Here is a 55,748-nt window from a genome sequence, read left to right as displayed (position 1 = left end):
CTGACCCTCGATCTCAAGGGCTTCTTTGCCGTGCTGGCACTGTCCTCCGCGCGCATCTATGCCGCCATGCTCGTCATGCCGGCAACGAACGACATGCTCCTGTATGGACGCACGCGCGGCGGGCTCGTGCTCGTGCTGGGCGCCTTCGTGGCCTGGGGCCAGCCGAACGAGCTGCTGCACTCGCTGACCGCCGTGGACATGGCGGTGCTGGTGCTCAAGGAGGGCGTCATCGGAATGCTGATCGGGTTCGCGGTCGGCACCGTCTTCTGGGTGGCCGAGAGCGTGGGCATGCTCATCGACAACCAGACCGGCTACAACAACATTCAGCAGACCAATCCGCTCAGTGGCCAGCAGAGCACGCCGGTGGGCAACCTGCTGTCGCAACTGGCCATCGTAGGCTTTTACATGCTGGGGGGCATGCTGGTCTTCATCGGCCTGCTGTTCGACTCGTACGAGTGGTGGCCGCTCACGGGCGTCATGCCCAGTTGGCCGGTGCTGATGGAGCGGTTCCTGCCGACCGAAGTCACCAACTACGCCGAAACCGTGCTCAAGATCGCCGGACCGGTGATCGTGATCCTGATGCTCATCGATCTGGGCATCGGCTTGCTCGGCAAGGCCGCAGAAAAACTGGAGCCCAACAGCCTCGCGCAGCCCATCAAGGGGGCGACGACCATGCTGCTGCTGGTGCTCCTGGTGGGCGTGTTCTTCCAGCAGGTGCGGCCGCAACTCACGATGCGGCCCGTGGCCGAGCGCATCAAGCGTTTGCTGTCGCCTGCGGCCTCGCCCCCTGCCTCACCCCAATCGCCGACGGTGCCCCATGGGTAACGCTGAGGGCAACCGGCAGGCCGCGCAGTCCCGCCTTCGCAGCTGGGCTGCCAGCCTGTCCTGTGCACTGGCGGCGCGCCGATGCGCTGTGTCGGTGAGTTGTGGACGGCCCCTCGTGCCGCCGCGCCTGCAGTGTCCCAGCGATGTGCACCGCGGGGCCGGGGTTTCCCACCACGTGTCGATCCGGTCGCCACCGCAGTCAGTCGCTTTCTCTGAACCCACGCCGTCGCGCAACACGGTGGATCCCTCCGCCGCATTTCTCTGTCTGAGCCGCCATGGGGTGGGCAGCTTTTTTTTCACTTTGCCTTAAGGAGTCAGTATGTCAGTCAATTTCCAAACCCAGACCACCTCCCGGTTCAACAACAACCTGGACTCTCTGTCGGACAACCAACAGAACTCTTCCCAGAAACTGCAGGACGAACTGCTCCAGCTGGTTGTGCTGGTGCTGCAGCAAGTCATGAAAGCGATGGACAAAGACGGTTCCGACAGCAAAGCGGGCGGCACGGATGGTGTGTCTGGCAAGGGCGGCGCGGGCGGCGCCAACGGAGGCGGCGGCGCGAACAAGGGCCAGGGCGTGGCCGGCCTGATCCAGCAGTTCGCCGAGTTGCTGCAGCAGATCGCCAAGTCCATGGAGCAGAACTCGCAGAAGAATCCTGCCAGCGATCTGGCCAAAAGCATTGCCGACAAGCTCGGCGGCGGTGGCGGCAACACGCTCGATGAAATGGGCAAGGACAGCGGCAGCGGTGGCAACCTGCTGGAGCAACTGGGCGAAAGCTATCTGCGCCAGATCCTGGACAAGATGACCACAGGCGGCACGGGCAGTGCCGGCGGCACGGGGCAAACCAACGGCGGCGGCAGTGGTGGCGACGGCAATACAGGCGCCAGCGACATTGGCGATCTGGCCAAGCAATTCATCGAAGCACTGCTGTCAGGTGGCTCGGGTGCGGTGGAAGACCTGGGCAGGAAAAACGGTACGGGTGGCACCGGAGGCACGAACGGTGCCGGCGGCCCTGAGGGCGCAGACGGCACGCAAAGCGGCGACGGCCAGTCGTCGATCCAGCAGCTGCTGCAGGTGCTCGAGCAAATCCTGCAAACCCTGCAGGGCGGAAAGGTGGAAGGCTCTGGTGGTAGCGGTGGGGCCGGCGGCACCAAGGACTCTGGCGGCACCGGCAATACCGATGGAACCAGCAATGCCGGTGGAACTGGTGATTCCGGTGGAGTCGATGGAACTGATGGTGCAAAAGGGCAGGGCTCGCCGGGCGACATGCTCAAGCAATTGGTCGAGGCCCTCATCAAGGGCGACAGCAGCGCACTGGACAAACTGGCCAATGGCGACAAGCAAAATGGTGGCGCACAGGATGCAACCCAACAACTGATGGAGTTGCTGCAAAAACTGATCGAACTCCTGACGGGCAAGAAGCCGGACGAGTCCGATAGTGAGTCGGGTGGAGGCGGTAGTGGCGGCGGCACGCAGCCTGCTGCTGGTGGCGGCGGCGGTACGCAGCCTTCTGCTGGTGGCGGCGGCGGTACGCAGCCTTCTGCTGGTGGTGGTGGCGGTACGCAGCCTTCTGCTGGTGGTGGTGGCGGCACGAAGCCTTCTGCTGGTGGTGGTGGCGGCACGAAGCCTTCTGGTGATGGCGGCGGCACGAAGCCTCCAGTGGGTGATGGCGGCGGTACGGAAAAGCCTTCCACCGACAAGCCTTCCACGACGGGTTCTTCCACCGGCACCAAGCCTTCCGAGACCCCTTCTACTACGGGTTCTGGCTCTGGCGGCAAGGTAACTAGCATTCCACCCGCCAGCGGCGAGAAGATCGTCAATGAGCCCATTGTGGTCAAGGCCGGCACCACCTTCGACGGCGGCAACGTGCATTACAAGGCGGGCCCTGCTCTTGGAGACGGCGGCCAGAGCGAGAATCAGAAGCCGGTATTCATCCTGGAACCCGGTGCTACCCTTAAGAACGTCCAGATTTCCGGCGGCGATGGCATTCACACCCAAGGCAATGCCACCCTCGACGGCGTGTTCGGGCGCGATGTGGGCGAGGACTTCATGACGAAGAAGGGCGAAGGCGACGTTGTGTTCAAAAACGGCGGCGCATCGAACGCCACCGACAAGACGTTCCAGCTCAACCATGGCGGCGCCTTCTCCATCGACAACTCCTTCTTCGATGGCACCAGCAAGCTGGTCCGCACCAACGGTGGCAAGGACTTCGCGACCGACATCTCGATCACCAACTCGACGATCAGGAACGTCAAGGAAGCCGTGGTGCGTACCGACGCGACGCAGGCCAGCATCAAGCTGGCCAACAACGACATCGTTGGCGCGCCCCACGATGTGCTCGCACCCGCAGCCACCAAGGTGGAAGGTGCGGAAAACCGCGGTACGAAGGCCTTCACGGGCTGATGAAAAAGAGGCTGGAAGTCTGCTGCGTCATGCCAGCGGATCTTCCTGCCTTGCTTGGCCACAGCCGCTGGTGCATGCAGGCGTTCGCCTGCCCTGCCAGCCGCTGCGCCTGCGTGCGGCGCATCCCGCCGCCACACGGCCTGCTGCCTCGTTTTCAGCAGCAGCGGCAGTGCAATGTCTTTCCGTCGGTGCCACCTCCGTGCACTGATTTCTCTCCCACACCCCCCTCTCAATTCGTCATAGGACACTCCCATGAGCGCCCCATCCACCGTTGCTCGCGTGCCCGAGGCCGCGACGCGCGCCCAGATCGATTTCCTGACCCAGTTGGCCGTGCACATCGGCCTGCGGGCGGAAGACGGCCTCTTCCTGATGGCCCCGCGGGTCATCAGCGGCCCAGCCGGTTTGACCGGCCGCTTCCATCTGCACCCCGAACAAGCCGCGGTACTGCCCGAAGTGCTGCTGCCCATCGCAGCGCAAGAGCTAGCCGGACCGGAGGTCCTGAAGCTTTTGACGCTGCAGGCCGCTATCCTGAAAGAGTTCGGCTGGTACCTGGGCGCCTCCGCCGAAGGCATGCTGCAGCTCAGTTCGCTGTCGTGGATTGAGGCGCCGCAAGACGCGGCCACCGCCATGGACATGCTCAACGGCGTGGGTGCCAGCGTGCTGCAGGCATTGCTGGAGCAGCCCGGTCCGGCCTCGGCTTGAGTTTTCGCTAGACCTATCGTCTCCCCGATTCCTGGACCCCAAGGACCTTTCCCATGGACCATCCGAACATCACCAGCCGCAGCATCCGGCCCACCCCCCACCGTACAGACACCAACACGGCGCCCCCCGGCAACCCGGTCGACCAGTCCCGGTCGCAGACGCTAGAGCACCAAAGCTTGAGCCCGAGAGCTTCCCCTGGAACACCGGACAGTGGCGGCCCCGTGCGCCGCACGGTGTTGCCCGAGCGTGGCGCCAACTCCTCCGGAACGGCTGAAGCCAGTGCCGCAGCCTCTCGCAGTTGGGCGGGAGCGATCGGCCAGACCCTGCAGTCGGGTGGGCGGCTCATGGCGCAGACCATGGTAATCGGCGCGCGGGCGGGAGCCCATGCGCTGGCGCAGCAGATCTGTGTCGACGCGGTGGACCTGGAGGCCAACATGCCGCCCGCGGCGGGCAATCCTGCGGCGGCAGGCCGGCCCGCTCAATCGGCGGGCGATCGCTTGGCGGCCGCTCTGGATAACATGTCTTTTCGTACCGACATCCCGAAGCAACACGAGATGGCCGCGCAGTACCGCGAATGGGCTCGCCAGACGGCCGATGCGCGTGAGGCCGCTGGAGCCGACAGCTATTCCCTGCGGGCTGGCGATGCGGCATTGCCCGCGGGGTACGACTTTGCGCGGCAGGTGTTGAGCTCGATGGCCCGCTCGCCCGCCACCAACTCGGTAGCGACGGCCCTCGCGCCGCGCTCGGGCGTCAATGCTGCAGGACAAACGGTCAACGTCGGTGAACTCAACAACGATTACGACCCCTTGCTGGCGGGTGGTGTGGTCGGTGGGCTCACCGCCCATTTGGCCGATACCACCTTGCTGTCCGCGATGGATCGGCGTGCTGCATTGGCCAATTTCCCCCAGTTCAAAGCCATTGACCCTCTGGTGCTGGTTCCCGATCCCTGTCCCGTGCAATTGCGCGTAGTGAACAATCAAAAGGAATTCTGGAGGCCGGTGGTCGAGGGCGCTCTGGGTGGGCCTGCCGACCAGCCGACGATGAACGAACTGAAGGCTTTGGCAGCGGCACGGCGCAAATCGGTGGAGACGCTGCAAAAGATTTTGGACGGCAAGCATGTGGGCGTTTTTGCCCAGCCGCTCATGACGGCAGTCTTCAATGTGTTGCGCCGTCAGGTCATGCCGTTGCACGCATTTTCGAACCCGGCACTGGTGTTCGCGCACGCGCTTTGGGCTTCGGGGTTGGGCGGCGGGATGACCAAGTTGACGTTGGGCATGGGCAAATCTGTGGCTTACACCAACCTGGACGATCTCTTGGGAGGAACGCACAAGGCCAACGTGTTCGCCAAGAGCCTGCCACGGCCTGAAATGCCTGCAGCCGCGCTGTCCGACATCGCGGGATTGCCGGGCTATGGCCTCGACGTGGCCAAGGAGACTCTTGCGCTCACGGAGCACTTCTGGGCGGGCCCCTGGCGCACCAGCCGGTCATTGCTGCCCAATGGAGATGAGGTGTATGCCCGCCTGGGGGACGTGGGCCGAGCCATCGCGTCCAACGTGATGGCAAGCGTTGGATCAAGAGGAATCGGCTCTGTCGTGGCGCAATTGGGCAGGCACGGTTCCAACTCGCCATTGAAGGGCGAATCCCAGCGCTCACCGGGCTACCAGTTGCAGCAGTCTGGGCAGAGTTCTTCCAACGATTGGATCTGGCAAGCCGGAAAAAGCGTACTGGACAACATGTCCTATAACTTGGGTAGCTCGCTGGACAAGTGGCGAGAGAACAAGCTGGTGCGGTTTTCCAACTCGGCCTACCTTGCGCAGAAGGAGGCGGCTGCCATGGCGGCGGATCTTCAGGGCGCGTATCCCGCGCATGCAGGCGATCACGCGATGTTTCTCAGCACGGCGCTGAATGAACTGGCCGAACTGGAAGAGGCCGGAGAGTTCAATAAGGCCAAACTGGAACAGGCCAAAGCGCTGCTGGCCGAAGGCGAGCTTGGCGCAGGCAGCCACCGCGACGACATCTCGCAGATCCGGTGGATGGTCGATCAGGCCCTTCGCACCATCCAACACCGGGAGGAACTGACCCATTGGGTCAAACCCAAGTCCGATTGAGTGTTTGGCATCAGGTGCTTGTGCAGGCCTGCCCCGGTCGCTGGACCGGGGTGATCGACCAATCCGGCGTTGCCGGAAATCTTCAACCGAGGGCCGTCATCAGCGCGCGATGCGTTTGCGCATACGCTCGGTTTCCCCGCTCTGAAAACGGGTTGCTCCACAGGTCCAGCGATGCCAGCGTGCGATTGCCGGCCAGCGCGTGCGCGCCCGACTCGCCGATCCGGTTGCGGGCCAGGTTCAGCTTTTGAAGGCGGGGATTGGCTGCCAGGGCTCTCGCACCACCGGAGCCGATCTGGTGGCCCTCCAGGTCGAGTTCGGTCAGGCAGGCGCTGGCGGCCAGTGCGCACGCGCCGGCTTCCGTGATCTGCACGGTGCCGGCCATGTCGTTGCGCAGGACCAAGCGAGTCAGCGTGCGGGAGCGGCCCAACGCGCACGCGCCGGCATTGCCCACCTGGCAACTGCCCACATCCAGGCAGACCAGGGACGGGGCGTCGGCCAGCGCCTGGGCACCGGCATCGCCAATCGGGTTGTGGCGCAGGTCCAAGGTGGTCAGGGCGATGTGCTGCGCCAGGGCTTGCGCACCGGCCGTGCCGATACCGTTGCCTGATGCGACCAGAGTGTGCAGCCGAGGCATGCGCGCCAGAGCGCCGGCGCCCTTGTCGCCGATCCGGTTGCGTTGCAGGTTCAGCGACTCCAGGAACGGGTGTGCCGCCAGGCTGCGCGCACCGTCCTCGCCGATCAGGTTGCCGCCCAGTACCAGATGGGTCAGGCTGCGGTTGCTGCCCAGCGGGGCGATGGCCGGGTCGCGCAGCCGGTTGTCGCTCAGGTCGAGCGAACGCATCCTGTGGCTGCGGGCCAGGGCCCGGATGCCCTCGGCTCCCAGCGTGGGGTTGCTGCGCAGCTCCAACACCTGAAGGTGGGGGTTGGCCGCCAAGCCGGCCGCTCCCGCATTGCCGATACCGCAGTCGTTCAGCCGCAACGTTTGCACGCCGGGGTTTCGAGCCAGCGCGCGAGCGCCTTCATCGCCAATCGGGTTGTGGCTGAGGTCCAGGCAGCGCAGCGTGGGATGGCCTGCGAGGATCGCGGCGCCTTGCGCATCGATGTGCAGATGGCGGGCCGTGAGCGAGCGCAGATCCAACTGGCAAAGTTGTGCCAGGCCTGCGGAACTGATGCCTTTGCAATGCAGCAGTTCCAGCTCCTCAAGCGACCCGGGCAGGTGCTGCAGATCCGCGTCGCTGAACTCGCCCCGCAGCACGATCTTGCGCAACCCGGGAAAAAGTCCGTCTTCGCAAATATCGAGCAGGCCCTGTGTGCCACGCACCACCGGCACGCCAGCCTGCCCCTCGGACAGGTCCCGCACGGATTGCTCGGCCGGCCGGGCGGCTGCTTGCTTTGCGGCAGGCGCCGAGGACGAGCCACCCATGCGACGGGACGATGCACGGCGCAGGCGATGGGCGCCGGAGGCCTTGGCGCTCAGCCAGGCCAAGAGGCCGCCCGCTACCGGGCGCAGTTCTGTAGGGGGGCTTTTCAGGATAAGGCTGTTCATGGCGTTCTCGCGTTGATCGGGATGCCTCCAGGGTAGGTAGCCATGCCCAGCGCAGGCAGGCGGCATGCGAAGCGATCGACCGACAAGCGAGCGGGCCAAGCCAGCGGTGGCCGATTGCACGGGGTGTCATCAGCCTTTCATACGGGCTGGCGATCATCCGGCCCATGTCTTTCGATATGCAGATTCGGCGCACCGCGCCAGCGGGCTCCTGGTTGCCATCGCGCAGAACGCGTTCGCCAGCCATGGTGCCCCAGGGCGTTTCACAGGCGGCCATCCGGCCCCGCGCGCGTTTTTTGGGTCTGGAAGACATTCCGCAATTGCTGCGTCTGGAAGCCCGGCAATGGACGCCGGAGCAAGCCGCTGACGAAGCAGCTCTGCAAAGTCGCATCCTGGCGCATCCCGATCTGTGCGTAGGTGCGTTCTGCCCTAAAACAGGGGAGGCGCTGGCATCGCTTTTCATGAAACCGGCCTGCCGTGAGGCATTGGTGGCCGCCCGTTCCTGGCACGATTGCGCGGGACAACCGGGCGGTGCGCAGCCTGGCGGCAGCCTCTTCGGGATCAGCCTGACCAGCGTGGACCCGGAAGCGGCCTGCCAGTTGATCCGTTTCTTCTGGCCCCATGCGCTTCGGCATGGCTGGCGCGACATCTACCTGGGATCGCCGGTGCCCGGCCTGCGCCGCGCCTTGCAGGAAGGGCTTGCGCCCGATGCGGAAACTTATGTGCATTCGCGCCGCGGCGGCCTGCCGACCGATGCCCAGTTGCGGTATTACCACCGCAAGGGCTTTCGCGAGATCGTCGGCGTGCGGCCGGACTATTTCCCGCACGCAGATTCGCTGGACCACGGCGTCCTGCTGCGTGGCACCGTGCCGCTCGCGGCAGCATGGTCCCTGTGGCGCATCCTGCCGTTTGCGGTACTGCGACGTGCCACGCACTGGGCTGGGGCGCTGCTTTGACCGCGACGCACGCCCGTATGGTGCCCTGGAATGGGGACCTGTTCCGCACGCGGTTCTTCGACGCCCTGTCGCTTTTGCTGCCGTCCGGCGAAGCCTTCGTGATCGATGCCATCTCCGACGCGCTCCAGGCCGACGGCGGGCAAGGCGTCTCGGCCCCCGCACTGCGTGACGAGGCCCTGCGCTTCGTGCGGGAAGAAGCCACCCACCAGCGAGCGCATCGCCGTTACAACGAGCGCCTGGCGCAGGCCGGCGTGCCGGTATCCAAACTGCAGGGGCGGGTTGCGGCGGCGGTCCAGGACCTGGCCGGTCTGCCGCTGCCGACACGCCTGGCACTGGCCGAGGCGTTCGAGCAACTGACCGCGCTGCTCTCAGCGCAGGTGCTGCAGGGAACAGCCTGGCTGCAGGGCGATGGCCGTGAGGCGCGGATGTGGCGCTGGCATTGCGAGGAAGAGGTCGGACATCGCCATGTGGCCTCCGATGTGGCCCGCGCATTCGGTGTGGGCTATGCCCGGCGTGTGGCATGCCTGGCGCTGGCGACGCTCTACCTCGGCATCGATCTGTCGCGTCTGATGACGGGGCTGCTGTGGCGGGACATGGTTGACGGCCACGTGCGCCCGCTGGGCCTGCTGGGGCAGGCAACGCGGTTCGCATGGCGCACGGCGCCCGGCGTGGGCCGCATGGCCATCGCCTCGCTCGCCGGTCTCTTGCCCCGCCGCCTGGCCTGACCGTTGGCCCGAGGGGTCAGCCGTTGGCCACCTGTGCCAGGGTGCCCACCGATCGGTCGAAATCCCAGAGATCCGATGTGGCCTGGTTTAGGAAATCCAGGATCTGGGGCATTTTCTGCATGGCCTCGTCCGCGAGCGCATCGTTGCCGGGCTTGTACTCTCCCATCTGCACCAGCGGTTCGATCTCGTCGTATTTCGCCATGAGGCGGCGAAAGTGTCCTCCCGCCTGCTGATGGTCCTTGGGCACGATCTGCGACATCACGCGGCTCAGGCTGCCCAGCACATCGATGGCCGGGTACTGGTTGCGCGCCGCGATCTTGCGCGACAGGATCATGTGGCCGTCCAGAATGCCTCGCACTTCCTCGGAGATCGGGTCGCCACCGCTCTCGTCCTCGTAAAGAATGGTGTACAGCGCCGTGATCGAGCCCACCGCACCCATGCCGGCCCGCTCCAGCAGGCGGGGGATCTCGGCGAACACCGAGGGCGGGAAGCCGCGCCGCGCGGGAGGCTCGCCCGCTGCCAGGCCGATTTCCCGCTGCGCGCGGGCGAAGCGGGTGAGCGAGTCCATCATGAGCAGCACCTTCAGGCCCTGGTCCCGGTAGTACTCGGCCACGGCGGTGGCCACGTGGGCTGCCTTGGCGCGTTCGCTGGACGACCGATCGGAGGTGGCGCACACCACCACGGACCGCGCCATGCCTTCTTCGCCCAGAATGAACTCGACGAATTCGCGCACTTCGCGGCCCCGTTCGCCGATGAGCGCAATCACGCTGATGTCGCACTCCGTGCCACGCGCCAACATGCCCATCAACGTGCTCTTGCCGACACCCGCCGGGGCGAAGATGCCCATGCGCTGGCCTTCGCCCAGGGTGAGCAGGGCATCGATGGCCTTCACGCCGGTGGGCAAGGGGTGCTCGATCATTTCCCGCTCCATCGGGGTGGGTGGAAGGGCGAACACCGGGCGGCGCTCGAGGCAATCGAGCGGGCCCTTGCCATCGATGGGCTGGCCCAGGCTGTCGATTACCCGGCCCAGCAGTTTGGGCCCCACAGGGACGGACAGCACCTCGCCCAGGCCGACCACCGCCGAGCCGCCCCGCACGCCAAGGATCGATCCGAACGGCGACAGGATGCTCTGGCCGTTGGCAAAGCCGATCACCTCGGCGGCCTGCAGCAAGCCACCGCTTTCATCGAGCACATGGCAAAGCTCGCCGAGCTTGGCGTCCAGGCCGGTCACGCGCATCAAGGTGCCGATCACCTCGACGACCTTGCCACTGCGGCGAACGATCGTCGCGGAGGCAATTTCCTGCTCCATCCATTGGGGCAGTCCGGAGACTTCAAGCATGGTGCTTTTCCTCTTCGTCATCGCCGTCGCCGGCAGTCCCGTTCATCGGGTCCAGGGTTTCGAGCCAGTCCGTCGCATCGTCTTCGTCTTCCAACGGCTTGGCGGATGAGAACCAGTTGGGCGAAGCGTCTGCCCTCTGGGCCAGAGGCTGTGCAACGGATACCAGGGTTTGCTCGGACTCAGGATCTTCTGTGTCCAGCGGATCCTCGGGTACGAGAGGCTCCTCCGCCTCCGTCTCCAGCCACCCCGTGGCTTCGTGGGCGGACGGCGGCTGGACCTCATGCAAAGGTTCCATCTCGATCTCTTCGGGGTCTGGCGGCGTACTGGCTTCCTGCGAAGCATTGGCCATCGCCAACCGGGTGGCCCGCTCCAGTGCAGAGCGCACACCAGCGAGCTGCACGCCGAGGCTGGTGTCGAGCCGGCCGATGTCGGACTCGAAGATGCAGGAGCCCAGCGCGAGCGACGCGTCGGTCTCGATGCGCACCTCGGGTTCGTTCGGCCCACGCACGGCCGAGGCAATGGCGGTGCGTGCCGCGTCGGCCTCGTCCGGGTGAACGCGAAGGCTGGCCGTTCCGGCCTGGCGCAGCGCATCCTTCACGGTCCACAAGGCGCGCCGGAACAGGGCTTCGCGCGATTCGGACTGCACGATGCGCTCGACGGCCAGCGCGACCACGCCGGCCAGCTGGGTGTCCATGGCGTGCCAGGCGGCTTCATGCGTGGCCTTGAGCTGCGCGAAGCGGCCGTGCCACCGCGCGGCGGCTTCGCGCTCGCCATGGGCGTAGCCCAGTTCCCGCTCGGCAGCGGCCTCCCGCCGGGCCTCGTCCACCAGGGCTTCGGCCTCTTCCCGCGCTTGCTGCAGCAGGGCCTGGGCCGACTGTTCGGCTTCTTCGGCGGTGTGCAGTGCCTGCGCTTGGGCTTCCTCGCGGATGGCGGCGCATTCATTTCGGACGCTCTCCAGCAGCCCCAGCACGCCGGTCACCGTGGGGATTTCATCGGCCCGAAGGATGCCGGTATCGGTGCGCAGGTGGGCGCCACTCGGGTTGGACCAGATCAGCATGGTGTGCCTTCGAACAGGGATTCCAGACGCTCCAGGCGGGCATGGGCCGGACTGAGTGCCGCCGGCACATGCCCGGCGCGGGGCTCGTCCTGCCGCGACAGGGGCAGGGACAAGCGGGCCAGCCGGCGCAACCCCCGGTCTGGCCACACGCCTTCCCGCACCAGCTCGCGGTAACCGACCCAGGCCCACGCGAGGGGCGTCCACGCTGCGACTTCACTGGGCACGGGCGTGCCTTCCTGAAGGCCGCGCAAGGCGCCGTAGGCCGGTCCCAGGCATTGCTGCAGCGCGGCCCGCGATGTGCGCTCGACGCAGCAGCGCAGCACACCGGGCCGTCCCAGCAGCGCGAGAGCGCACAACCGCGATAGCATTTTTTTCCGGTCCATCAGCGCGAGACGGCTGGCGGGGTGGTCCAGGGAGGGCAGGGGGGGCAGGGGGCCGCAGCTGCGTTCATACAGCGCAATGGACATGCGCTGTCCCACGGCCCCCTGGTCCCAGTCCTGGGCGGATTGCGCCAGTCCGAGCGGGGCACGCCAGCTCGGGTCCATGCCTTCGTGCAGGGCTTCGAGCCGCAGCTGGAGCGCCTGCGCCAGCGAGGCGAGTTGGCTGGCCCGGCTCATGGCCGCTGCCCCAGGCCATCGGCCGTGTCGGGGAGGGGCGTCATGCCGAGGCTCCCGCGGCCGTTGTGGTCGACACCGGAATGGGTTTGGCGGCATCGGCGGCGGGTTGCGATGCGCTGGCTTCCTTGCGCCGCAGCGGCGCTGGAAGCCATGCGGGGCGCTTCCAGGCCAGCCATCCACCCGCCGCGGCAAGGACGAACAGCACGGCGGCCAGGCCGATCCACAGGCTGTTGTTGGACTCTTCCTTCAGCACGGCAGGGCTCAAAGGCATGCCCGGCACCAGTGTGACGGTCACGTTTTCATAGGCCAGCCCTTCGACGCTGCGTGCCACCATGTTCTTGATGCCGGCGACCAGCCCTGCCAGGTTGGCGCTCTCGCGGTACTTGATGAAGACCGAGGCGCTGGCCGGCTTGACCGAGGATGCCAAGGGGTCGTTGTTGGGCAGCACGATGTGCACCCGTGCGGTGACGACGCCGTCGATCTGCGACAGCGTGGCCTCCAGCTGCTGGGCCACACCATAGATGAAGCGCACCCGTTCTTCGGTCGGCGTGGAGATGAGGCCTTCCTTCTTGAACATCTCGCCGAGCGTGACGTGGCGCTCGCGGGGCAGGCCATAGGACCGCAACACGGTCAGCGAGCGAACCACATCGTCCTGGTAGACCTGCACGTTCCAGGTCTTGCCGGCATCCGTGGTGGCCTTGCTCACCTGCACGCCGCTTTCCAGCAGGGCGGCCACCATGTCGTTGGCATCGGTCTCCGTCTGCTTGGTGTAGAGGTCCGTCTTGCAGCCGGTGAGGGCCAGCAACAGTAGCAGCGGGATCAGCGCGCGGCGCGCGAACTGGCGGTAGGTCGCCGCGCGGGAGCAGAGGGATGGCGCCATGATGGGTGCTTCGCTGAAAGGGGGTTATTGGTTGCGCATGAGCGTTTGCAGGCCGGTCTTGGCGGTTTGCGCAAGGCTGCTCATCGCCTGGACCTGGAAATGGGTGCCGGCGAACTGGTACATCAGAGTGACCTGGTACGCCGTCAGGTCCACCCCGGGCGGCTGCTGGATCGCAGCCTGCATGAGCGCCGCCGTGTCCTGGATCTCCTTGCGGATGGACTCGTCCTGATTGATCAGCATCTTGCCCAGCGTGGACGGGCTCTCGGTCTCCACGGAGGACAGCGGGGGCGCGTCCTTCATCATGCGGGCGAATTTTTCCGCGACGGCGCTCATGTTCATCGAGGGGCTGGACGCCTGATCGACGATGAGGGAACTGGATGCCGCGCCAATGCTGCCGATGGGGTCCATGGTGGATTCTCCGGAAATGAAGGGGTGTCAGGCGCGCATGAACATGAAAGGCATCTGGAACGCGGAAACGCTGGCGGCCTCGGCGGGCTTGGGTGCCTCGGTGGTTTCCTGGAACGTGCCCGCGGCCCGGGCCCGGTTGATGACCAGGCCGCTGACCAGTTCGAGTGCATCCGGGCCGGCGTTGCCTTGCTCCAGCTCGTTCAGCGTCATCTCCCATGTGCGATCGCCCAGCATGTATTGGCAGTTGGCGATCATGGCTTTCGCGGAACCCCACTGCTCCGGGTGGTTCTCCAGGGTGCGCACGCGCTGGATGCATTCGCGGTAGGCGCCGCGCCGGAAGGAAATCCAGCCATCGATCATGTCCAGCTCCGCCACTTTGGGGCGCAGCGTGCGGATTCCGGCAAGGATGTCCGACGCCTCGTCGTTCATGCCCTGGGCGATGGTCCGGTAGACCAGTTTGATCAGCGCGGTAACGAATTCCTTGCGCTCAAATTTCGGATTCATAAAAACACTCCTGTTTCTTCTGCATAGACGGCCTGGGCTCGCGTACAGCCCTGCGCCGGCGTCGGTCGATGGTCCGCCTCGGCGCTCACCAGTACGACGTACGAAGCGCAAGCCAGAAGGGTCACGATCGTGGTGATGAAAGGTGGCATGGCCTGCGGCGGCTGAGGGCAGGCTTGCAATCCATGCGCGGGGGAAACGCCTTGGATCCAAAGAGGATCCGATCGCTTCATCCCGCAGCCTGCGCAAGCTTGTCCGTCATGCTCTTGGAGCTTTTCTGGAACGCGTCGGCCATGTTGGAGATGACGGAGTTGCGGCCTTGCCTCTCGCTTAGCTTGGCTTGCAGTTCCGTCATGGCGTTCTGGTTGTCCTGCTGCTGCTGCATGCGGGCCATCAGGGCCTTGGTGTCGCCATCTGCTTTGTTGACCATGGGGGCTCTCCTGTGAGGGAAAAAGTAAAAGGCTTTGCTGCGCCATGAGCGGTGCGGCCCATGGCGCGATGAAGCATCAGCCCGCGCCTTGCGCTTGCTTGTCCGACAGGGCCTTGGAGTTCTTTTGGAACGCGTCGGCCATGTTGGAGACGACGGCGTTCTTGCCTTGCTGCTCGCTCAGATCGGCTTGCAGTGCCGTCATGGCGTTCTGGTTGTTTTGCTGCTGCTGCATGCGGGCCATCAGGGCACGGGTATCGCCATCGGGTCTGCTGGTAGACATAATGAATTCCTTTGTGAAGTGAACGTTGAGGAAACGAAGTGCAGCGCCATGAGCGTTTTTCGGCCCATGGCGCGATGCTGCTTTAGCCCGCGCCTTGCGCTTGCTTGTCCGACAGGGCCTTGGAGTTCTTTTGGAACGCGTCGGCCATGTTGGAGACGACGGCGTTCTTGCCTTGCTGCTCGCTCAGATCGGCTTGCAGTGCCGTCATGGCGTTCTGGTTGTTTTGCTGCTGCTGCATGCGGGCCATCAGGGCACGGGTATCGCCATCGGGTCTGCTGGTAGACATAATGAATTCCTTTGTGAAGTGAACGTTGAGGAAACGAAGTGCAGCGCCATGAGCGTTTTTCGGCCCATGGCGCGATGCTGCTTTAGCCCGCGCCTTGCGCTTGCTTGTCCGACAGGGCCTTGGAGTTCTTTTGGAACGCGTCGGCCATGTTGGAGACGACGGCGTTCTTGCCTTGCTGCTCGCTCAGATCGGCTTGCAGTGCCGTCATGGCGTTCTGGTTGTTTTGCTGCTGCTGCATGCGGGCCATCAGGGCACGGGTATCGCCATCGGGTCTGCTGGTAGACATAATGAATTCCTTTGTGAAGTGCGGAACATTCCGCGTTATTGAAGGCCACACCGCGCGGCCTCCATTCGGTGAGGCATGACGGCCGGATGCCGCCGTGCCAATTTCGGTTCAGTGCAGGGAGGCCCTCCGGCCTTGCTGTCCCACGTACTTCAGCACCCCGAAGGCGGCTTCGCGCACCTCCTGGTCTGCGTGGGTGGCCAGCACGTTGTCGATCCAGTAGCGCCACCCCCGGTCGCCGCCAAAGAGCATCGCGACGGCCATGGCGATCTTGTTCTCGCCGTTCTGAGGCTCTTCCTCGATGCGCGCTGCGAGGGCCTCCCGCGCTTCGCCCAGCTGGCCGGCCATCGCCATGGCAACGGTGCGGTAAAGCGAGTAGCCGTGGGCATCTTCGAGCGTCATCTCGACGGTGGAGTGGATGGTTTGCGCGTCTTCGCCCACCCGGTAGATCGTGCCCAGCAAGCCCACGGTCATGAGGTTGCGGTAGATCACCGGATATGCGCTCTTGGCCGCGGTGGGTGCTTCGAGGACCAGCATGGAGGGGCTCCTTGTGTCTCAGACGGCCAGGGTGGTGCCGTGCAGGGTTTCCCAGATCCGCTGGATCACGCGCTGCGACGCGTAGAACGCCTGGATCAGCTGCGTGACGAGCTGGCGCTCGGCGTCCACCTGGGTGGACTTCAGCATGGCGCTGCTCTCATCCGCGATCTCCGCGAAGTAGCGGATCATGGCCCGCGCACGGTCGCCACTCTTGTCCTCGGTGAGCGCCTGGTCCAGGTTGGCGAGGTCGCTGAAGATGATGGATTCGTTGGAAGCAGTCATGGTGTTGGCGTTCGTTGGGTGAAGGGTTAACGGGAAACCGACCAGTCGTTGGCGGCCAGGCTCTCTGCATTCGGCGGCGAGAGGTGCTTCACGCCGTCGCGTGTCTGTACGTACTGCAGGTCCCCGGTGTTCATCAGCGCGCTCATGCGCTTGACGCCTGCAGGGGGCAGTTCTGCTGCGCTCACGTCGATCCGCTTGACCAGCGGTGCCAGGTCGGACGCGATGCGCGTGGCGCTGTCCTTGAGCGCCGACAGGTTCTGCGTGTCGCCGGTGACGTTGAAGCGCCCTTCGCCCAGGTGGTGGACTCGGAGTCCCGGACGTGCAATCGCGTCGGCGATGCTCTGCTCCACTTCGGTGCTGGTCGCATAGGCGTGCACGATGCGTTCCGACTTGAAGGGCGCCAGCAGCTGGCGTACCGTGTCGGCATCCGAGGCTTCGGCCAGCAGGCCGCGCACGATGACGCCATCCGCCTGGGCAATCACCTCCAGCCCGGAGACCGGGGCCGTCGCCAGGGCGCGCTGAACCCGCACCAGGAGCGGCTCCTTGGGCGCCGCCTCACGTGCGACGGAGTCGGTGGCGGGGCGATCCTTCTTGGAGGGGCTCAACGGCGCGACGGCCGCGCTCAGCGCCGCGGTCATGAGCGCGGTTCCCACCACCGCTGAAAGCACCACCGGCGACACCTTGCGGCGTTGGGGACCGACCACGGGGACCTGGCTGAGACGGGCGATCAGATCGACGCTGGCGGGCCAGGTGGCGTTGCCGGGGCCGGTACACAGCACGATGTCACCCATGCGATGGGGCGTGAAGTCCTCCATGGGGAGCCATGCCGGTGCAGAGCCTTGTGGCGACAGCGCGAACTGAATCATTCCGTCCTCTCCCGCTTCGATCAACATCGCATCCGAAGTCCAGTCGGTGAGCTGGATATCTGCTGCGTCTTCCGCGCTGATCAGGTAGCGCGTTGAAGTCAAATTTATCTGTGCGCCGGCATGCTGGCCGGTCAGTATGCGAAGCTGCTTCATGGCTTGCGAACCTCGTTCAAAAAGGCGACAGGGGCGGCGGGCGAGCCGTTGTTGAGAAGGCGCGGAGTGATGAGGAAAAGCCGCTCGGTGCGCTGCGTCTGGCGCTCGTTGTTGCGAAATGCCCCGCCCACGAGCGGCAGCTTGGAAAGCCCGGGAACGGCGTTGTTCTGGGATTGCTCCGACTCCACGGTGATGCCCCCGATGAGCAGGCTCTCGCCCTCGCGCACATGGGCTTCGGTGCGGATTTCGGTTTTCTTCACGATGGGGACCTGGTCCACCACGTTCGTCTCGAATGCTCCGTCTTCGATGTAGAGCGTGAGCTTGATGTTGTTGCTGCCGTCCATGCGGGTGACCTGCGGCGTCATCTCCAGCAGCGTGCCGGCCTCGATCTGGAACAGGTTGGCTTCCAGGTTGCCGGCCACACGCACCGTTGCCACGCGTTTTTCGCGCATGACGGCGGTCCGGTTGGCGACGCCCATGACGGACGGCTTGGACAGGACGCGGGCCTTCCCCTCGCCCTGCAGGGCGTTCACACGGGCCAGCAGATGGCGGCCCGCGTCGGCCACGATCGTGCCCAGCGCTGCGGCAGGCATGAGGCTGTTGGACAGGTTCATGCTGATGTTGGTGTCGCTGCCCCGCAAGGTCCAGTTCACGCCCAGCGCATCCACGCTATCGGAGTTGACCTCGATGATGGTGGCTTCCAGTTCGACCAGCTGGGGCTTTTGGTCGAGCCGGCGGATCAGGGTCTCGAACTCCGCCATGCGGTCGGCGCGACCGAAAACCACGACCGAGTTCGTGCCCTCGTCGGCCTCGAAGCGCGGCTGGTTGTCTTCTTCGGGGTTCTTCGCAGGGGGCGTCAGCGGCCGCAGGTCGGACGCTGGCGTGCTGGCGTCCTGGTTGGTGGCGCGCGGCAACGGGGGCAGGAACTGGTTGGCCGAAGGCAGGGGAATGTACGCACCGAGCTTCTTGCGCGTGTTGTCGGTGTCCTTGTCCATCATCCGCACCAGGGGGGCGATGCTGGCGCCTTCCTTTTCGCGCTCACCGTAGAGCTTGCGCAGCATGGAGGCGACCCCCGGCACGGTGGTGTTGCCCACGGCCCGGTCGCCTGCCGAGGCGAACTGGAGCGAGAAGACGCGCGCCGTACGGGCGTTGTTGTCGGTCACGCCCGCGTCGAGTGCTTCGAGGGCCGAACTCACCAGTTCCAGGTGCCGAGGCGGGCCGGACGCATACAGCGTGCTGCTGGCCTCGTTGAACCGGATGGGGTAGCGCTTGTCGCCCAGGTCGAACGACTGCAGCAGCTCAGCCACTTGTTCCCGGTTGAAACCCTTGAGCCGGAACATGCGGCTTTGCATGGAGCGGCCCGGATAGAAGTACAGCGCCGACCCATCGTGATACCACAACAGGTTGTAGGCCCGGGAGACGCTGTCGAGGAATTCGCGCGGCTTGAGATCGAAGTTGGCGTTGACCACGCCGTCCACCCCGTCGGCCACGATGGCTGGGGTGCCGCGGCTGGCGGCGAAGTCTTGCAGCACGTCCGCAATCCGCTTGTTCTCCGCCCGGTAGACGAATCGGCCTTTCTCCCAGGCCGCCGGTTCGATGGCGCTGGGTGGCAGGGGCAGGGCCTGCGCGGCGGACAGCGATGTGGCCCGGGCCGATGGCATGGTGACGGGCCGGGTGGCCACGGCGGCATCGCCCTGGGGGCGGTCCGTCGCCGGAACGGCGAAGGGGTTGGCGGACGCGGAAATGCTGGAGAGGCTGCCCAACTGGTGGGACATCTTCATGTAGCCCATGGAGGGCTGTGCGAGAGCGGACCCGGTGAGAGACAGGGCGAGCAGCACGGCGGCGAGGGTGTCGCGCTGAACGGCTCCCATGCCGCAGGCCGAGGGGGCGGATGGCTTGCGAGGGATGGGGGCGGTGGACTTCAACGCAGTACTCCGGTTCGTTGTCTGGCAAACGAAGAGTAGGTGGGGGGCACCGCCGTCGCGGCACCGCAGGCGAAGACACGGCCCGCGGCGCGAAGGCCATGATTTCGGTGGTTCAGGGCCCGTCGCCAGGGCCGTCACCAAGGGCACCGGTAGGGGCGTCGGCATGCGCGGCATGGGGTGGGCAGGGTGCGACATGGCGCCTCTGCTTCGCCTTTCCGGCCATCGTTTCGACTGTTGGACCGGTCTGGCCGCGCGTTGCGGCTGCAATGGGCGCAGCCGTTGGTGCCTTTCGCGAAAAGCGAAGGTGCACACGCCCTGTCACCGTCCCAACGCTCAGAGGAAGACCGATGAAATCACCCCAGCCCGCCGTGCTCGACGTGCGCAGCGAACCCTATACCCGCGGTTACTACCGCGCCCTCTCGCCCGCGCAGATGAGCGTGGCCCTGGAGTCCCGCGGCGTGTGCGGCCCCGATCTGTCGGCCCCCCTGAACTGCTTCGAGCTGGGCATGGGGTTCGGCCTGCCGCTGGTGGCGCATGCGGCTTGCTTTCCGAACATGCGCTTTTACGGCAACGACTTCAACCCCCATCACGTCGCCTATGCCAACGAACTGGCCCGGGACGCGGGCCTGTCGAACGTGGAGGTGTTCGAAGACGCCTTCGAGACCTTGCTCGATCGTGACCTGCCTCCCATGGACATCATCTCCATGCACGGCGTGTACTCCTGGATCTCGCCCCCGCTGCGCAAGGTGGTGATGCGTTTCATCGCCGAGCGGCTGCGCCCGGGAGGCGTCGTGTTCGTGAGCCACAACGCACTGCCCGGCTGGGCCGCGCAGATGCCGTTGCGCGAACTGGTGAACCTGCATGGGTTGCGCCAGGTTCCGGTCAGCGCAACGCCGATCGAGCGGTTGTCGCAAACGCTGGATTTCCTCGACGATTTCGCCAAGGTGAACCCCGCCTATTTCTCCGACGACCTCTCGGTGCAGGCGCGCCTGTACGGGCTGCGGCGGCTCGATCCGCACTACGCTGCGCACGAGTATTTCAATCCCGACTGGCACCCCATGCACTTTCACCAGGTCGCCGCCGAGATGGCCGAGGCGGGGCTGGAGTTCGCAGCGCCCGCGGTGCTGTCCCAGCAGGTGGATGCGGCCATCCTGCCCCCGGCCACGCGGGAGTTGCTGCGGGGGGTCGATGACCCGGTGCTGCGGGAGACCCTGCGCGACTTCGCGGTGAACCGGTCCTTCCGCTGGGATCTGTACACCCGGGGCGCTCCCCAGGCCAGCGCGCAGCAGCATGCGCAGTTCCGCCTGGACAGGCCCTGGATCCTGGCCACCGCGCGCAGCGAAACCCGCGAGAGCCCGTTGGCCGATGGCGCCGCCGACCATGTGGACGGCGCCACCGCCCTGCGCCTGCTGGATGCACTGGCAGAAGGCCCCGCCACCGCCCGCGAACTGGCCCGCCGGCCCGAGCTGGCATCGCTGGGCGCGGATTTCATCGTCGAGGCCTTGATGCTGCTGGAAAACGAAGCCCAAGTGCATCCCGCGTTGCCCGTGGCACTGCGTGAGAGCGCTCGGGAATCGGTGCAGCGCTTCAACAAGGCGGTCATGCAGAGGCCGGACGACGATGGACTGCATTACCTGTCCTGCGCCGCCAGCGGCCAGGCCATGGGCTGGTCGCCGCTTGCCATGGCGCAGATCCGTGCCGCCTGCCAGGGGGCGCAGACTGCGGATGAAATGGTCCAGGCGATGCGGGACCGGTTCGAAGGCGAGGGCGAGGGCCAGATGCCGGCCGAACGCCTGGCGCACAGCGCCCGCTGCTTCTTTGCCAGCCGTGCCCCGGTGCTGCGCCACCTGGGCCTGTTGTGATGGTGCGCTGGCAGCGCCACGCGCTGGTGGCAGCGGCGGCGCTGCAGGCGTGTGGCGCCAACGCGCTCATTGCCTACGACTGCTGGGTGAAGGGGCCGGAGTCCGATCCGGTGCGCGTGGCATTCGACATTGCCAAGCGTTATCCGGCGATCGTGGGGCAATGCCGGGCGGTCGAGCTGCCTGACCCGCCGGCCGATCCGGCAGACGCGGACGATCCCGTGGCCAGCGCGGCCGCCGTGGCAAGCGTGCGCGTGATCCGGGCCCCACGCACCGCCGGTGCCGCGCCGTCCGGCGCGGTCTGGCCCACGGCGATGGTGACGCCCCGTTGGCGCCACGAAGCGCTGTGGCCGGTGATCGAGTCGGCCGCCACCCGCCATGCCATCGACCCCCACCTGGTTCAGGCCGTGATCGAGGTGGAGTCGGCCTACGCGCCCAACGCACGATCGCCCAAGGGCGCGCTGGGCCTGATGCAACTGATGCCAGCCACGGCCGCGCGCTTTGGCGCGCCGTCCTCCGCCGACCTGTTCACGCCCGCCGTCAATGTCGAGACCGGGGTGCGCTATCTGCGCTTTCTGGCCGACAAGTTCAGTGGCCAGACCGAGCTGGTCCTGGCCGCTTACAACGCGGGCGAGGGGGCGGTCGTGCGGCACGGCTACAAGATTCCCCCTTTTCGCGAGACGCAGGATTACGTGCGCAAGGTGCTGGACAGGTATCCCGCCACCCGCTGATTTCCCTGATTTCCACGAGGGCCGCGACATGATCGCCGGCCTTTTTTTTCGTTCGCTTGGCAGCGGCGGGCAAGAAAAAGGGACGATGACCTGGGGCATTACCCAGGCCATCGTCCCCATTCGTCTTCGAAGGATCGGTCAGGCCTTGACGGAGACCTGGACGCTCAGGCTCACCCGCAGGTCGATCTGCACCACGCGCTGCTGCTCACGGGACTGAAGGCCCTGAAGCACCTGGGCCAGCAACTGGAGGATGCCGGCGCTCGAAGCCGGCATGCCACCCACGCCAGGCACTTCGCCGCGCGCGGCGGCCAGCAGATTGCCGACACCCGATCTGCCGTCGGCGCCCGGTACATCGTGGGTCTCGATGGCCTTGTAGGTGTCGGGGTTCTGGAGCATGAACTTCGCAGCTGCGGCGACTTGGGGCGATGCCGTGCCGCTCTCGGCCAGCTGGTAGAGGCGGCCCGGCGTCATGTCCTTGCCGCCGAAAGCCTTCGCCAGCAGTCCGGCGTGGCACCCCAGCATGTGGTCGGCCAGGATGCGCGCGGCGCCTTGGCCGTCCAGCGGCGATGGCTGCACGGGCCGGGTGGGCCGCGAAGCGCCGTTGGACTGCGCGGTCCCCTGGCCCGTGAGCAACTGCAGGAGTTGCAGCAGCGCATCGAGCACGGAGCGGCTCGCGCCTGCGGTGCGTTGCGCCGAGCCGCCTTCGACGCCAGGGATCTCGCCGCGCGCGGCCGCCAACAGGTTGCCCAGGCCGGACTTGCCGTCGGCGCCTGGCACGTCGTGCGTCTCGATGGCACGGTAGATGTCGGGGTTCTTGAGCATGAACTTCGCGGCGTCGGCGATCTCGCCTTGGCCCTGGCTCAGCTGGTAGAGGCGGTCCGGCGTCATCGTGCCACCTTGCTGCTGCAGCAGATCGGCCAGGGTGTGCGCAGCGCTCTGTCCATCCAGTGGCGGCTGGGTGTTCGAGGTGGCCTTGAGCAGCTGCAGCAGCAGTTGCAGCAGCGGCAGGAGGGCTTGTGCCGAGCCGCCGGCCCGGCCCTGCACACCGGGGATCTCGCCGCGGGCGGCGGCCAGCAGATTGCCCAGGCCGGACTTGCCGTCGGCCCCGGCCACGTCGCGCGTTTCGATCGCGCGGTAGGTGTCGGGGTGCTGGAGCATGTACTTCGCGGCTTCGGCCACCTGGCCCTGTCCCTGGCTCAGCTGGTACAGGCGGTCCGGCGTCATGGGCTGGGTCTTGGGCAGAAAGCGCTTGCCGAAGAGATGGAGCGCGCCACCGGCTTCCTGCACCATGTGGTCTGCCAGGACGCGTGCTGCGCTCTGGCCGTCCAGGGGCGGGTTCGGCTCTGCATGGGCCTTCAGCAGCTTCAACAGTTGCTGCAGCAGCTTTTGCAGGCTGTCCAGGGAGTCCGTTGCGCCCTTCACGGCAGGGATCTCGCCGCGGGCGGCGGCCAGCAGGTTGCCCAGGCCGGACTTGCCGTCGGCCCCGGCCACGTCGCGCGTTTCGATCGCGCGGTAGGTGTCGGGGTGCTGGAGCATGTACTTCGCGGCTTCGGCTACCTTGCCCTGTCCCTGGCTCAACTGGTACAGGCGGTCCGGGGTCATGGGCTGGGTCTTGGGCAGAAAGCGCTTGCCGAAGAGGTGGAGCGCACCACCGGCTTCCTGCACCATGTGGTCGGCCAGGACGCGTGCCGCGCTCTGGCCGTTCATCGGCTGGGCCTGTGTCGGTTGCGACTGACCGGTCGGGCCCTGGAGCTGCGCCAGCAATTGCCGCAGCAGTTGCAGGACGTTGCCCAAGGCGCTGGAGGCCTGGCCGCCCACGCCGGGGACCTCCCCCCGCGCAGCCGCCAGCAGGTTGCCGACGCCGGATTTGCCGTCCGCGCCAGGCACGTCATGGGTTTCGATGGCGCGGTAGACATCGGGGTTCTGGAGCATGAATTTCGCCGCCGCCGCCACCTCGGGCGAGGCCTTGCCCCCCTCGGCCAGTTGATAGAGCCGTTCGGGTGTCATCGCCTGGGGCTTGAACAGGCGTGCCAGCGGCGAGGCGCTCCCCTGGAGCATGTGATCCGCCAGGATGCGGGAGGCATCCTGCGCGTCCATGGGCGGCTCGGCAGGGGCGGACCGTTGCTGGGCGCGGGGCGCCACCGGCGCTACACGGTCCTGGTCGGCCAGGGGCTGCAGCGTGGAGCCACCGGCGGGCCGGGGCGACGAAAGCCCCGAAAGGGCACCCTGGGCGGCCGCCTCGAAGTCGTCCGATTCCGACAGGCCGTCGGCGGCGCCCCCGTCGTTCGTCTCGATCTGGCGATAGGACTCGGGGTTCTGCAGCATGAACTTCGCTGCCGCCGAGACGGTGGGCGAGGTGTCGCTGTTGGGCCGCTTGGCCAGTTGGAAAAGCGTGTTGGGGTCGATGGACGGCACATGGTTCTGGCGCATGAAGGCCGCGATGGCGCCGGAGGCGGCCTGCTCGTTCATGGGCACCGCGCTCTCTGGCGCACTGTCCTGCAGTTGCGCGTCGTAGCCGCCGCGCGCCGCGAAGTCGAAACTGGAGACGTCCGCGGTACCGTCACCGCCCGAGGGGTCCAGCAGCGCGTAGATGTCCGGGTGGGTCAGCATGAAATTCGCCGCTTCCGAGACGTCCTCGGGCGTTTGGCCCGAGGTGTTGCGGGCCAGCCCGTAGAGCCCATTCGGCGTCTGCGTGTCGATGCCGTTCTGGTGCATGTATTTCGCCAGGGCCGCTGCGGCCTCCTTGGTCTGCGCGGCCGTGTTGCCCGCCGTTTTGCCGGGCTGGGCGCGCCCGATGCTGATGCTGAGAGAGGCTGTATAGCCGTTGACCGTGGTGTTCATGGACGCTGCTTTCGTTGGACAACGGAGGCGGCGGTTTCCGGCCACGCTCCCTGCCAGGGTGGAGAAAGATGTCTCGGGATTCGAGACGGAATGGATGGGCAAACGCTGTTCTTCGCGACCCTCAAAATCCCCCGTGGGGACAGCGGTAACGCGTGGATCGGGTGCGGCCTGCAGCAGCCTGCCCTGGGGCCCGGAACCCCTGCGGTGGGTGCCGGGCCACGGGGATCAGGCGGGCAGGGCCTGGTCGCGAAACGGCAGCGCCGCATCGGTCAGCAGCCACTGGATCAGATGGGCCGGGCTCAGATGCTCGGCCAATGCGATGGCCTGCGCCGACAGCTGGACCTTCGTGTCGCCCAGTCCTTGCTGCACCAGTGCGCGCGCTGCTTCGAGCACCAGGGGCTTGGCCGCCTCGATCGTGCCTGCGGGGTCGCCGGCGTCCACCAGCCGGCGGCGTGCATGCACCGGCACCTCGGCCAGCCGCACGAGCGAGGCGATCAGTGCCGCCGAAGGGGCCATGCCTCCGGGGTGAAAGCCTTTCTGGGCATCGACCAGCAGCCATTCGCGCTCTTCGTCGATGCACGCGATCGCGTCGCCGCAGGCGGGGTGCGCGGCCGGGCCCGACAGGCCGCTGGGAGCGCTCAGGCGCTCGAAGTCCGCGCTGTTGGCGTGCACCTGCGAAAGCCGGTTGTCCGAGAACAGGCGAAGGGTGCGGTTCAATTCGCGCCCCTCCTGGCCTGCCAGCGCTTCCAGCCGCACCAGCAGGCCCTGCACGGCCATGTGTCGCTGCGTCAAAGCGCTCTCGCAACCGGGTAGCAACAGGTTGCTGGACACCCAGAGCCCGGAAGAGCGAGGAAACCCGTCGTCCAGAAGAATGGGCGGCTGGACCATGGACACGAGCCGCAGGCGAACGCCCGCGCCGTCATGGGGAACGATCCGGTGCGCGCCGGCGCCCCAGGCCTGGGGCGGCTGCCGCTCGGCGGCGCTCATTGAGGGTGAAGGCATGGCGATGCTCCGAAGAAGGCGGGGCCCGCCGCACGCGCGGCCGGCGCGCCGTTGCGGTGGGGGCGCGGGTACTCGGTCTTGCGCAGGCCGCCCTGCGGCGTGATGCGGTAGATGATGTCGTCGCCGCGGGCCTCGATCCGCTGCCAGCCATGGCGCTCCATGAAGCGCAGGCAGCGGTGGTTGTCGTTCTCCACCGCGACCAGAATGTCGGCTTTCAGCGAAAACAGCCACTGCAGTGCCGGCTTGAGCAGCAGGGCCCAGAGGCCGTGGTAGCGCGGCAGCACCGCGATGTGGGCCTGTTCTCCATCGAACAGGATGCCGCCGATCGGCGCGCCATCGGACTCGAATCCGATGGACGGGCATTCGGCGTAGAACGCGGCGAAAGCGTCTCGGGTGACCGTCTGCGTGTAGTCCTGGGCGCAGCCCGCCGCGTAGCGGGCTGAATCCGCGTCGTAGAACACGCCCAGGTCGGCCTGGGGAGTGAGCTTCAGCATGGCGGCGGTCCTATGCGAGATCGCCAGCGATCTCGGGTTCCAGCTGGAGCAGCTCGCGCATGGATTTGCGCACGTGCTCGTCGCCGCTTTCCAGGCAGCTTTGCGCGTGGTAGTGCCAGGTGGGATCGCCCAGGATGTTCAGGCACAGGGCCTTGAGTTCCGGGGCGGTGTCCTCGCCCAGCGTGTTCAGGTACTGAAGGGCCTCCTGCGTGTAGCCCCGCTGGATCGCGATGAGCACCGGAAAGATCAGGTACTCCTCGGTGTCCGGGCTGAGCGCATTCAGCTCCTCCAGCATGGTTTCCGCTTCGTCCAGCTGGTTCTCGCGGATGGCGTTGACCAGGGAGACGGCCAAGGCGGCGATGGGATCTTCGTGAACATTGGAGTCGTCCATGGTCATTGCCTTTCAAAAGAAGTGAGGAAGAAGCGTCCGCGTCAGGCGCGGATGTGCATGTGCATGTCGATCGAAACGCGGGTTTCGGTCGCGCTGGCGGGCAGCTGTGGCAGCTGTGGCAGTTGCGGCAGGCCCTTGCCGAGGGACAGGCCCGCGGCCACGCCCTGGTTGGCGGTGTCGATCACCGACTGCATCACGCCGCTGATCACGTCCTTCACCACGGACTGGATGCGGTCCTGGATGCCGGAACGCAGGTCCGAGCCCAGCTGGCTGCCCACGCCGCCCGCGCTCGGCGACGATGCGCCGCCCGTCGGTTGCAGGCCCTGAAGGCCCTTGGCCATGACCTGGTCGACGATGCCCTGGATGGCCTGGTCCGCCACGCCGAGCAGCTTTTCCTGGATGGAGTTCTGCAGGCCTTGCTTGAGGTCCGAGGCCACCTGGCGGCTGCCCGACTTCAGGCCCGTCGCATTGCGCGGGCTGCTCACGTTGGACAGCGTGTCCTCGAGCACGCCCTGGCCGAGCGCTGCCAGCGCGCTGTTCTGGTCGAGCCCCAGCTTGGGCAGCAGCGTGTACAGGGCGGCTTGCACAGCGGCCTGGATGGCCATGTCGACGGCGTTGTGCACGGAGTTCTGCACCGATTCCTTGACGGCCTCGCGGCGGGTCTGCGGCGGCACTTCGTCCGGGCCCTGTGCATGGCGCGAGCCATCCGTGCCGCGGCGGCCGCGGGTCTGCACGGCCGTGCTGGCGGCGTCCTGCAATGCACCGCCGAGCAGGTTCGTGCCGGTGCCGACCGCGTTTGAGTCGTTGTTGGGGTCCAGCGTCTGCTGCAGGCTGAGCATCAGCTTGTCGATGGTGCTCTGGACGACCGTATCGACCGCATCGCGGGCCGCGGTTTCGGCGGCGTCGCGCGCGCCCTGGCGGAAGCCCGTCGGGGACATGCCGGACAGGTCGTCCCCGTTCTGGCGCAGTCCGGTCGAGCGGGTGTCGGGCAGGTCGTTGGCGCCCTTGCGGAAGCTCTCGCCATCGGCGAAACGGCCCGCGCGCGAGGAACTCAGGCCGCCGCTGGTGGCTGCACCGATCGTGTCCACGGCCAGGCCACCCAGCAGCGATGTGCCGTTGGGATCCAGCACCTTGGATGCGGCCTTGGTGACTTCCTGCGTGGCCAGGTCGATGGTGGAGTCCACCGCCAGGCGCGCCACGTTCTTGGCGATGCCGCCGGGCCCGAAATTGGAGGCGGTTTCCATGGCGCCCAGCGCCAGGTCCTTGATGCCGTTCAGGGCCTGCGAAAGGTTGCCTTTGGCAATGCCCTTGGCCAGGCCGATGGCACCGTTCTTGATGTTGGAGAGACCGCCCTCGACGCTGTCCACTGCGGTGTCGACCACCTTCTGGGCAACGCTCTGCACTTTCTTGAGCACCTTGTCGAGCGCCCCGTCCAGTAAGGTATTGGCCGCCAATGCGGCCGGCGTGAGGTTGATGGCGCCGCGGGCGATGTCTCCGCCCGCCTCTCCCAGCTTCTTGAGACCGGCCGCTGCCCCTTTCAAATCGAGCGTGACCAGGCCTTTGGCGATTTGCCCTACGCCCTGAACGGCTTTTTCAATGCCCTTCGCGATTGACTTGAACGCGTTTTTTATCGCACCCATGGATTGACCCCTTGCAGTTGATGAAGAAATGCACTGGACGGCAATCGGCCTTTTCGGAACGGAAAGGGGGCGGTTGCAGGACCCAACGCGGAGGTTCCGACTTTCCGCGTGGCAAGCGTATGTAAACGCTTTGTATGCGATGCGGATTGCGGCCATGCGAAGTGCGGCGGGCACCGGCGTGGCGCGTGAGAGCGGCGCGCCGGAGGGCTCGTTGAGGGAGGCTGAGGGGCTGGGCAGGGGCTGGCGCCCAGCCAATCCGTCCTTTGCACGGCGGGGCGGGCAGGCAGGTGATAATCGCCGCCATGCCTCATCCGCGTCCTTGCCTGGCGGCACCCTTCCCCCTTCGTTGGCGCAAGCCTGCGAACTGACACCCCTGGTGCGCCCGCGCGGGCGCGCATCCCAAAAAAGTCTCCCCCCGCTGCCTCGGCAGCCGCGGACCCGCCCGGACCGGGCTGCGCCGTGTGACGGGGGGGCATTTCTCAACGGGGGCCGGGCCCGGCCCCCCAAGCATTCAAGAGGTCAAAGCCATGCTGCTGATGGTCGACAACTACGACAGCTTCACCTACAACATCGTCCAGTACTTCGGAGAGCTGGGTGCCGAGGTCGAGGTGTACCGCAACGACGAGATCACGCTGGAGGGCATCGCCGCACGGGCGCCCGACCGGCTCGTCATCTCCCCCGGGCCGTGCTCGCCGGTCGAAGCCGGCATCTCGGTGGCCGCCATCCACCACTTCGCCGGCAAGCTGCCCATCCTGGGCGTGTGCCTGGGCCACCAGGCCATCGGGGCCGCATTCGGCGGGACCATCGTGCGGGCCCAGGAACTGATGCACGGCAAGACCAGCGTGATCACCACCACCCAACAAGGCGTGTTCGCCGGCCTGCCCGAGCAGTTCACGGTGAACCGCTACCACTCGCTGTCCATCGAGCGGGCCACCTGCCCGGACGTGCTGGAGGTGACCGCCTGGACCGACGACGGCGAGATCATGGGCGTGCGCCACAAGACGCTGGACATCGAAGGCGTGCAGTTCCACCCGGAAAGCATCCTCACCGAGCACGGCCACGCCATGCTGCGCAACTTCCTGCAGGCGCGGCCATGATCGAGACGCACCAGCTACTCCTGTTCATCGCGGCCGGATGGCTGCTCAACCTCACGCCCGGGCCGGACGTGCTCTACATCGTCACGAACGCGCTGAAATCCGGCGTGCGCGCCGGGCTCGTCGCGGGCTTCGGGATCACGGCCGGGTGCTTCGTGCACATCGCCGCGGCGGCCGTGGGCGTGGGGGCGCTGCTGGCCGCGTCGGCCACGGCCTTCACGGCGCTCAAATGGGTGGGGGCCGCCTACCTGCTGTGGATGGGCGTTCGCATGCTGTGGGCCAAGGCCCCTGCCAACGCGGCCGGTGGCGCCGATCTGGCCGCCGCGCGCGCTGCGCCCTCGGCGCCAACTTCGCTGAAGAAGGTGTTCCTGGGCGGGTTCTGGACCAACGTGCTCAACCCCAAGGTGGCCATCTTCTTTCTGGCCTTCGTGCCCCAGTTCATCGCACCGGGCACCGAGAACAAGGCCTGGGCCTTCGTGCTGCTGGGCGTGCTGTTCAACATCAACGCCATTCCGGTCAACGCCGGCTGGGCGCTGGCGGCGGCCTGGATGGCCCGCCGCCAGGGTGCGATCCAGCGAGGCATGCATTGGCTGGACCGCGTGGCCGGTGCGATGTTCATCGGTTTCGGCATCCGGCTCGCGCTCTCCGAGCGTCCCGGCGCCTGAGCTTCATTCGAGGAAACGGAATGTCCATTACCCCCCAGGAAGCGCTGCAGCGCACCATCGAGCACCGCGAAATCTTCCACGACGAGATGCTGCACCTGATGCGCCTCATCATGCGCGGCGAACTGTCGCCCGTGATGACGGCGGCCATCGTGACCGGCCTGCGCGTCAAGAAGGAAACCATCGGCGAGATCGCTGCCGCCGCGCAGGTCATGCGCGAGTTCTCCAACAAGGTCCACGTGCCGGGCACCACGCACATGGTGGACATCGTGGGCACGGGCGGCGACGGTGCCAACACCTTCAACATCTCCACCTGCGCGATGTTCGTGGCCGCCGCTGCCGGCGCCAAGACCGCCAAGCACGGCGGGCGCGGCGTCTCCAGCAAGAGCGGCAGCGCCGACGTAATGGAGTCGCTGGGCGTGCACATCAACCTGCCGCCCGAGGCCATCGCGCGCTGCATCGCCGAGGTCGGCATCGGCTTCATGTTCGCGCCCAACCACCACCCCGCCATGAAGAACGTGGCGCCGGTGCGCAAGGAAATGGGCGTGCGCACCCTGTTCAACATCCTCGGGCCGCTCACCAACCCGGCGGGCGCGCCCAACATCCTCATGGGGGTGTTCCACCCCGACCTGGTGGGCATCCAGGTGCGCGCGCTGCAGCGGCTGGGCGCCGAGCATGCCGTGGTGGTCTATGGCCGCGACGGCATGGACGAGGTCAGCCTGGGCGCGGCCACGCTGGTGGGCGAGCTGAAAAAGGGCGAGATCACCGAATACGAAATCCACCCCGAAGACTTCGGCCTGGCCATGGCCAGCAACCGGACCCTGAAGGTGGACACCCCCGAGCAGTCGCGCGAGGTGCTGCTGGGCGTGCTGCGCGGCCAGCCCGGCCCGGCCCAGGACATCGTCTGCCTGAATGCCGGCGCGGCGCTGTATGCCGCCAACGTGGCCGACTCGATCGCGGACGGCATCGTCCGCGCCCGCGCCGCCATTGTCAGCGGCGCCGCCCTCGCCAAGCTGGAGCAACTCGTCGCGTGCACCCATGCGCTGGCGGCCTGAGGCATTGCCCCATGTGGTGCTGCCCTGCCAACTTCGGCGCCCTCGGCCTCCCGAGGTCGATGCCGCGCTTTGTCGCGGCATTCCCGAAGACCGCAGCCCACCGGGCGTGGCCGAGGCGCTCGCTCTGGAAGATGCCTGCGCTTTGCTCGGCGCGCTGATGCGCACGGGTCGATGCAACTTCGCCATGCCATGACGCAGGACCTCATGAAGCGGCCTCGGGTGGAGCATGGCCCGCTCCACAGCGTCGAAGCACTGGCGTTGGCCCTGACGCGAGTGCAGCGCTTGTTGTTGCCCGAGGCCTTGAACCCGCCGCGCGGCCCATGGGCGTATGCCGCCATGCTGGGCCCTGTTTCGCTGTTTCTGGGCTGGAAGGCCATGCAGGTTCCCGGTCTGGACGCGCCACCGATTTCCTGGGGGGTGGCGGTAGTCACCGGCGTGCTGGCTGCTGCAGCCATTTGGATACTGGCTCGCCAGGAGCGTCGGTGGCGCGGCTGGTGTGTGGACTTCGAACAGTTGCGCATCATGGCGGTGGGGCAGGGCCCTCAGCCTCCCATCGTTTTGAATGCCACGGAGCACAGCCTGGGCTGCTACGTCGGAAGCAGCGCCGCGCACGGCACCTGTTTTGTGCTGGAGTTGCGCCATGTGCGGCGCGGCCCGGTGGCGCAACTGACCTCTGTTACGTTTTCTGCCGTGCGCCAGGCGACCTGGAATCAACAATTGCAACAGCTGGATCGTTGCGTTGACATGCTGGCCGAGCGCCTTCACATTCGTCGCTCTGGCGAGCCGCTGCGCCCGATGCGCTGACCCTATTTCCCATTCCCTGATTGCCTTCCATGTCCGACATCCTGAACAAGATCATTGCCGTCAAGCGCGAGGAAATCGCGGCAGCGCAAAAGAAAGCGCCCCTGGCCGCCATTCGCGCGGATGCGGAAAGCCGCGTGCTCACGCGCGACTTCGAAGGGGCGCTGCGCGCAAAAATAGCCAAGGGCCAGGCGGCGGTGATCGCCGAGGTCAAGAAGGCCAGCCCGTCCAAGGGCGTGCTGCGCGCGGATTTCATTCCCGCCGACATCGCCCAGAGCTATGCCGAGGGCGACGGCAAGGTGAGCGCGGCGTGCCTGTCGGTGCTGACCGACCGGCAGTTTTTCCAGGGCCAGCCCGACTACCTGAAGCAGGCGCGCGCCAGCTGCCAGCTGCCGGTGCTGCGCAAGGATTTCATGGTGGACGCCTACCAGATCTATGAATCGCGGGCCATGGGCGCCGATGCCATCCTGCTGATCGCGGCCTGCCTGGACGATGCGCAGATGGCCGATTTCGAGGCCATCGCCCGCAGCCTGGACATGGCGGTGCTGGTGGAGGTGCACGACGGCGCCGAGCTGGACCGGGCGCTGCGCCTGCGCACGCCGCTGGTGGGCATCAACAACCGCAATCTACGGACCTTCGAGGTGTCGCTCTCGACCACCCTGGCGCTGCAAAAGAACGTGCCGGCTGACCGCCTGCTGGTGACCGAGTCGGGCATTCTCTCGCCCGCCGACGTGCGGCAGATGCGCGATGCGGGCGTGAACGCCTTCCTGGTCGGCGAGGCCTTCATGCGGGCGCCGGAACCCGGCGAGGCCCTGGCCAAGCTGTTCGCCTGACACCGGTTTGCTGGGTGCTATTAAATTAATAGCGATATGCCCTAGATCTTATTGTGCTGGAGACTGTTTTGAGCATGAATGATTCCGTGGCGCCGTCCACCCAGCTGCACAGCGCCGATCCTGCCGACTGGCCCGTGGCGCCCGGATGGCAGCCCCTGGTTGATGCCTTTTTCGCCGGTGCGCGGGGGCAGGCGCTGCTGGCGTTTCTGAAGGCACGGCTGGCGGATGGCGCCGCCATCTTCCCGCCCCGGCCGCTGCGCGCGCTGGAGCTGACCCCGCCCGATCAGGTGCGCGTGGTCATCCTGGGGCAGGACCCGTACCACGGCCGCGGGCAGGCCGAGGGCCTCGCGTTTTCGGTGGCGCCCGGCGTGCAACTGCCGCCTTCGCTGCGCAACATCTTCAAGGAGATGCAGCGCGACCTGGGCACCCCCTTTCCCGCCTGGCCCGAGCCGGGCGGCAGCCTCGCCAAATGGGCAAAAAATGGCGTGCTGCTGCTCAACACCTGCCTCACCGTGGAAGAGGGCCAGGCCGCCAGCCATTCCGGCAAGGGCTGGGAGGAGCTCACCGACGCAGTGATCCGCCATGTGGCCGAGGGCGATCGGCCGGTGGTGTTCATGCTGTGGGGCTCGCACGCCCAATCCAAGCGCGTTTGGATTCCGGGCGACCGGGGCCATCTGGTGCTCACCGCCAACCACCCTTCGCCGCTGTCCGCGCTGCGCCCGCCGGTGCCGTTCATCGGGTGCGGGCACTTCGGCAAGGCGCGGGAGTTTCGCCAGCAGCACGCCGAGAAGTAGCCGCGGCGTGAGGGCTGGGCGGGCCCCCACGCTATGCAAAAAAGGGGGCTTCGCCAGCTCCTGAGCTGCTTCGGGTTTTGAGAGTCTTTCCGCAGTACCACAGCCATCCTTCTGGCTGTAGATTTACTTCGTCAAGGTCTTCCATGCCATCGGGAAATGTCAACCATCGCGGCCGTACCGCAGGGACACCCGCGCGTCCTGCAACGACGCCATCGTCGCAGGATGCGGCTCCCCCGGCCAGGTCATCAGCGGGGCGGCAGCGTGGCAGCACGCTGCATCAGGGTGGGCCTTCGGATACGTTGCGCCCGCGTGGCGGGGCGCAGGCTGGTGACGCTGCCAGCGCCACAGCACAGCGCCCACGGGCCAACGTTCCGCCGCGGCCCGACGTCTTGGGAGCGGCTTTGGCGCGCCCTTCGCCTGCGGCCCGGTCGGCGGCCACGACCATCGACGAGGCGATTCCCCATCTGAATCGGTATCAGACGTTCATGGGGCGCTTGTCGCTGGAGCGTGACGCTGCATTGACGCGCAGGGCATCGTCCCCCGCTTTCGAGCAAGCCCAGCTCGCCATGGAGGCGCTGGGAAAACTGACGATGGGCCAACGGCACCACGCGGGCCCACGCATTCCGGTGTTCATCGAGCAGCAGCGGACGATGTCCGCCTACCGCATGGTCATGACCACGCCGAAATCGGGCGTCGACCAATTGGCGTAAGAGTTGCTGTACCACCCCGACGCGGCAAGCTACCAGGCGGCCTGGGCCGGCTATGTCGAAAAAGCAGATGCGCAACTCAAAGAGCTGGAGCCTTTGGGCAAGGCTCTGTCGGACACCATCGATTCGCTCGGAAAGCGGGAAACGTTCGAATCGACGCCCGACGCTGCCACGACGCTCAAGGCGGCGGTGATGGGCGCTGCCAAGGCACGGCTCATCGCCATTGAGTCGCACGTGGATCGCGTGATGCTGGGCGTCATGATGCTGGCGCAAGCCGATGCTGCCGACAGCGTGACCGAGCAGACTCTGAAACTGCAGAAAGAGTTTGTCGGCGATGTCGTGCACCTGCGCAAGGCCGCCGATCTGCTGTTGGATGCGCGTGTGGCGCCTCACCCCCAGGAGGTGGCATGGCTGGAGGGCTATGTGATGGCGCTGGAGCGCCACGCGCGGGATCACCTCATGGAGGCGACCCGGCACCTGCCACCCGACCAGGACCTGTCGGCGTCACCGGTGGGCAAGGCCGCCCTGGAGCTGGCGGCGTCCATCCGGTTGCTGGCCAGCGAGATCGGCAAGGTGCTGACGGCGCAAAAGCTCTCGCCGCAGATGGCTGCCCGCGTTCATGACCTCACGGTCGAGGGCCGGTCGACGCAGGTTCAAGAACCGCCGATCGAGGAGGCGGAACCCGCCCTTTCCGCGCAGGAGTCGGCCGTGTCGGAGGGGCCCTCCAAATCCGGCCGCAAGCACCGCCGCAACGCCAAGGCTCGCATTCTGCGGGCGGCCCATCGACTCCATCGGTCGGAAAGCCGGCATTGTCCGCGGCGCAAGAGGTCACCATCGAACTGGCGACGGAGCGGCTCCAGCGGTTTCGCAAGCCGCCACAGCCGACGGGCGGGGCGCGATTCGACTTTTTCGCGTTGGCGGAGTCGATGAATCGCGATGTGTCCCGCATCCGCACCGCCATGGACACCGGCATCGACCCAATCCACGTGGCGCAATCCATGCGCAATGCGCTGGTGAGCTGGTTCGGCCAGCCCGGCATCTGGGCTCAACGGAGCCAGCAGCTCGACAGCATGGCGGGCCCCGTCATGGAGGAGCCTTCGATGGCACGGTTGCGCGACGACGTGGCGCAGCGGACCGCCGCCGTGCAGGCCCTGCACGACCAGGTCCGGCAGATCGAGATCGACCTCATCAAGCAATACGCCTATCCGATGGCACGCCATGTATCGATGCTGCTGGCATCGGGCGAAGCCATGCCGGAGGGAGCGGTGAGCAAGCTTCGGTCCGAAGGCGATCCGGACGACACCCACGGCAAGGTGTTCGAAGTGCGCCTTGCGGGGCGTCCGCTGTCGGACGGGCAGCCCGCACCGTCGCTTTACGTGCATTTCCACACGGAGAAAGTCGTGGACACCGGTGCCATCGCCACCATCTCCCCCGAGGACCTGGCGGCGGTGCACGTCAAGACGGCCGAGCAATGTGGGCGGGGCAAGAACTGGGAAAGCATCAACGCCGCGATACTCGGCCCTGTGCACCGGGGGCCTTTGACGGACCAGGTGTTGCTGGACCTGCAAAAGCGCATGAAGCGCTGATGCGGGTGACGCTGATCTTTGGGGTTTTCAAGGGGCAGGTCCATGGCGGGTGAACTCACTGCTTCCGGCAAAGCGAGCCGAAGCCCACGCGCGCATCGCGCCGGCCAGGAGCCAGCGTCAGGGCCTTCCCGGGACGTGCCCAGCGTGGCATCGCGGCGTGACAGTTCGCCGGCGGGCTCGCCCAGCGGCATTGCAGCGCATCTCCCGTCCCGTCCCAGAAGCACCGTGGCCAGCGGAGAGACGTCCCAGCTTCGCGCGGCGCTGCCCGTTCAGCGGCCACCGAAACCGGCGCAGCAAGCACGGCTCGAGAAGCGGGAGAAAAAGCAGGCGGCCATCGTTGCCGGCGAAACCGTCGACAAGGCGACGGCCTATATCGAAACCTTCGACAGACTGTGCATGGCCGGAGGGGTCACGCCCCACAATCAACAGCGCATCCTGGAAACGGCGTTCCAGTGGGCCGATCGCGGCATTGCCGCTTTCGACGGCCTGACCGAACTCCAGCGCCAAGACCCACAAGGGCGAAATGCTTTCGTGACCCTCTACCAAAAGCGCGCGGCCTTGGCGGCCTTTCTGGTCCAGCACCTTCCCGAGGTGCCCGTCGAGCAAGGCCATGCGCTTTCGCAGCGCATGCTGGAGGCGCGCTCCCAGCCCGTGGACCTGGTCGCCTTGGACAGGGATTTGAATGCGCACCTCGGCCAGGTCGATCAAGTCATCGAGGCGATCCGGCCGTACATCACTGCCACGTCCGAGGCCATCGAGAAGCTGGGCACCCCGGCCCACCTCAAAGCCCACCCCGGCTTGGTCGGGGTCTTGAAGGAAGCCACGCACACGCTCACGAAACTGCGGATGCAGGCCTTCGACATGCACAAGGAAAAGATCTGGACCCTGGGCAATCGCATGGTGGTCGCAGAGGGCATGGACGGCATCGAGATTCTCCGAGAGATCGTGGCGCTGTTGAGCTGCGCGGTGGATCTGTCGGACCGCGCCGCGATCGATCTGCTGCAGGACGCGCGCATCCCCATGCGGGGAGACACGGCGGCCCACGCGGGGCGCATGCAAAACGGTGCGTTGCGCTTGCGGGGGCACGCGCAGGCGTTCATCTTGCTGGCGAGCCGCCATTTCGATACCGAAGCGGGTGCCTCGCAGGCGGTCGCCCTGGATTTCGCCAAGCGTTTGGCGAAATCCATCGGGGCCCTGGCCCAGGAATGCGATGCCGTGCTCGATGGGCACAAGGTGTCCGTTGCCACCGCGAACCGGCTGGAAGGCACCACCTACCTGGGGGTGCCCACGCGTCCGTCCAACTGGGCGCCGCCCGACGACGAAGCACCGATGGCACCGGGGCCGTACGATTTAGTCGCATCCCCTTCCACGCCGGCGCCCAGGCGCTCCTATGCCGGCAAGGCCCGCAAGGCCCCGGCAGGTGGGCATGTGCCGCCGGACGGCATCGGCGGCCCGGCAGCCGTCGCGCTGTCCCTTCGCCAGACCGTCGTGCTGGAACTGGCGCAAGAGCGCCTCAAAGCGTTCCCGGCTCCCAAGGCCGGCAGGCTGCGGGAGCCCGGCGACGTGCTGGCGTTGGGTGCGTCCCTTCGCAAGGACACCGTGACGATCGGTGCAGCAATCGGGCAGAACAACGATCCGCTGAACCTGGCGCGCCAGATCCGGTTCACGCTCGATGGATGGTTCGGCGATCCAGGCCAGTGGAAGGTCCGGCGCCAGCAATTGGCGGAGGCCGGCGCGGAGGGATCGACGCTGGTCCTGGACACCCTTCGGGCCCTGGACCAGCGCATCGAAGCCATCGATGCCATGCACCGATCCGTCCACGCCATGGGGACGGACCTGATCAAGACCTTTCCGTATCCCGAGCTCAAGCATGTCTCGCACTTGCTGCAACAGGGCGTGGCGGCGGATGGCGGCATGCTGCGCATCGGCGCGCCGCGCAAACTGCGCTCGCTGGGCGATCCCGACGACCGCCATGGAACCCTTTTCGAGGTGAGGCTCGATACGGGAACGCTCGCTGACGGCCGGCCGGCGCCCGCGCTCTACGTGCATTTGCACACCAAGGTGCCGATCACGGCCGAGGCATGCCGCACCGTCGAATTCGACGGGCTGGACGCATTCCATGTGAAGACGGCCGATCAGTCTGGAAAAGGGGCAACCTGGGAACTCCTGAACGACGCCCTGCACAGCGTGCACCGAGGCGTGCTCGACGCCGAGGTGCTGAAAGCGCTGCAGCACCGCATGGCAAGCCCCTGATCCCGCAGGCCTGCACTGCCGCCTGTCACAGCCCCGGCAACTCTTGCTTCAACCGCTCCAGAAAGGCCTGCGCAGCCACGGGCAGCGCGCGGCCGGCGAGGGTCTGCACTTCGATGTCGCGCAGGTCCATGCCCGGATCGCCGAGGGGCCGTGCCACGATGGCGCCTGCGGCCACGGCATGGCGCGTGGCGATTTCGCTCGACACCGACACGCCGCCGCCGTGCGCCACGAACTCCAGCACGGTGCGGGCGTGGTTGCTGACCAGCACGGGCTCCAGCTGCAGGCCCTGGCGGCTGCAGGCCATGTCGATCATCTGGCGCACGATGGTTTCCTGCGGCGGCAGCACGAGCGGGAACCGGGCCATCTGCGCCAGGCTGATGCGGCTGGCGCCGGCCAGCGGGTGCCCGGGCGGCAGCATGGCCAGCACGGGCGCGCTCTGGCGGTGGGCCACCTGGATGCCGGGCTGCGGCGCGCGGCTGAAGCACAGGCCGATGTCGGCCACGCCCGTGCGCACGGCCTCCGGCACCTGCGCAGTGGGCAGCGCCGTCACCGTGAAGCGGATGCCCGCATGCTCGCGCTGGAACGCCACGCACAGCCGGGGCACCAGTTCATTGGCGAACACATCCGAGGTGGCCAGGCGCACCTGGCCCGCACGCAGCCCGAGCAGCGCGCCGATCTCGCCCAGCGCGCGCTCGGCGTCCAGCCCGGTGCGCCGCGCATGCGTGGCGAGGATCTCGCCGGCCGCCGTCAGCACCATGCCGCGCGGGTGCCGCTCGAACAGCGGCGTGCCCAGCTGCGCTTCCAGCCCCGCGATCTGGCGGCTCAGGGCCGAGGCGGCCACGTGCAGCCGGGCGGAGGCTTCGGTCAGCGATCCGCATTGCGCCACTTCGAGGAAGTAGCGCAGGGCGGTGTCTTGCAGCAGGTGGGCTCGCATGGTGGAGAACGGCGCGAAGGGCTTTGAAGGGGTTTGCTCGGGAAGGTGCAAAGTATCGAGTGCTTTGCTGTTGCGGCAAAGGTCTTTGCCGAATTGCTGTTGGTCAGCGGGCGCACCGATTCCTAAGATGGCCCCTTTTGCCGCGTGCCCGATCGGAGTGCTCCATGCGATTCGTGAATTTCACCCGTTGCCTGCTCGTTGCGTTGTCGCTCGCCGCGACGGCCGGCGGGGTCTCTGCGCAGGCTTGGCCCAGCCACCCCGTGCGCGTGATCGTGCCGTTTCCGGCCAGCGGGGCCACCGATCTGGTGGCGCGCGTGGTCACGCAGCGCGTGTCGCAGGACCTGGGCCAGCAGATGGTGGTGGACAACCGGCCCGGCGCGGGCGGCACCATCGGCGCGGCCGAGGCCGCCAAGGCCCCGGCCGACGGCTACACCCTGCTGCTCACCACCAGCAGCACGCACGCGATCTCGCCCCACCTCATGCCGCGCCTGGCCTACGACCCGCGCAAGGACTTCACGCCCGTGGCCCACGTGGCGGACGCCGCCAGCGTGCTGCTGGTCACGCCCTCGCTGCCCGTCAAATCGGTGGCGGACCTGATCGCCTACGCCAAGGCGCACCCCGGCCAGCTCAACTACGCCAGCAGCGGCAACGGCACCATCGTGCACCTCAATGCCGCGGCCTTCAGCGCGCAGGCCGGCATCGAGATGACGCACGGGAGCCTCTCACAACCCCATGTTTGACGAATCCGAATAGGGAGGAGTGGGCGCCAGTAGCCGTTTGAGCGTGATGAGGCCCAGCAACGGTCTGCGCCTGGGTGCATGAGGGGCCTTGCAGGCCCGGTGGCTCAGGCTTTCACCGTTTGCAGGCGCACTTGTGCCTTGCCAGTGGCGGGCTTGAAGAAAGCATCCACGCCCCGATGCAGGAACCAGGCCAGTCGCTTCATGTTGTAGCAGGCGGCCATCATCGTCATCCCCACCGTGGCGCGCGCCTGTCCGATGGTGCGCACGAACTTGCCCCCCAGGTGGCGGATACCGGCGAACACGTGCTCCACCTTGGCTCGTTTCTTTGCGATGCGCTGGTTGCGCCCCTTCTGGCATTCGCTCTGTGGTCGGCCCGCCTGCGCACGGCGCTGCATCGCATCCACGAATCCCAGCACTTTCAGCATCTGGCACCTTTGGCGGCTCGGGTAGGCTTTGTCCGCATGCACTGCCCGCCCGGTGTTGTGCATGTCCAGCACCTCATCGAAGTGGTGCCCGTCGTGCTCGCTGGCCGTGCCCGTGGCGAGGCGGCGGATGAAGCCGTGCTTGAGGTCCACGCTCACGCTGAGCTTGTAGCCGAAGTGGCTTTTGCCGTGCTTCTTCGTGTGCGTGGCCTCCACATCCTTTTGCCTGCGTCGCGCTTGGCTCCAGTCCGGCTGCCCGCCTTGTGCCAGCGTTCGCCGCTCCTGCTGGCCGATGTGCTGTCGGGGCGCGGGCACCAGCGTGGCATCAATGGCTTGCCCGCCCCGGGCGATGTAGCCGTGGCGCTGCAGTTGGGCATCCACCCCCTGGAACAAGGCCGTTGCCCCGCCCACGCCAAGGCGCTCGCCAAAGCGCCAGATCGTTTTGCGGTCCGGCACGTTCATCGCATCCTGCAACAGGCAAAACCGCTGGTAGCTCCCCCGGTCCAGCAACTGATACTCCATCTGCTCATCGGACAGGTTGTACAGCCGCTTCAACACCAGGATGCGCACCATCACCTCGGTGGGGTAGGCGGGCCGACCGCCCCGGCGGCCACCCCCGCGTTCGATCAAGGCATCCACCAGCCGGGCCAGTTCTGCGAAGTCGATGTGCCGCGCGATCACCTGCAGCGGATCGCCCACCTCATCTCTCTTGTGTTGGCGCGAGGCCTCAGCGAACAGGTCGAACTTCAGGGCGCTACGGGGAGTGATCATGGCAAAGGATGGAGCACGCATTCTCGATCAACAAGGGACCGGATGGGTTTTGAGAGGTTCCCGCACGTTCCCTACAAGGGCACGGCCCAGTCGATCGCCGACCTGGCGACGGGCCAGGTGCATGTGCTGTTCGACTCGATTCCCACCGGCATGCCCCACGTGAAGAGCGGCCGCCTGCGGGCCCTGGCCGTGACCAGCCAGCAGCGCAGCGCGCTTGCGCCCGAGCTGCCCACGCTGGCGGAGTCCGGCCTGCCCGGTTATTCGTCGGTGACCTGGTTCGGTGTGTACGCACCGGCCGGTGCGCCGCCCGCGCTGGTGGAGCGCATCCACCAGGCCTTCGCCAAGGCCATGCAGGCCCCGGACGTCATCGCCAGCCTGGCCAAGCTGGGCGTGGAGCCGGCCCGGCCCAGCACGGCCGCGCAGTTCGCCGCCATGGTGCAGGCCGACAGCGCACGCTGGGCTGCCGTGATCCGCGAGCGCAAGATCACCCTGGAACAATGAGCCCGCCCCGAGCGCCTTTCCCAACCCAAGGAGACAAGACATGACCCAAGCGCCCCCACCGAACGCCACCGCCCTCGACTGGGGCCAGCCCTACGCCTCGCAGCGCAGCCCCGTCATGGGCCGCAACATCGTTTCCGCCTCGCAGCCCCTGGCCGCCCAGGCCGGGCTGTGCATGCTGATGGCCGGCGGCAACGCGGTGGACGCGGCCATTGCCACGGCCATGGCGCTGACGGTGGTGGAGCCCACGGGCTGCGGCATCGGCAGCGATGGCTTCGCCATCGTGTGGGATGGCAAGGAACTGCACGGCCTCAATGCCTCGGGCCGCTCGCCGGCGGCCTGGACGCCCGAATACTTCGCCCAACGCGGCGGCATTCCCGAGTCCGGCTGGAACGCCGTGACCGTGCCCGGCGCGGTCTCGGCCTGGGTTGCGCTGTCGAAGCGGCTGGGCAAGCTGCCGTTCGCGCAACTGGCGCAGCCCGCCATCGAATACGCACGCGGCGGCTTTCCCGTCTCGCCCATCATCGCCACGCAGTGGGCGCTGGGGGCGGACCGGCTGGGTGCCCAGCCGGGTTTCGCGGAGTGCTTCATGCCTGGCGGGCGGGCGCCGCGCGCGGGCGAGATCTTCCGCAGCGAAGCGCATGCCCGGACGCTGGAGCTGATCGCCGACACCGGCGGCGAGGCCTTCTACCGCGGCACGCTGGCCCGCCAGATGGCCGCCCATGCGCAGGCGAATGGCGGCGCGATGACCGAGGACGACCTCGCCGCGCACCAGGCCGACTGGGTGGGGACGGTGAGCCAGCCGTTCGGCGATGCGGTCGTCCATGAAATCCCGCCCAACGGCCAGGGCATCGCCGCGCTGATCGCGCTGGGGCTGCTCGACGCCGTGGGCATTGGCACGCGCCCCGTGGACGACGTGGAGACGGTGCATGCCAGCATCGAGGCCATGAAGCTCGCGCTGGCCGACCTGTATGAGCACAACGCCGACATCGACGCGATGCGCGTGGCGCCGCGCGACCTGCTGGACCCGGCCTACCTGCGCGAGCGTGCCCTGCGCATCGACCCGGCGCGCGCCGGCGATCCGGGCCATGGCGCGCCGCGCCGCGGCGGCACGGTGTACCTGGCGGCCGCCGATGCCTCGGGGATGATGGTGTCGTTCATCCAGTCCAACTACATGGGCTTCGGATCGGGCGTGGTGGTGCCGGGCACCGGCATCAGCCTGCAGAACCGGGGCCACGGCTTCAGCCTGGTGCCGGGCCATGCCAACGAGGTGGGCCCGCGCAAGCGCCCCTCGCACACCATCATTCCGGCGTTCGCCATGCATGCCGGCGGCACGCCGCGCATGGCTTTCGGCGTCATGGGTGGCCCCATGCAGTCGCAGGGCCACGTGCAGATGGCGCTGCGCGTGCTGCGCTACGGCCAGAACCCGCAGGCCGCCGCCGATGCGCCGCGCTGGCGGGTCACCGGCGGCCGGGGCGTGGCCGTGGAGCCGGGTTTCGATCCCGCCGTGCTGGCCGAACTGCGCGCGCGCGGTCACGAGGTCACCGTGGAGTCGGGCCACGGCGTGTTCGCCTTCGGCGGCGCCCAGCTCGTGCTGCGCGAAGGTGGCATCTACATCGCGGGCTCGGACCCGCGCAAGGATGGGCATGCCGCGGCGTTCTGATCGGCGCGTCCGGCACCCGCCATCGCCCGATGCCGCCTGCCGCTCAGGCCTTGGGGGGCCGGCGGCGGCCGGGCGGTGAGGGCTTGGCGGGCCTGGCCGGCGGGTTCAGGGAGGCCTGGTTGGCCTTCAACGAAAAGTCGCACACCTGGGCCGCCAGATCGACCATGCGCCGGATCGGCAGGCTGAAGCTGTCGGCCCGGTAGACCGCGCTGTAGACCATGGGCGGCGGCATGGGATCACTTTTGACGATGCGCAGCAGCCCCTGCCGGATGTCCTCGCGCACGTAGTCCAGGGCCAGCTGGCTGATGCCGAAGCCGCTGATGGTCAGCTCGCGCAGCACCGTCGTGCTGTTGGTGGCGAAAACCTGGTTGAAGCGAAAGCCGTGCTCTGCGCGCCAGGCGGCGTAGAAGCGGTTCTTGGAGGCGCCGGTGGACTGCTCCAGCATCGGGTAGGCCTCGAACTCGTGCGGCAGCAGCGGCCGCTTCGGGATCTTCAGGCGCGGGCTGGCCACCCACAAATCCTCGACCTGCCCGACCTTCACGGTTTCGTACTCCGCGCCCCAGAACGTGCCCGGCATGATGGCCAGGTCGATGCGGTTGGCCTCCAGTCCCTCGAACAGTTTCAGCCCCGCATCCACCACCGGCTCCAGCATCAGCGCTGGATGCTGCTCCTGCACGCGCTGGATGAACCGCGTGAGCCAGGTGAGCGCCGTCAGCTCGGTCACGCCCACCCGGAAGGTGCCGCGCAGCGGATGGTCGGCGCTCACCTCCTGCTCGATGCGAACCCGCAGGCGCTGCGATTCCTCCGCCAGCGGCACGAGTTGCCGTCCGGCATGCGTGAGTTCCAGGCCGCGCGGCGTGCGGTGCAGCAGCGGCGTGCCGCAGCTGGCCTCCAGCTCGGCCACGCGCTTGGAAATGGCGGACTGGGTGGTGTGCAGGCGCGCTGCCGCGGCACTGAAGCTGCGAAGCCGGGCGCTGAAGAAGAACGCTTCGAGTTGCCGGAAGGTGATGTTCATGCCGCGCCACTGTACGGCAGCCCCCCCGGGCAGGAAGAAATGGAATGGCCGCACCTGCCAATTACTCGTTTGTGCCGCTGCAGTGCGCGCCGGATACTGGCCCTCACCCCGGTCCGCCGGCCTTTGCGAACACCGCCCCTTCCATGCTCCACATCGCGCCCCGCCTTCACCGCATCCAGCCATCCCCCAGCTCCATGGCGGGCCAGCGCGCCCGCGCCCTGCGGGCGCAGGGGCGGGACATTCTTGGCCTGACGGCGGGCGAGCCCGACTTCGATACGCCCGATCACATCCGGGAGGCCGCCGTCCGCGCCATGGCCGCGGGCCAGACGCGCTACACCGACGTGGGCGGCACGCCGGCGCTGCGCGAGGCGATCGCGCACAAGTTCCGAACCGAGAACGGGCTGGACTACGGCGTGAACGAGATCATCGTAGGCACGGGCGCCAAGCAGGTGATCTTCAACGCCCTCATGTGCACGGTGGCCGAGGGCGACGAGGTCATCGTGCCCGCACCCTATTGGGTGTCCTACCCCGACGTGGTGCGGCTGGCGGGCGGCGTGCCCGTGTTCGTGGAGGGACCCGAGGCGCTCGGCTTCAAGCTGCAGCCGGCCGACCTGGAGCGGGCCATCACGCCCAGGACGCGCTGGCTGGTCCTCAACTCGCCCAACAACCCGAGCGGCGCCACGTACTGCGCCGCCGAACTGGCCGCGCTGGCCGACGTGCTGGAACGGCACCCGCATGTCTGGGTGTTGACGGACGACATCTACGAGCACCTCATCTACGACGGCGCCGCCTTCGCCACCATCGCCCAGGTGGCCCCCGCGCTGAAAGCCCGCACCCTCACCGTCAACGGCGTGTCCAAGGCCTATGCTATGACCGGCTGGCGCATCGGGTACGGGGCCGGGCCGGCGCAACTCATCCAGGCCATGGTCAAGCTGCAGTCCCAAAGCACCTCGGGCGCCAACGCCATCGCGCAGGCCGCAGCGGTGGCGGCGCTGACGGGCCCGCAGGATTTCGTGGCGCAGAGCCGGCGCATCTTCCAGGAGCGCCGCGATACCGTGCTGCAGGCGCTGAACGCCATCGATGGCCTGCACTGCCACCGGCCGCAGGGCGCCTTCTACCTGTTCGCCTCCTGCAGCGCGTTGTGGGGCCTGCGCACGCCCCAGGGCACGCTCATCCGCAGCAGCGACGACTGGATCCTGCACCTGCTGGAGTCCGAAAACCTCGCCGCGCTGCAGGGCAGCGCGTACGGGGTCGGCACGCATTTCCGCATCTCGTTCGCCGCCGGCACCGACGAGCTGCTGGAAGGATGCCGGCGCATCGCCCGCGCCCGTGCATCGCTGGTCGCCTGATGCCTCGGCCACTGCGTCTCCCGCTCCGCCCCGTCCCGTCCCACCACGCCCCGTTCCAAGGATCGCCATGAACCGCCTGTCGCTTCGCCCCTTCCTCGCCCTCGTCTCGGTACTCGGAGTGGCCGCCGCGCTGCAGGCCACGGCCGCGCGGGCCGCGGACCCGTTTCCCTCCAAGCCGGTGCGCATCGTCGTCGGCTTCTCGCCGGGCGGCTCCAACGACATCGTCGCGCGGCTGATCGCCCCCAAGCTGGCCGACGCCCTGGGCCAGCCGGTCGTGATCGACAACCGGCCGGGCGCGGGCGGCAACATCGCCGCCTCGGCGGTGCTGTCGGCCCCGCCCGACGGGACCACGCTGCTGATGTGCACCACGGGCACGCTGTCGATCCAGCCGCACCTGATCAAGTCGCTGCCCTTCAATCCCGAGACGGATCTGCTGCCCGTCACGCAGATCGCCAACGCGCCTTACCTGCTGCTGGTGAATGCCGCGCTGCCGGTCAAGACCGTGGGCGAACTGGTCCAGTACGCCCGGCAAAGGCCCGGCGAGCTCAATTTCGCGTCGTCCGGCAACGGCACGGGTGGCCACCTAGCCGGCGAAATGCTCAAGTCGCGCGCAGGCATCGACATCGTGCACATCGCCTACAAGGGCACCGGCAGCGCCATGGCCGACGTGCTGTCGGGCCAGGTGTCGATGATCTTCGACCAACCGGTCAGCTCGATGCCGAACGTGCGCTCGGGCAAGCTGCGGCTGCTGGCCGTGGCCAGCGCCCGGCGGCTGCCCGGCTTTCCCGACGTGCCGACCGTGTCGGAGACGGGTGTGCCGAATTTCGACCCGGTGACCTGGACGGGCCTGTGCGCCGCCAAGGGCACGCCACCCGCGGCCATCGCGCGCGTGCAGCAGGAAGTGGCCAAGGTGCTGGCCATGCCCGAGATCGCCCAGCGCCTGGTGCAGGACGGCCTGGAGCCCGTCGGCAGCACGCCACGGCAGTTCCGGGAATTCCTGGTGGCGGACAAGCAGAAATGGGGCCGCGTGATCCAGGACGCCGGCGTCAAGCTCGACTGAGCACCCGCGGCGTCACGCCTCGGCCCGACCTCCGTTCCGAAGTCACGGGGAAGGCAGGGGCTACCGCGTCTCGCGCACGGTGAGCCAGGCACTGGCGGCCCCGCTGAGCACGATGGCCGCGATGCCCGCCAGCGACCAGGCGTCCGGCACATGGCGGAACAGCAGCCAGCCGGCGAGCATCGCGAAGCCGATCTGGCTGTAGAGGAACGGCGCGATCGTCACCGGCGTCGTGCGCGCATAGGCCTTGAGCAGCAGCATGTGCCCCACGGCGCTCGACAGTCCCATGGCGAACATGCCGGCCCACAGCCACGGGTCCGCGATGGCGGTCCAGGCGAACGGCACGCCCACCGACACCAGCGCCGCGGCCAGCCAGCCGGTGTAGAGCTGCGTGGTGGCAGGGCTCTCGTGCCCGGCCATCTTGCTGCTGATGACCTGGTAGCCTGTGCCGGTGGCCAGCAGGCACAGCGGCCAGAGCATGGCCCAGGTGAACGCCTCGCCCCCCGGGCGGATGATGGCCAGCGTGCCCGCCAGCCCCAGGACCACCAGCGCCCAGCGCGGCGCGCTCACCCGCTGGTGCAACCACAGCGCCGCCACCACCGTCACGCACAGCGGCGTGGCCGCCACGATGGCGGTGAACTCGGCCAGCGGCAGGTGCTGGATGCTGATGAAGCCGAAGAGGCTCGTGGCGGCGAACAGCACCGCGCGCAGCGCCTGGAACCGCGGCTGCGTGGTGCGCAGCACGGCCACGCCTTCGCGCTGCAGCACGAACACCGTGGTCAGCAGCGCCTGGAACAGGTAGCGCAGCCACAGCGCCATGAAGAGCGGCACGGCGGCGCTGACCCATTTGGTGGTGGCGTCCAGCACCGCGAAGCACGCGCAGGCGCCCACGGTGAGGCCGATGCCCGCCACCGCGGCGCCGCGGCTGCGCAGGGCGTGCAGCGGCGGCGGGGACGGCGTCTCGGAGCGGTTCGTCACGGCGCGCGGGCGGCCCGCGTTCAGTGCGCCGGCTGCGGGCGCTGCAACAGCATGGCGTCGCCGTAGCTGAAGAACCGGTACCCCTGCGCGATGGCGTGGCGGTACAGGCCCATCACATGCTCGTAGCCCGCGAAGGCGCTCACCAGCATCATCAGCGTGCTCTTGGGCAGGTGGAAATTGGTGACCAGCACGTCCACGACCCGGAAGCCGAAGCCGGGCGTGATGAAGATCCGCGTGTCGCCCGTGGCCTGGCCGCTCAGGGCCCACGATTCGAGCGTGCGCACGGTCGTCGTGCCCACCGCCACCACGCGGCCCCCGCGCTGGCGGCAGCGCTCCAGCGCGGCCAGCGTGGCCAGGGGCACCTCGTACCACTCGCCGTGCATCTGGTGCTCGGCCAGGTTCTCGGTCTTGACGGGCTGGAACGTGCCGGCGCCCACGTGCAGTGTGACGCTGGCGCGCTCCACGCCGCGGGCCTCCAGGTCGGCCAGCACACCCGCATCGAAGTGCAGCGCCGCCGTGGGGGCTGCCACCGCACCGGGGGCCCGGGCGAAGACGGTCTGGTAGCGCTGTGCGTCCTCGGCGGCATCGGGGTCGTCGCCGCCCTCCTGGTGCCGCTCGATGTAGGGCGGCAGCGGCAGATGGCCGTGCCGCTCCATCAGGTCGTAGGGCGTCTCACCCGCGGGGCCCTGCAGCGCGAAGCGAAACAGCGGGCCGTCGTCCTCGGGCCAGCGCGACAGCAGCGTGGCGTCGAAGCCGCCACCGGCCAACCCGCCCGCCAGGTGCACCACGGCGCCGGGCAGGGGCTTCTTGCTCACCTTCATGTGCGCCACCACCTCGTTGCCGGTCAGCACGCGCTCGATCAGCAGTTCCAGCTTGCCGCCGCTGGCCTTCTCGCCGAACACGCGGGCCTTGACCACGCGCGTGTCGTTGAACACCAGCAGGTCGCCCGCGCGCAGCAGCCCGGGCAGGTCGCGAAAGACCCGGTCGGCCGGCTCGGTGCTGCGGCCGTCGAGCAGGCGCGAGGCACTGCGTTCGGGGGCGGGGTGTTGGGCAATGAGCTGCGGGGGCAGCGTGAAGTCGAAATCGCTGAGCGTGAAGGTGCGGGGGCTGGCAGGCATGGGGGCTTGAGGGCCGGACGGGCCCGTTCCAAGGAAAGAACGACCAAAAACAGCGGGCGATTGTCCCATGGGCCCCTGGGGCGGTGCTGGGCGCGGCTGCGCCCGCCCCTAGCGGGCCGAAGGGCCGCTGGCTCCGGCCGGCGCCAACTGCTGGCGCAGGAACGCGATCACCTCGCGGTGGAACGCTGCATGGAAGGCGCTGCGGTCGAAGCCGGGCGCATCGCGGCAAAGGGCGGGCAGCCGCTCGGCCAGGGAGGCGGGGCAGGGCGCGAGGAACGCGAAATGTCCGGCCTGGGGCACCCCGTGCCATTCGGGCGCAGCCGGCAGCGCGCGGCGCAGGGCCTCGACGCTGCCTGGCGTGACGCCATCGCCGCCCAGCGCGGAGGCCCACAGCTGCACGGGGGCCTTCACGGCCTGCAGTGTCTCGGGGGTGAAGAAGTTCAGCGGGTCGGCGATCACCGCGGCGCGGATGCGCGGGTCCGGCGCGGGCACCGCGGGCCAGGAGCGGTTGCGGATCTCGGTGCACAGCGGGATGGGCGAGCCGGCCGGGCACAGCTCGGGGCGCTGGGTGAAGTCCGGCACCGCGCCCAGGGCCACGAGCCCGGTGGTGCCGCCGCGGGAGAACCCGAAGAAGCCGATGCGCCCGGGGTCCAGCTCCGCGTGGCCGGGCCAGGCGCCCAACAGGTAATCGGTGAGCCGCCGCATGTCGGCCGGTCGCGTGGCGAAGGCGGAAAGCTGGCCCTGGCGGCTCAGGTCCTGCGCGTTGTCGCCCGGGTGGCTGATGGCCGCGACAGCAAAGCCCGCATCGGCCAGCGCCGCGGCCGTGTCGTGGTGGCTGAAGGCGGTGCCGCCCGAGCCGTGCGAGACGATGACCAGCGGCAGCGGTGCGCCCTGCACGGGGCAGTTGCGCACCGCCTCCAGGGTGAGCGGGCCGATGCCGACGGGCCCCGGCGGTGTGGCGCAGGGCGTCCAGACCGCGCCGCGCAATGCCGGGCCCTGGGCATCGGCAGGCACCTCGATCATGCGCAGGCCCGCCGCCTGGGTCACCCCGGCGGCCAGGGCCAGCAGCGGCAGGACCAGCCGGCGGGGCAGGGAGACGGCATGCGCCACGATGGCGGCGACGGCGCGAGCCGCGCGTGCGCGGCGGGGCTCGGGAGCTAAAGGAGAGGTCATGGCGGGGCAGTGTGCCACCGCCACGCCGGCCGGCCTGCCAACGCCTTCTCGGCGCCGATGCGGCCCGGCTCAGACCACGCGCAGCGAGAGGTCCGGCAGGCCGTCGATGTGCGCCACCATGAGGTCCCCGCGCACCACGGCGCCCACGTTCTCGGGCGTGCCGCTGTAAATCAGATCGCCGGCCTTGAGCTCGAACGCCTGCGACAGGTTGCTGATCTGCTCGGCCACGCTCCAGATCATCTGCGCCAGGTCGGCGCTCTGCTTGACCGTGCCGTTCACCGACAGCGTGATGGCGCCCCTGGGAAAGTGGCCGGTCTGCGCCGCGCGGTGGATCGGGCCGATGGGGGCCGACAGGTCGAAGCTCTTGCCGATCTCCCAGGGCTTCCTCTGGTCCTTCATGTCGCCTTGCAGGTCGCGCCGCGTCATGTCCAGGCCCACGGCATAGCCGTACACGTGCTGCAGCGCCTGCTCCGGCGCGATGTTGCGCCCGCCGCTGTGCAGGGCGGCCACCAGCTCCACCTCGTAGTGGTAGTTGCGGGTGAGGGCGGGGTATGGGTGGTCCACCGTGGTGCCCGGCGGCACGAACTGCACCGCGTCGTTGGGCTTTTGGAAGAAGAACGGCGCCTCGCGCGTGGGGTCGGACCCCATCTCGCGCGCATGGGCCGCGTAGTTGCGGCCGATGCAGTAGATGCGGTGCACCGGAAAGACTTCGCGGCTGCCGGCGATGGGCACGGCCGGCACGCTCAGCAAAAACGGCGCGGGTTGGGACGGAGTGGCGGTCACGCTGGCGCAGCCTGCGGCCAGGGCGCCGCCCACGGTGGCGGAAGAGGTCATCAAAAGGTCTCGGCGGTTCAGGTCCATGAAAGCGTCTCCGTTGTTTTGGTCAACGGAAAGCTTAAGGTTCGCCGCCGCGGCGCACCCGGACGATTCAGCGCAAGACTTGGACGGAACCGGGCACCGCCACGGCCGTGCCCTGCAGTTCGCGTAGCCGCTGCGCGCGCCAGGCGCTGGGGCTCAGGCCGTGCCACTGCCGAAAGCGCCGGGCGAAATACGCCTCGTCGGCAAAGCCGCAGCGCCGTGCGATCTCGCCGATGCGCTCGCCCGTGGCCAGCAGCAGTTCCTGCGCCAGGGCGAGCCGGCGTTCGGTCAGCAACTCGGTGAAGGTCTTGCCGGTTTCCTTCTTGATGAGGTGGGCCAGGTAGTTGGGGGACAGGCAGGCGGCCTCGGCCGCGTCGGCCAGCGTGGGGTCGCCGGCCAGTTCGCCGCGCAGGTAGCGCAGCAGCCGGGCCATGGCCGCGCGGCGGCTGCCGCGCTGCGCCTGGGCCGCGGCCAGCGCGCGCAACTCGCCTTCCCAGCGCTGGCAGGTCAGCGCCAGCAGCTGCAGCAGGCCACCGCGGATGCACGCCAGCGAGGCCAGGCGCCGCGCCGCGTTCTCGCGCTGCAGGGTGTCCAGCAGCGCCTGCACGGCCTCGAAGCCGCTTTCGTCGAAGGTGAAGTCCAGGTGCTCCTGGAACTGGAACGGCGCCAGCTCCGGCGCCAGGGCCAGCGGCACGTCTTCCAGATCGAGCGGGTCCACGGCCAGGCCGGGCCACAGGAAGCGCTGGCTGAAGTTCACCACCAGCCAGCGCGTGCCCGGCGGGTGCGGCACGAAGTGCATGCGGTGCGGCAGCACGAAGCTCAGGGTGCGCGCGGTGAACGGCCGGGCCACGCCGCCGATGTGGTGCTGCGTGTGGCCTTCCAGGTTCACCTGGATCTGGAAATACTCGTGTTTGTGCGGCTGCGTGAGCGGCGTGCGGCCGCTCTGGTCGCGGATGTCGAAATCGAGGTGGCTGGAGCGCTCCACCATCGCGTAGGTGCGCACGGCACCCGCGGGATCGTTGCTGGCGCGCGGCGGCGGCATGCGGGCGGCCGGTGTCGCGTCAGGGCCGGGGCGTCACCGCGGCACCGACGGCATGCCGGTCCACAGCTCGTTCAGGTCCGGAAAGCGCCATTTCTCGGGGTCTTCGCGGGCCACGATCTTCTCCGGGCAGCCGGGCTGGGCCAGGTCGACGATCTCGGGCGGAATGCGCAGGTCGGACTTGGTGGAGAAGAACACCTTCACGCGCGGCGACACCAGCGAGGCGGCCTGCTCCATCACCACGCCGATGCGCCCCGAGGTCAGCCGCACGAGCGAGCCCACGGGGTAGATGCCGATGCTCTTCACGAAGGCCTGGAACAGGCGGGGGTCGAAGTGCCCGTTGGTCCACTCGGCCATGCGCCGCAGCGATTCGGCCGGGTCCCAGCCGCGCTTGTAGGGCCGGTCGGAGGTGACGGCGTCGTACACGTCGCAGATCGATGCCATGCGCGCGGTCAGGCTGATCTGCTCGGCCGGCAGGCGGTGCGGGTAGCCCGAGCCGTCCATCTTCTCGTGGTGGTGCAGGCAGGCGTCCAGCACCTCGTCCTCCACGCCGCCGCCGCACTCCAGCAGCATGCGGTAGCCGTGCTCGGAATGGCTGCGCACGATGTCGAATTCCTCGTCGGTGAGCTTGCCGGGCTTGTTCAGCACCACCAGCGGGATCGCCGCCTTGCCGATGTCGTGCATCAGCCCGGCCAGGCCCGAGGTGCGGATGCGCGCGGCGTCCAGGCCGATCTGGCGCCCCAGGGCCACCATCAGCGCGCACACCGCCACCGAATGCATGTAGGTGTAGTCGTCCGCCGTCTTCAGCCGCGCCAGGCTGATGAGGGCTGACGGGTGGCGGGTGATCGAATCGGAGATTTCCTGTACCAAGCTGCGCGCATCGCTGGAATCCACCGCGCGGCCCATGCGGGCCTCGTGGAACATCGAGGACACGGCCTGGCGGGCGTGGTGGCAGATCGACGCCGCGTGGCCCAGCTCCTCGGCCATGCTGGTCGGTGCCAGCGAGCGCACGCGCTGGGACGCGGCGGGCGGCGGGGCGGGCGGGATCTTCAGGTCCGGCATCTCCTGCAGCTGGCTGAAGTCGGTATCGAGGCGGGCTTCGGCCTCTTCGGGCGAGGTGGTGGCCACATCGGAGGCCACGTCCAGCCCCTTGGAAACGTCGATCCAGACCTCGGCGATGGTGGTGCCGTGGATGCGTGCCAGGTCCTCGGGGTCCTGGAGCACGAAGCCGGTGCGCCAGAACGGGTGGTCCATCCAGGAGCCACAGAACTGGTGCAGGTACATGCCCAGGGCAAGATGTTGGACGCTGATTCGCTTGAGCATGGGACCAGTGGATAACGCGGGTGCGTCCGCAAAAAACGCCGAACGACGGCGCTGGCATGTTAGCCTTTTCTGCCCATGCCGGTTTCCTCTTGTTGCGCTTTGCCTGCGCCCGCTCCCCCTTCCCATGACCGACCGTAGCGCCGCCGCCACTGCCGCCGCCGGTTCCGCAGGCGCGCCCGGGCGTGCGGGCGCCCCGGGCACCCCCGGGGCCCGGCCCGCCCCCAGCCCCGCCCAGAAGGCCCTGCGCAAGCTGGGGCTGGTGCGCGACATCGACCTGGCCCTGCACCTGCCCCTGCGCTACGAGGACGAAACCCGCATCACCCCCCTGCGCAACGCCCGGGACGGCGACACCGTGCAGATCGAGGCCACCGTCGTCTCCAGCGAGGTGCAGCTGCGCCCCCGCCGCCAGCTGCTGGTGCAGGTGGACGACGGCACCGGCACGTGCGAACTGCGGTTCTTCAGCTTCTACCCCTCCCACCAGAAGACCCTGGCCGTGGGCGCGCGCCTGCGCATCCGGGGCGAGGTCAAGGGCGGCTTCTGGGGCCGGCAGATGCTGCACCCGGCCTTTCGCACGGCCAGCGGCGACCTGCCGGCCGCGCTCACCCCGGTCTACCCGACCGTGGCGCAACTGCCCCAGGCCTACCTGCGCCGCGCCATCGTGAGCGCCCTGCAGCGCGTGGAGCTGTCCGAGACGCTGCCGCCCGGCGTGGAGCCGCCGGTGGGCCGCGTGCCCGGCCAAAACGGCCTGGCGCCGGGGTGGAACCTGCGGCAGGCGCTCACTTTTTTGCACCACCCGGCGCCCGACGTGGCCATCGCCACCCTGGAGGACCACAGCCACCCCGCCTGGCAGCGGCTCAAGGCCGAGGAACTGCTGGCCCAGCAGCTGTCCCAGCAGCAGTCCAAGCGCGAACGGGCCCGGCTGCGCGCGCCGGTGCTGCAGGCGCCGCCGCCCGGCGACGGCGGCCTGACGCTGGCCGAACAGCTGCTGGCCGTGCTGCCCTTCGGCCTCACGGGCGCCCAGCGGCGCGTGGGCGAGGAAATCGCCCGGGATCTGGGCCGCTCCGTGCCCATGCACCGCCTGCTGCAGGGCGACGTGGGCTCGGGCAAGACCGTGGTGGCCGCCCTGGCCGCCGCCGTGTGCATCGACGCCGGCTGGCAGTGCGCGCTGATGGCCCCCACCGAAATCCTGGCCGAGCAGCACTTCGCCAAGCTCGTCGGCTGGCTGGAGCCCCTGCTGGCCGCGCGCGGCCAGCGCGTGGCCTGGCTCGTCGGCGGGCAAAAGAAGAAAGAGCGCGCCGCCATGCTGGCCCTGGTGGAGAGCGGCGAGGCCGCGCTGGTGGTCGGCACCCATGCCGTGATTCAGGAGCAGGTGCGCTTTCGGTGCCTGGCCCTGGCGGTGATCGACGAGCAGCACCGGTTCGGCGTGGCGCAGCGCCTGGCGCTGCGGCAAAAGCTCGAAGGGCAGGGCATGGAGCCCCACATGCTCATGATGAGCGCCACGCCCATCCCGCGCACCCTGGCCATGAGCTACTACGCCGACCTGGACGTCTCCACCATCGACGAGCTGCCCCCCGGGCGCACCCCCATCGTCACCAAGCTCATCGCGGACAGCCGCAAGGACGAGGTCATCGAGCGCATCGCCGCCCAGGTCGCCTCGGGCCGGCAGGTGTACTGGGTGTGCCCGCTGATCGAGGAAAGCGAGGCGCTGGACCTGTCCAACGCCACCGCCACCCATGCCGAGCTGAGCGAGGCCCTGCAGGGCGGCATCGCGGCAGGCCAGGCGCCCGTGCAGGTGGGCCTGCTGCACTCGCGCATGCCCAGCGCCGAGAAGAAGGCCGTCATGGCGCTCTTCACCAGCGGCGCCATGGGCGTGCTGGTCAGCACCACCGTGATCGAGGTGGGCGTGGACGTGCCCAATGCCTCGCTCATGGTCATCGAGCATTCCGAGCGGTTCGGCCTGTCGCAGCTGCACCAGTTGCGCGGGCGTGTGGGGCGGGGCGCGGCAGCATCGGCCTGCGTGCTGCTGTATTCCACCAACGACAGCGGCCGGCTGGGCGAGACCGCCCGCGAACGCCTCAAGGCCATGGCCGAAACCAACGACGGCTTCGAGATTGCCCGGCGCGACCTGGACATCCGCGGCCCGGGCGAATTCCTGGGCGCCCGCCAGTCCGGCGCGCCGCTGCTGCGCTTTGCCGATCTGGCCACCGACACCGTGCTGCTGGAGTGGGCGAGGGAACTGGCGCCGCACATGCTCGACCGGTTTCCCGCCCTGGCTGAGCGGCATGTAATACGGTGGCTGGGCGGGAAGTCGGATTATCTGAAGGCGTGAAGACAAAAGGTCTGTCGCATTTTCAGCGCAAGTCGCGGTTAATGTAACTCCATGTATCTCGATGTTCGAGTTTCTGCGCAGTCGATAAAATGCGTAACTCAACATCAAATGGGAGAGGGATTCATGAGGGTTGTATGGGCCGCCTGCATCGCATTGCAGGCCATGGGTTATTGGGGCGTGGCAGAGGCAGGGGGGATCGACAGAAGCAAGCCGTTTGGGTACGGCATCGAGTCCACGGGAGGGCCGGACATGCGCTACACGGTGCTGTCCGGCACGGTGGCAGGCGTGTGCGGTGCATTGCCCGATGGGCCGCATCGGTTCTGCGCGCAGTCCATCTGGGGGCGCAACCGGTGCCAACTGCTGCCTTCGCTGGGTGCCCCGTGCGAGGGCGAAGATGGACTGGGCGACAGCATCGCGCCCATCTGCAACCGTCCCAAGAACGAGCACCCCGAATACCTCTACAACCCGGCGGGCTGGACCGAAAGCCGGCCCAAATACGACATCGCCACCGACAAATTCTCCTGTGTCTGCCGGAATGCGGAACGCGGGGATGTCCGCGACTCGGAAATCAGCGGCTGGTGCGGCCCCAAGCAATTGATCGACCCCGATCCGCCACCACCGCCCCCGCCGCCAC

At 67.9% G+C, this 55,748-nt stretch carries 52 protein-coding genes and 2 pseudogenes (2 of these 54 only partly in view); 25 read left to right on the top strand and 29 right to left on the bottom strand.

Annotated features, from left to right (window positions below; genetic code table 11):
- The 4 genes from sctT to M5C96_RS23490 form a co-directional block, all read left to right on the top strand.
- Positions 1 to 825: the 3' portion of a type III secretion system export apparatus subunit SctT gene (gene sctT / locus M5C96_RS23505; protein WP_272565644.1), read on the top strand. The gene continues 39 nt to the left of window position 1, outside the view; the window shows 825 of its 864 coding nt (coding positions 40–864); the start codon falls outside the window, past its left edge; its stop codon occupies positions 823 to 825.
- Positions 826 to 1,144: 319 nt separating this feature from the next.
- Positions 1,145 to 3,226 (top strand): pectate lyase, encoded by a 2,082-nt coding sequence (locus tag M5C96_RS23500; RefSeq protein WP_272565643.1) that lies wholly within the window; start codon positions 1,145 to 1,147, stop codon positions 3,224 to 3,226.
- Between the two features lie 252 nt (positions 3,227 to 3,478).
- Complete coding sequence (locus M5C96_RS23495; RefSeq protein WP_272565640.1) at positions 3,479 to 3,928, top strand: hypothetical protein; 450 nt, start codon at positions 3,479 to 3,481, stop codon at positions 3,926 to 3,928.
- Between the two features lie 53 nt (positions 3,929 to 3,981).
- Positions 3,982 to 6,036 carry a hypothetical protein gene (locus tag M5C96_RS23490; RefSeq protein ID WP_272565639.1) on the top strand — a complete coding sequence of 685 codons (2,055 nt, stop codon included), beginning with the start codon at positions 3,982 to 3,984 and terminating at the stop codon, positions 6,034 to 6,036.
- Positions 6,037 to 6,118: 82 nt separating this feature from the next.
- Here M5C96_RS23490 and M5C96_RS23485 read toward each other — a convergent pair whose 3' ends face one another.
- Positions 6,119 to 7,582, bottom strand: a complete 1,464-nt coding sequence (locus M5C96_RS23485; RefSeq protein ID WP_272565638.1) for a ribonuclease inhibitor — start codon at positions 7,580 to 7,582, stop codon at positions 6,119 to 6,121.
- Positions 7,583 to 7,746: 164 nt separating this feature from the next.
- Here M5C96_RS23485 and M5C96_RS23480 point away from each other — a divergent pair, with 164 nt between their 5' ends.
- Together M5C96_RS23480 and M5C96_RS23475 are read left to right on the top strand one after the other, a co-directional pair.
- A complete protein-coding gene (locus M5C96_RS23480; protein ID WP_272565637.1) occupies positions 7,747 to 8,535 on the top strand; it encodes a hypothetical protein in 789 nt (262 codons plus the stop codon).
- Positions 8,532 to 9,260 (top strand): metal-dependent hydrolase, encoded by a 729-nt coding sequence (locus M5C96_RS23475; protein ID WP_272565636.1) that lies wholly within the window; start codon positions 8,532 to 8,534, stop codon positions 9,258 to 9,260. The genes M5C96_RS23480 and M5C96_RS23475 overlap by 4 nt, the downstream gene beginning before the upstream one ends.
- 16 nt (positions 9,261 to 9,276) lie before the next feature.
- Here the strand turns inward: M5C96_RS23475 and sctN are convergent, their stop codons facing one another.
- From sctN to sctC, 14 genes are all read right to left on the bottom strand, one after another.
- Positions 9,277 to 10,599 carry a type III secretion system ATPase SctN gene (gene sctN / locus M5C96_RS23470; RefSeq protein WP_272565633.1) on the bottom strand — a complete coding sequence of 441 codons (1,323 nt, stop codon included), beginning with the start codon at positions 10,597 to 10,599 and terminating at the stop codon, positions 9,277 to 9,279.
- The gene (sctL, locus tag M5C96_RS23465; protein ID WP_272565630.1) at positions 10,592 to 11,656 is read right to left on the bottom strand and encodes a type III secretion system stator protein SctL; all 1,065 of its coding nucleotides are present in this window, start codon (positions 11,654 to 11,656) and stop codon (positions 10,592 to 10,594) included. Before sctL ends, sctN begins: the two co-directional genes overlap by 8 nt.
- The gene (locus M5C96_RS23460; RefSeq protein WP_272565627.1) at positions 11,650 to 12,273 is read right to left on the bottom strand and encodes a type III secretion protein HrpB4; all 624 of its coding nucleotides are present in this window, start codon (positions 12,271 to 12,273) and stop codon (positions 11,650 to 11,652) included. Before M5C96_RS23460 ends, sctL begins: the two co-directional genes overlap by 7 nt.
- Before the next feature lie 40 nt (positions 12,274 to 12,313).
- Positions 12,314 to 13,153, bottom strand: a complete 840-nt coding sequence (gene sctJ, locus M5C96_RS23455) for a type III secretion system inner membrane ring lipoprotein SctJ (protein WP_272565625.1) — start codon at positions 13,151 to 13,153, stop codon at positions 12,314 to 12,316.
- Between the two features lie 24 nt (positions 13,154 to 13,177).
- Positions 13,178 to 13,561: a type III secretion protein gene (locus M5C96_RS23450; RefSeq protein ID WP_272565623.1), complete on the bottom strand. Its 384-nt coding sequence runs from the start codon at positions 13,559 to 13,561 to the stop codon at positions 13,178 to 13,180.
- 27 nt (positions 13,562 to 13,588) lie between these two features.
- Entirely contained in the window at positions 13,589 to 14,065 is a 477-nt protein-coding gene (locus M5C96_RS23445; RefSeq protein WP_272565622.1) for an HrpB1 family type III secretion system apparatus protein, read from the bottom strand.
- Positions 14,066 to 14,291: 226 nt separating this feature from the next.
- On the bottom strand, positions 14,292 to 14,492 hold the full coding sequence (locus tag M5C96_RS23440; protein ID WP_272565621.1) for a hypothetical protein: 201 nt from the start codon (positions 14,490 to 14,492) through the stop codon (positions 14,292 to 14,294).
- A gap of 76 nt (positions 14,493 to 14,568) precedes the next feature.
- Entirely contained in the window at positions 14,569 to 14,772 is a 204-nt protein-coding gene (locus tag M5C96_RS23435; RefSeq protein WP_272565620.1) for a hypothetical protein, read from the bottom strand.
- 82 nt (positions 14,773 to 14,854) lie between these two features.
- Entirely contained in the window at positions 14,855 to 15,058 is a 204-nt protein-coding gene (locus M5C96_RS23430; protein ID WP_272565620.1) for a hypothetical protein, read from the bottom strand.
- An 82-nt stretch (positions 15,059 to 15,140) separates the two neighbouring features.
- Positions 15,141 to 15,344, bottom strand: a complete 204-nt coding sequence (locus M5C96_RS23425; RefSeq protein WP_272565620.1) for a hypothetical protein — start codon at positions 15,342 to 15,344, stop codon at positions 15,141 to 15,143.
- Between the two features lie 108 nt (positions 15,345 to 15,452).
- The gene (locus M5C96_RS23420) at positions 15,453 to 15,878 is read right to left on the bottom strand and encodes a hypothetical protein (protein WP_272565618.1); all 426 of its coding nucleotides are present in this window, start codon (positions 15,876 to 15,878) and stop codon (positions 15,453 to 15,455) included.
- Between the two features lie 18 nt (positions 15,879 to 15,896).
- The gene (locus tag M5C96_RS23415) at positions 15,897 to 16,160 is read right to left on the bottom strand and encodes a hypothetical protein (protein ID WP_272565616.1); all 264 of its coding nucleotides are present in this window, start codon (positions 16,158 to 16,160) and stop codon (positions 15,897 to 15,899) included.
- 26 nt (positions 16,161 to 16,186) lie between these two features.
- A complete protein-coding gene (locus M5C96_RS23410) occupies positions 16,187 to 17,179 on the bottom strand; it encodes a secretion protein (protein WP_272565613.1) in 993 nt (330 codons plus the stop codon).
- Positions 17,176 to 19,104 carry a type III secretion system outer membrane ring subunit SctC gene (sctC, locus tag M5C96_RS23405; protein ID WP_272565610.1) on the bottom strand — a complete coding sequence of 643 codons (1,929 nt, stop codon included), beginning with the start codon at positions 19,102 to 19,104 and terminating at the stop codon, positions 17,176 to 17,178. The genes M5C96_RS23410 and sctC overlap by 4 nt, the downstream gene beginning before the upstream one ends.
- A 347-nt stretch (positions 19,105 to 19,451) precedes the next feature.
- On the opposite strand from sctC, the gene M5C96_RS23400 reads away from it, so the two are divergent.
- Positions 19,452 to 20,966: a class I SAM-dependent methyltransferase gene (locus M5C96_RS23400; RefSeq protein WP_272565608.1), complete on the top strand. Its 1,515-nt coding sequence runs from the start codon at positions 19,452 to 19,454 to the stop codon at positions 20,964 to 20,966.
- A complete protein-coding gene (locus M5C96_RS23395) occupies positions 20,966 to 21,694 on the top strand; it encodes a lytic transglycosylase domain-containing protein (RefSeq protein WP_272565607.1) in 729 nt (242 codons plus the stop codon). The genes M5C96_RS23400 and M5C96_RS23395 overlap by 1 nt, the downstream gene beginning before the upstream one ends.
- 138 nt (positions 21,695 to 21,832) lie before the next feature.
- Here M5C96_RS23395 and M5C96_RS23390 read toward each other — a convergent pair whose 3' ends face one another.
- The 5 genes from M5C96_RS23390 to M5C96_RS23370 form a co-directional block, all read right to left on the bottom strand.
- Positions 21,833 to 24,535: a hypothetical protein gene (locus M5C96_RS23390; RefSeq protein WP_272565605.1), complete on the bottom strand. Its 2,703-nt coding sequence runs from the start codon at positions 24,533 to 24,535 to the stop codon at positions 21,833 to 21,835.
- A gap of 225 nt (positions 24,536 to 24,760) precedes the next feature.
- A complete protein-coding gene (locus M5C96_RS23385; RefSeq protein ID WP_272565604.1) occupies positions 24,761 to 25,537 on the bottom strand; it encodes a hypothetical protein in 777 nt (258 codons plus the stop codon).
- The gene (locus M5C96_RS23380; RefSeq protein WP_272565601.1) at positions 25,519 to 26,031 is read right to left on the bottom strand and encodes a GNAT family N-acetyltransferase; all 513 of its coding nucleotides are present in this window, start codon (positions 26,029 to 26,031) and stop codon (positions 25,519 to 25,521) included. The genes M5C96_RS23385 and M5C96_RS23380 overlap by 19 nt, the downstream gene beginning before the upstream one ends.
- A 10-nt stretch (positions 26,032 to 26,041) precedes the next feature.
- Positions 26,042 to 26,422 carry an HrpB1 family type III secretion system apparatus protein gene (locus tag M5C96_RS23375; protein WP_272565598.1) on the bottom strand — a complete coding sequence of 127 codons (381 nt, stop codon included), beginning with the start codon at positions 26,420 to 26,422 and terminating at the stop codon, positions 26,042 to 26,044.
- A gap of 41 nt (positions 26,423 to 26,463) precedes the next feature.
- A complete protein-coding gene (locus M5C96_RS23370; protein ID WP_272565595.1) occupies positions 26,464 to 28,062 on the bottom strand; it encodes a hypothetical protein in 1,599 nt (532 codons plus the stop codon).
- A gap of 527 nt (positions 28,063 to 28,589) precedes the next feature.
- Here M5C96_RS23370 and M5C96_RS23365 point away from each other — a divergent pair.
- The 10 genes from M5C96_RS23365 to M5C96_RS23320 all read left to right on the top strand — a co-directional run bounded on the left by M5C96_RS23365 (position 28,590) and on the right by M5C96_RS23320 (position 37,847).
- Positions 28,590 to 29,159, top strand: coding sequence for an aminodeoxychorismate/anthranilate synthase component II (locus M5C96_RS23365; protein ID WP_272565594.1), 570 nt, complete (start codon positions 28,590 to 28,592; stop codon positions 29,157 to 29,159).
- A complete protein-coding gene (locus tag M5C96_RS23360) occupies positions 29,156 to 29,821 on the top strand; it encodes a LysE family translocator (RefSeq protein WP_272565592.1) in 666 nt (221 codons plus the stop codon). Before M5C96_RS23365 ends, M5C96_RS23360 begins: the two co-directional genes overlap by 4 nt.
- A gap of 20 nt (positions 29,822 to 29,841) precedes the next feature.
- Positions 29,842 to 30,873 carry an anthranilate phosphoribosyltransferase gene (trpD, locus tag M5C96_RS23355; protein WP_272565589.1) on the top strand — a complete coding sequence of 344 codons (1,032 nt, stop codon included), beginning with the start codon at positions 29,842 to 29,844 and terminating at the stop codon, positions 30,871 to 30,873.
- Positions 30,874 to 31,062: 189 nt separating this feature from the next.
- Positions 31,063 to 31,677, top strand: a complete 615-nt coding sequence (locus M5C96_RS23350) for a hypothetical protein (protein WP_272565586.1) — start codon at positions 31,063 to 31,065, stop codon at positions 31,675 to 31,677.
- Between the two features lie 29 nt (positions 31,678 to 31,706).
- Positions 31,707 to 32,507, top strand: a complete 801-nt coding sequence (gene trpC, locus M5C96_RS23345) for an indole-3-glycerol phosphate synthase TrpC (RefSeq protein ID WP_272565585.1) — start codon at positions 31,707 to 31,709, stop codon at positions 32,505 to 32,507.
- A 74-nt stretch (positions 32,508 to 32,581) separates the two neighbouring features.
- Complete coding sequence (locus tag M5C96_RS23340) at positions 32,582 to 33,301, top strand: uracil-DNA glycosylase (RefSeq protein WP_272565583.1); 720 nt, start codon at positions 32,582 to 32,584, stop codon at positions 33,299 to 33,301.
- 401 nt (positions 33,302 to 33,702) lie between these two features.
- Positions 33,703 to 34,011 (top strand): hypothetical protein, encoded by a 309-nt coding sequence (locus M5C96_RS23335; RefSeq protein ID WP_272565582.1) that lies wholly within the window; start codon positions 33,703 to 33,705, stop codon positions 34,009 to 34,011.
- A gap of 3 nt (positions 34,012 to 34,014) precedes the next feature.
- Positions 34,015 to 34,938 carry a hypothetical protein gene (locus tag M5C96_RS23330; RefSeq protein WP_272565581.1) on the top strand — a complete coding sequence of 308 codons (924 nt, stop codon included), beginning with the start codon at positions 34,015 to 34,017 and terminating at the stop codon, positions 34,936 to 34,938.
- An 8-nt stretch (positions 34,939 to 34,946) separates the two neighbouring features.
- Positions 34,947 to 35,594, top strand: a complete 648-nt coding sequence (locus M5C96_RS23325) for a hypothetical protein (protein ID WP_272565578.1) — start codon at positions 34,947 to 34,949, stop codon at positions 35,592 to 35,594.
- A 225-nt stretch (positions 35,595 to 35,819) separates the two neighbouring features.
- Positions 35,820 to 37,847, top strand: a complete 2,028-nt coding sequence (locus M5C96_RS23320; RefSeq protein WP_272565577.1) for a hypothetical protein — start codon at positions 35,820 to 35,822, stop codon at positions 37,845 to 37,847.
- Between the two features lie 25 nt (positions 37,848 to 37,872).
- Here M5C96_RS23320 and M5C96_RS23315 read toward each other — a convergent pair whose 3' ends face one another.
- The gene (locus M5C96_RS23315; RefSeq protein ID WP_272565576.1) at positions 37,873 to 38,781 is read right to left on the bottom strand and encodes a LysR family transcriptional regulator; all 909 of its coding nucleotides are present in this window, start codon (positions 38,779 to 38,781) and stop codon (positions 37,873 to 37,875) included.
- A gap of 164 nt (positions 38,782 to 38,945) precedes the next feature.
- On the opposite strand from M5C96_RS23315, the pseudogene M5C96_RS23310 reads away from it, so the two are divergent.
- Positions 38,946 to 39,494 (top strand): annotated as a pseudogene (locus M5C96_RS23310) (Bug family tripartite tricarboxylate transporter substrate binding protein); the annotation flags it as partial.
- A gap of 131 nt (positions 39,495 to 39,625) precedes the next feature.
- Here the strand turns inward: M5C96_RS23310 and M5C96_RS23305 are convergent.
- A complete protein-coding gene (locus tag M5C96_RS23305) occupies positions 39,626 to 40,711 on the bottom strand; it encodes an IS5 family transposase (protein WP_272569558.1) in 1,086 nt (361 codons plus the stop codon).
- A gap of 66 nt (positions 40,712 to 40,777) precedes the next feature.
- Here M5C96_RS23305 and M5C96_RS23300 point away from each other — a divergent pair.
- A pseudogene (locus M5C96_RS23300) lies at positions 40,778 to 41,215 on the top strand (tripartite tricarboxylate transporter substrate-binding protein); the annotation flags it as partial.
- A gap of 40 nt (positions 41,216 to 41,255) precedes the next feature.
- Entirely contained in the window at positions 41,256 to 42,875 is a 1,620-nt protein-coding gene (locus M5C96_RS23295; protein ID WP_272565575.1) for a gamma-glutamyltransferase family protein, read from the top strand.
- A 43-nt stretch (positions 42,876 to 42,918) separates the two neighbouring features.
- Here the strand turns inward: M5C96_RS23295 and M5C96_RS23290 are convergent, their stop codons facing one another.
- Positions 42,919 to 43,890, bottom strand: a complete 972-nt coding sequence (locus M5C96_RS23290) for a LysR family transcriptional regulator (RefSeq protein WP_272565574.1) — start codon at positions 43,888 to 43,890, stop codon at positions 42,919 to 42,921.
- A gap of 143 nt (positions 43,891 to 44,033) precedes the next feature.
- On the opposite strand from M5C96_RS23290, the gene M5C96_RS23285 reads away from it, so the two are divergent.
- Together M5C96_RS23285 and M5C96_RS23280 are read left to right on the top strand one after the other, a co-directional pair.
- Positions 44,034 to 45,239 carry a pyridoxal phosphate-dependent aminotransferase gene (locus M5C96_RS23285; protein WP_272565573.1) on the top strand — a complete coding sequence of 402 codons (1,206 nt, stop codon included), beginning with the start codon at positions 44,034 to 44,036 and terminating at the stop codon, positions 45,237 to 45,239.
- A gap of 67 nt (positions 45,240 to 45,306) precedes the next feature.
- Complete coding sequence (locus M5C96_RS23280; RefSeq protein WP_272565572.1) at positions 45,307 to 46,299, top strand: Bug family tripartite tricarboxylate transporter substrate binding protein; 993 nt, start codon at positions 45,307 to 45,309, stop codon at positions 46,297 to 46,299.
- Between the two features lie 60 nt (positions 46,300 to 46,359).
- Here the strand turns inward: M5C96_RS23280 and M5C96_RS23275 are convergent, their stop codons facing one another.
- The 6 genes from M5C96_RS23275 to M5C96_RS23250 form a co-directional block, all read right to left on the bottom strand.
- The gene (locus M5C96_RS23275; protein WP_442867407.1) at positions 46,360 to 47,238 is read right to left on the bottom strand and encodes a DMT family transporter; all 879 of its coding nucleotides are present in this window, start codon (positions 47,236 to 47,238) and stop codon (positions 46,360 to 46,362) included.
- 56 nt (positions 47,239 to 47,294) lie between these two features.
- A complete protein-coding gene (queA, locus tag M5C96_RS23270) occupies positions 47,295 to 48,392 on the bottom strand; it encodes a tRNA preQ1(34) S-adenosylmethionine ribosyltransferase-isomerase QueA (RefSeq protein WP_272565568.1) in 1,098 nt (365 codons plus the stop codon).
- 108 nt (positions 48,393 to 48,500) lie between these two features.
- Positions 48,501 to 49,484 (bottom strand): alpha/beta hydrolase family protein, encoded by a 984-nt coding sequence (locus M5C96_RS23265; RefSeq protein ID WP_272569830.1) that lies wholly within the window; start codon positions 49,482 to 49,484, stop codon positions 48,501 to 48,503.
- A gap of 150 nt (positions 49,485 to 49,634) precedes the next feature.
- Positions 49,635 to 50,399, bottom strand: coding sequence for a fumarylacetoacetate hydrolase family protein (locus M5C96_RS23260; RefSeq protein ID WP_442867338.1), 765 nt, complete (start codon positions 50,397 to 50,399; stop codon positions 49,635 to 49,637).
- Between the two features lie 94 nt (positions 50,400 to 50,493).
- Entirely contained in the window at positions 50,494 to 51,465 is a 972-nt protein-coding gene (locus tag M5C96_RS23255; protein WP_272565565.1) for an AraC family transcriptional regulator, read from the bottom strand.
- A 33-nt stretch (positions 51,466 to 51,498) separates the two neighbouring features.
- Complete coding sequence (locus M5C96_RS23250) at positions 51,499 to 52,785, bottom strand: HD-GYP domain-containing protein (RefSeq protein WP_272565564.1); 1,287 nt, start codon at positions 52,783 to 52,785, stop codon at positions 51,499 to 51,501.
- Positions 52,786 to 52,909: 124 nt separating this feature from the next.
- Between M5C96_RS23250 and recG the strand changes: the two genes are divergently transcribed.
- Positions 52,910 to 55,114: an ATP-dependent DNA helicase RecG gene (gene recG, locus M5C96_RS23245; RefSeq protein WP_272565562.1), complete on the top strand. Its 2,205-nt coding sequence runs from the start codon at positions 52,910 to 52,912 to the stop codon at positions 55,112 to 55,114.
- Positions 55,115 to 55,237: 123 nt separating this feature from the next.
- Positions 55,238 to 55,748, top strand: the 5' portion of a protein-coding gene (locus M5C96_RS23240) for an RHS repeat-associated core domain-containing protein (protein ID WP_272565561.1). Its footprint extends 4,133 nt past the window's final position; 511 of the gene's 4,644 nt are visible here — the first part of the coding sequence; its start codon is at positions 55,238 to 55,240; its stop codon lies off the right edge, out of view.

This window comes from Acidovorax sp. GBBC 1281, assembly GCF_028473645.1.
Classification (GTDB): Bacteria; Pseudomonadota; Gammaproteobacteria; order Burkholderiales; family Burkholderiaceae_C; genus Paracidovorax.
This window is presented reverse-complemented; position numbering and strand designations above follow the sequence as displayed.

Excerpts from the sequence above, each read along its gene's own strand:
- M5C96_RS23415 (WP_272565616.1), bottom strand. The coding sequence starts at position 16,160 with ATGACTGCTTCCAACGAATCCATCATCTTCAGCGACCTCGCCAACCTG.
- M5C96_RS23500 (WP_272565643.1), top strand. The coding sequence starts at position 1,145 with ATGTCAGTCAATTTCCAAACCCAGACCACCTCCCGGTTCAACAACAAC.
- M5C96_RS23410 (WP_272565613.1), bottom strand. The coding sequence starts at position 17,179 with ATGAAGCAGCTTCGCATACTGACCGGCCAGCATGCCGGCGCACAGATA.
- M5C96_RS23365 (WP_272565594.1), top strand. The coding sequence starts at position 28,590 with ATGCTGCTGATGGTCGACAACTACGACAGCTTCACCTACAACATCGTC.
- M5C96_RS23400 (WP_272565608.1), top strand. The coding sequence starts at position 19,452 with ATGAAATCACCCCAGCCCGCCGTGCTCGACGTGCGCAGCGAACCCTAT.
- M5C96_RS23280 (WP_272565572.1), top strand. The coding sequence starts at position 45,307 with ATGAACCGCCTGTCGCTTCGCCCCTTCCTCGCCCTCGTCTCGGTACTC.
- M5C96_RS23360 (WP_272565592.1), top strand. The coding sequence starts at position 29,156 with ATGATCGAGACGCACCAGCTACTCCTGTTCATCGCGGCCGGATGGCTG.
- trpD (WP_272565589.1), top strand. The coding sequence starts at position 29,842 with ATGTCCATTACCCCCCAGGAAGCGCTGCAGCGCACCATCGAGCACCGC.
- trpC (WP_272565585.1), top strand. The coding sequence starts at position 31,707 with ATGTCCGACATCCTGAACAAGATCATTGCCGTCAAGCGCGAGGAAATC.
- M5C96_RS23250 (WP_272565564.1), bottom strand. The coding sequence starts at position 52,785 with ATGCTCAAGCGAATCAGCGTCCAACATCTTGCCCTGGGCATGTACCTG.
- M5C96_RS23445 (WP_272565622.1), bottom strand. The coding sequence starts at position 14,065 with ATGAATCCGAAATTTGAGCGCAAGGAATTCGTTACCGCGCTGATCAAA.
- M5C96_RS23460 (WP_272565627.1), bottom strand. The coding sequence starts at position 12,273 with ATGAGCCGGGCCAGCCAACTCGCCTCGCTGGCGCAGGCGCTCCAGCTG.
- M5C96_RS23425 (WP_272565620.1), bottom strand. The coding sequence starts at position 15,344 with ATGTCTACCAGCAGACCCGATGGCGATACCCGTGCCCTGATGGCCCGC.
- M5C96_RS23495 (WP_272565640.1), top strand. The coding sequence starts at position 3,479 with ATGAGCGCCCCATCCACCGTTGCTCGCGTGCCCGAGGCCGCGACGCGC.
- recG (WP_272565562.1), top strand. The coding sequence starts at position 52,910 with ATGACCGACCGTAGCGCCGCCGCCACTGCCGCCGCCGGTTCCGCAGGC.
- M5C96_RS23390 (WP_272565605.1), bottom strand. The coding sequence starts at position 24,535 with ATGAACACCACGGTCAACGGCTATACAGCCTCTCTCAGCATCAGCATC.
- M5C96_RS23350 (WP_272565586.1), top strand. The coding sequence starts at position 31,063 with ATGACGCAGGACCTCATGAAGCGGCCTCGGGTGGAGCATGGCCCGCTC.
- queA (WP_272565568.1), bottom strand. The coding sequence starts at position 48,392 with ATGCCTGCCAGCCCCCGCACCTTCACGCTCAGCGATTTCGACTTCACG.
- M5C96_RS23285 (WP_272565573.1), top strand. The coding sequence starts at position 44,034 with ATGCTCCACATCGCGCCCCGCCTTCACCGCATCCAGCCATCCCCCAGC.
- M5C96_RS23490 (WP_272565639.1), top strand. The coding sequence starts at position 3,982 with ATGGACCATCCGAACATCACCAGCCGCAGCATCCGGCCCACCCCCCAC.
- M5C96_RS23440 (WP_272565621.1), bottom strand. The coding sequence starts at position 14,492 with ATGGTCAACAAAGCAGATGGCGACACCAAGGCCCTGATGGCCCGCATG.
- M5C96_RS23485 (WP_272565638.1), bottom strand. The coding sequence starts at position 7,582 with ATGAACAGCCTTATCCTGAAAAGCCCCCCTACAGAACTGCGCCCGGTA.
- M5C96_RS23435 (WP_272565620.1), bottom strand. The coding sequence starts at position 14,772 with ATGTCTACCAGCAGACCCGATGGCGATACCCGTGCCCTGATGGCCCGC.
- sctN (WP_272565633.1), bottom strand. The coding sequence starts at position 10,599 with ATGCTTGAAGTCTCCGGACTGCCCCAATGGATGGAGCAGGAAATTGCC.
- M5C96_RS23430 (WP_272565620.1), bottom strand. The coding sequence starts at position 15,058 with ATGTCTACCAGCAGACCCGATGGCGATACCCGTGCCCTGATGGCCCGC.
- M5C96_RS23385 (WP_272565604.1), bottom strand. The coding sequence starts at position 25,537 with ATGCCTTCACCCTCAATGAGCGCCGCCGAGCGGCAGCCGCCCCAGGCC.
- M5C96_RS23255 (WP_272565565.1), bottom strand. The coding sequence starts at position 51,465 with ATGCCGCCGCCGCGCGCCAGCAACGATCCCGCGGGTGCCGTGCGCACC.
- M5C96_RS23420 (WP_272565618.1), bottom strand. The coding sequence starts at position 15,878 with ATGCTGGTCCTCGAAGCACCCACCGCGGCCAAGAGCGCATATCCGGTG.
- M5C96_RS23380 (WP_272565601.1), bottom strand. The coding sequence starts at position 26,031 with ATGCTGAAGCTCACTCCCCAGGCCGACCTGGGCGTGTTCTACGACGCG.
- M5C96_RS23340 (WP_272565583.1), top strand. The coding sequence starts at position 32,582 with ATGAATGATTCCGTGGCGCCGTCCACCCAGCTGCACAGCGCCGATCCT.
- M5C96_RS23450 (WP_272565623.1), bottom strand. The coding sequence starts at position 13,561 with ATGGACCCCATCGGCAGCATTGGCGCGGCATCCAGTTCCCTCATCGTC.
- M5C96_RS23480 (WP_272565637.1), top strand. The coding sequence starts at position 7,747 with ATGTCTTTCGATATGCAGATTCGGCGCACCGCGCCAGCGGGCTCCTGG.
- M5C96_RS23260 (WP_442867338.1), bottom strand. The coding sequence starts at position 50,399 with ATGACCTCTTCCGCCACCGTGGGCGGCGCCCTGGCCGCAGGCTGCGCC.
- sctJ (WP_272565625.1), bottom strand. The coding sequence starts at position 13,153 with ATGGCGCCATCCCTCTGCTCCCGCGCGGCGACCTACCGCCAGTTCGCG.
- M5C96_RS23290 (WP_272565574.1), bottom strand. The coding sequence starts at position 43,890 with ATGAACATCACCTTCCGGCAACTCGAAGCGTTCTTCTTCAGCGCCCGG.
- M5C96_RS23375 (WP_272565598.1), bottom strand. The coding sequence starts at position 26,422 with ATGGACGACTCCAATGTTCACGAAGATCCCATCGCCGCCTTGGCCGTC.
- M5C96_RS23315 (WP_272565576.1), bottom strand. The coding sequence starts at position 38,781 with ATGCGAGCCCACCTGCTGCAAGACACCGCCCTGCGCTACTTCCTCGAA.
- M5C96_RS23295 (WP_272565575.1), top strand. The coding sequence starts at position 41,256 with ATGACCCAAGCGCCCCCACCGAACGCCACCGCCCTCGACTGGGGCCAG.
- sctL (WP_272565630.1), bottom strand. The coding sequence starts at position 11,656 with ATGCTGATCTGGTCCAACCCGAGTGGCGCCCACCTGCGCACCGATACC.
- M5C96_RS23370 (WP_272565595.1), bottom strand. The coding sequence starts at position 28,062 with ATGGGTGCGATAAAAAACGCGTTCAAGTCAATCGCGAAGGGCATTGAA.
- M5C96_RS23395 (WP_272565607.1), top strand. The coding sequence starts at position 20,966 with ATGGTGCGCTGGCAGCGCCACGCGCTGGTGGCAGCGGCGGCGCTGCAG.